Genomic DNA, 42,978 nt, shown 5'->3' on the forward strand with positions numbered 1-42,978 from the left:
TCAGAATTCATTCTGAGGCGGGCTAGGTAAGAATGAAATAGCCTTGCTTTGCGTCTACGTTAAAAACCCACTTCTACAACTCAGATAAAATTGCTATAGCGGTTCTCAGTTGAGTGAGATACAAGAACCCCAACCCCCTCCCCGCTCTTCGAGAGGGAGCTATGATGCACCTCATCTGATTAGGAAACGCTATATGTTATTTTGATACTTTTATTAACTTACTTACTAAAACTCGCGGAGCAAAACTAAGACTTAATGCCCCTATAGTTCGCACATTAAACTTTTGTTTCTTCAGCACCTGCCAAAAATAAGGACGTGCTGCTGCTATCTGTTCACTTCGTAGCAAACCAATTCCCAAAGTTGTATTAGCTTCTAACCATTTCTGTTGAAAGTACGTCCTAAATTGCTGTAGACGAGCGTCTTCCATAAAGACTTGATAACAAAACATTTCGCTTTGAGCTTTGCGGATTTTTGCCTGCACATCTCGACTACCACTGAGCATAGTATCAGTTTGCTCATGGGCGCGATATCGCGTCAGCCTTTCTGGATAATAATAAGCACCATAACCAGATATACAGCAGAGATAAGTTAAATATAAATCCCACATCCCGCCAACTTCTGAGGGAATACTATCCCAATCCATAAAATTATTGCGAATCACACAAGATGCAGCAGTGGGTATACTTTTATCTATTAACCCAATTTTATAGAAAGGTTGATGAATTCCTGGTGTTAGTTTATCTCGCTTGTAACCGCGTGTATTTTCTTCAGTTCCAGCATCATTAATTATGCCATTAGCATCTATAATATATTGATCGCAAAAAGCGATGATTAACTCAGAATTTGCTTCGAGAAGTGGTACAAGCTTTGCTAAAAAATCTTCATTCCAAATATCATCGTCATGGAGACTAGCAACATATTTACCTCGCGCCATCTTGAAACCATGTTGCTGATTAGCTAACATACCCACATTTTGCTGATGTCGCCAAAATTTGATGCGTGAATCACCAAAAGATGCGACAAGTTCTTGAGGATTTTCGGAACTACAATTATCAGAAATAATAATTTCAATATTTTGATAAGTTTGTTTAATAGCACTAGCGATCGCTTGCTTGAGATACTCTGGGCGATTATAGGTGGGAATAATAACGCTAACTAAAGGTTGTTGGTATTCTTGATGCAATAACATATTTTTATTCCTTTATATTTCATAGGTAAAAGATACACCATTTTATGTTTTGATAAAACTATAGTGTTTCCTAATCTAGTAAGATACAGCTTAACTCACCCCAAGAAAGCTGTACCTTATCTCTCCTCTGTGATGCTTTGGAGAGGGGTTGGGGGTGAGGTTTTAATATGATATACTTCCTGCACATGGGAACCGCTATAAGCTTATTTAGCTTGAGGGATACTATATGATTTTTTACTTCCATAAGTAAATTCAGCGATTGTTTTTGCATAAATCGTCCGCAGATTATTTACATGAGTATCCATTGTAAATTCCTTCATCAATAAAGCATGACCTTGTTCGCCCATGTATCGACTTTTTTGATGATCTATATACAACTCATTAATGGCATCAGCCAGCTTTTTGATATTATTAGCTGGAACAAGAATACCCGTTTCTCCATCTCGTAAATGTTCTGGAATCCCTCCGACTTCACTAGCAATTACAGGTCGATAACGAGCATAGGCTTCCAGAGTTACAAGACCGGCAGGTTCAGGCCAAACACTAGGAAAGATGACTGCAAAACACTGTTGATAAAGTTTATTTATTTTATCGCGATCGCACCATCCATGCCAAGTGATCCGGTTACTCAATCTGAGGGTATTTGCTAACTTTTCTAAGCGTGGTCGCTCCCATCCTTCACCTGCAATATCAAGTTGAATTTGCGGGTCTGTATGTATTAAGGTTTTGAGTAACCATTCCAAACCTTTATCAGAAACAATCCGACCAGCAAACAAAATTCGATGATTTTTATGGACTTGTAAACTTAAGGGTGCAGTTGCTGTTTTTGGTACAGAGATACCACAATGTACCGTTATAGTTTGCTCTGGGGGTACACCATTTTGAATCAATTGTTGTCGCACATATTCACTATTAGCAATGAAAGTAATTTTTATCTTTTTTAATACATTTAAAAATTGATGGGTGGTTTGAAGTTCTCTAAAAGTCCTTAAAGGTTTACGGCTACCACATTTATCTACCAACTTACCCCAGGTACATCCTAAATAAGAGAAGTTGCGATCGCAGATTGTCCTTTGCCCTGCTAAATACTTTGTGCCACTAGGACAGTAGAATGAATGATTATGAACGCTGAAGATGGTAGGGCATTCGCCTGTCAGCTGTAATAGCAACTCTGGGCTGTGGATATGTAGCAGTTTAAACTGGCTTTGATCAACATTTTTAAGCGATTTTATCACGCGATCGCTAACATCAGCTGGTCGGTGCTCAAATAGAGAAGCTAAATAAGTTTCAACACCTCCGCCATCACCTACCTCAAAATTGGAGCATTGATAAATCAGGTTTTTTTCCAAAAATTGCCTGTGTAATTCTTTCTCATTCTGCTTGATATCATTAATTGAGTTAGACATTAATCACCAGCTATTTTCACGTAATTATTAATTATACTGCTCATACAAATAGAGGCTTAATCTCATAATTTTATATGCCAGCATTAAACCAAAACTTATGTCTGACATCACTAACATAATGCCTGAGAGCATTTTTTTTACTTGCAAATTTATCTGGATAGATGAACTGATCTTCTACATTAAGAATATATTTTTTTGAGCATAAAGGTCTACCATGATTATGGTGCATTGTCAAATGCACAATTGTTTGTTCAGTAAAATAAGTGGGCTTTTCTTGGAGATTTGCTAAACGTTCAATAGCAAAACTCCAGTCAAATTCATGTTTAAATAATATAAACCCACCATTTACTGGATTTGACTTTTCAGAATCATCATAAATAATTCGCTCGTCTAATGAAATAGAACAATCAGGTAGATAAAGAGAGTATTTGTCATCGGAATTACCTAAATTAATTAAGTCAATACCGCCGGGAAAAAATAAAATATCTGAATCAGTGTAAATCGTAGTGCCATTAATAGGAATTGACATTAATGCCGCCAATTTTTTGCCCATTGGATGCAGTTGAGCATAATCAAGAACACACTCAGGTAAATCCGTTCTCAGAAAGTTTTGTAAAAGTATTACCTGAACGCAAGGATTGATGCGGCGGAGTAAATTACAACTAGAGTCAGTGTAACTGCCATCAGAAACTACAGTGAATCTATCTGGAATGCCGACATGACGGATGAAGGAGCGAATACTTGCCACTTGTTCTGGGAGATCGCGTTCACATGATAAGGCATAGACACTTATCGGAACTTGCCGAGTTTGTTTTATCGGGATGCTGACAATCTGAGAAACGGCTGCTTTATATAGGGAGCGATTAAATTTACCGTGAGTTTTAGCAGTGTGGTAGCCTAGATTTACCATTTATTTTTCCTTGTCAAAACTATAAATAATTGAGCAGGATAATCAATTTGTAATTTGTAAATTACGAATTACGGTATTGCATATTGTGATATTCCCAAAGCTTGCCTTTGAGTTCCAGGAGTTCTTGATACTTACCTTGCTCTACTATCCGTCCCTGTTCTAAAACTACAACTTTATCTGCTTTAGAAATAGTAGAAAGACGGTGAGCGATCGCAATTACTGTTCTACCAACAGATAGCTTTTCTAATGAATCTTGAATTAAGCGTTCAGATACAGAATCTAAGGCGCTAGTTGCTTCATCCAAAATCAAAATTTCTGGGTTCCGTAGTAAAGCCCGCGCAATCGCAATTCGCTGTCTTTGTCCTCCAGATAATCTAACACCCCTATCTCCCAATTCGGTATCAAAACCTTCGGGCATTTCTAAAATAAATTCTAGTGCATTCGCTAGTTTAGCAGCTTCTTGAATTTCTTCATTAGTGGCATCTGGAGTACCGTAAGTAATATTCTGCCAAACATTAGCATTGAAGATAAAAGTATCCTGACTGACGACAGCTATTTTGCGACGTAGGGAGTTAATTTCCAACTCCCGTACATCAACTTCATCAATGTAAAGATATCCATCTGTAGTATTATAAAATCGGGGAATTAAATCAGCAAGAGTTGTTTTACCAGCCCCAGAGGCTCCGACTAATGCTGTCATTTTTCCCTTTTCAATGGTTAGGGTAATATTATGCAGCACTAAATTTTGCTCATCGTAGCCAAAATCTACAGATACTAAATTTATTGACCTTTTTAAAGAATTAAACTTGATTCTCCCATTCTTAAAATAATTTTTATCATCACTTTTTAAGAGGTTTTTAACGTTGGCTGCTGAACCATGTAAAGTACTGAGAAATGCTCTCGTACCATTAATATCTTGAACGAATGGGATAAAACGAAATAGCACAAAGAAAAATGTTAATAAAGAAGCAACTTGTAGCGTTCCATTAGTAACCAAGCTAGTGAATGCCAAAATAATCATTCCAACCAACACTGTAGTAGCGGCGCCTTCAGCAATTGGCTTGACAAGTGTCCAAGTGAAGACAACTTTAGTTGTAGTACTGATTATCTTGTCGCTAGCTTTGTAGTAACGCTGGCGCTCAAATTCTTGAGTACCACAGGAATGAACAGTGCGAATGCCATTAATAAATTCTACGGCTGTTGATGTAAAATTAGCATTAGCAGTTGTCATGCCAAAACTTGATTCTCTGACCCTGGCATTTAGATTGGATAATCCTACACCTAAAAGGGTAAATAATAATGCTGAAATTAGTGTTAGTTGCCATGATATCAAAAACATTGATATTAAGTAGACAAAGGTTGTTAATCCTCTCGTCACTAAAAAGGCTCCGCTACTGAAACCCTGTCTGATCCTTTCAATTTCTGTGGTAATTGTGTTAATTAGTTCACCAGAACGAGTTTTAGAAAAGTAACTTAGCGATAAGGATTGTAACTCTTCAAAAATCTGTTTGCGTAAGCGATCGGCAAGATGTAGTTGAGATAATTCAGTATAGACTTGAGAAAAATAATTGAATATGGCACGTAACCAAGTACTCAACAAAATTAGCAAAGATACGCGATATAAACGATTAATTGCTGATGTCTTAGCTCCCAAAATCCAAATATCAAACCAGTTTATTCCTGTGTGAACAGGTTGAGCATTGGGACTAGTTAGACTTTGCAAAAATGAAAGTAAGAAACCAATACTCACACCTTCAAAAGTTGCCGCCAGAACCGAAAATATGAGAGCTAAAGTTGCAATTTTGCGAAAGTGTTTAAATTCTCGCAATATCAAATAGTTGTCCTGCCAGAAGCTGGTAGCTTTGAGCAGATTGCTGAGGGGTTGAGGAAGTTTGAAAAGCATGGATTTTTCTAACAATAATTTGGCATATAATACCGATTACCTGTGAGGTTGCATAGAACAAGGGGCTTAAGCCCCAAGTCTGGCCAAGCCTGATTTTGTGCAGTTTCACAAAGAATTGGTATAAGAATTCAGGAGTCAGGAGTTAGGAATTAGGAGTCAGAATTCTGAATTTTGAATTGTCAAAGTGTTTGACTATCCAGATGTAATAGATGGGGCTGGGCTTCTACTTCCCATGAAGCCGTAATTTCTGGTAGTTTATTTAGCTGTACTGCATCTTCTAAAGTCCAACAACAAGATCCGGTTAAACTCATGTCACCTCGCAGCACATTCAATAACTGGGGCAGATTGTCAAGATTGTATTTACGCATCCAACGCCCTAGCGGTGTGATGTTGTGCTTTGTAGTTGTGCAAAACCTCATCGCCCGAAAGAGTTTACCCCGTTCTCCGACACGCCACTCACGACAAAAAAATGACCCTGGTGAGTAAACCTGCATTAATACAATCAATCCCAACATGACTGGACTTACTAATAGCAACAACACTAAAGCAGCAATCCAATCAATTAGTCGCTGCAAGGGTTGCTTAGGCAGTTTATTACTAGTGGGTATGCTTAGAAATATTGGTTTTTGAGCTTCTTCACATGCTTCTGCCCAAAATCTGAGCAAAGCCTCACCCAATTTTGGATCTATGCTCACCAAATTTACAGGAGAATGTTCTAAGCATTCTACTAGCGATCGCTTACTATCTAATGAAGGCAGATATGGTTGTTTAACTCGTCCCAACGGCTTCACCAACAGCTTACCCCGTCGCCAATGGAGTGTGCAGTACCCAGAGCGATTATCTTGGTGTGGCTGGGTTACATCATATAAATTCTCTAGAGTTGGAATTGTTGAAGTTGTCATATGTCTTTGGGATTATACAGAAGTGAATTGCTGAGGAGTTATCAAAGGCTATCAATGCCAAAGACCCAAATCCGCATCTTGTTGTAAGTCCAAAAAGTTGGAGTAATTCGTAATTCGTAATTATGTTTTATATCATGTCCGCCTAATCACTTATTAAAAAAACTCTCCGCATCAGCCTAAACAATGAGTCTTTAAGCGAACATGATATTAGATGTAGTCTAAACCCCAGTCTGAAACAAAGCTAACTGTGGAGTTGGGGGTCTTCAACCCTGTTCTTAATTACGAGTAACGCTACTATTAATATTCATGGGTAAATTATGATTTTCCGGGAACTACTGAGAGTAGAGAAATGTAGAGGGAAATTACCGATGAATCTATATCTACGTTTAATTTGGCTGAGGTTAACAAAACCAGTCTGCTATTGTCTTCTAACCTTTTTGGAAGTGCTTTAATCTCTAGATTATAAGACTATGTAGAAATAGCGATCGCTCAAATAAATTCTTTATTTACTCTTTAAAGAGCCAGTGATTTCTCTGACAAACCATAAAGATAGCATAAATATACTGAAATTTTCCTGATAGCAATAAAATTAAATTTTACCTCGTTACCTCGTTCCCAGTCTCCGACTGGGAATGCCTATGGTGGGGGCTGCCGCCTCTCTTACTCGCGGCAGAGCCGCAATTGAGGAGCATTTCCAGCCAGAGGCTAGAAACGAGAAAGCTCCCCGACTTTTCTAAGAAGTCGGAGAGCTTTCATCTTACTTTTCACGTCATGTGGAAAAGTCCACGAAAAACCTAACCCCCTTCCCGATGCGGGAAGGGGGAAAATTCAAAGTCTCTCTCCTTCTAGGAGAGAGAAATAGAAGTGAGGTTTTCTAGATGCCGTGAAAAGTCGGGGATCTTTCATCTAGCGGTACTAGCTATTTTTCCACAGCTTGACGTAGAGCTAATTGCTGTTGTTTGATATAAGGTACGTAATTACTGCTAGAGTTTGATACCCCATTAGCTACAACCCCAATCAGATTTAACTTACTTAACATGGCTGTCGCTTGAGTCAGCTGACTTCGCGTTACAATGCCAATGCTTGCCACCATAACCACGCTACGACAAGATGATGCGGTAAGCATGGCATCCACCAAGCCGAGAACTGGGGGAGCATCTATGAGTACCAAATCATAGTTTTCCTCAAAAGCTGCCATCAATTGCATCATCCGAGGGGAACTCAACAGATTAGCTGGGTCAGCAGGTTTGGGGCCAGCAGTCAGAATATCGATGTAGGCTGAACCTGAGTATTGAAGACTAATTTGGTTGGGTAGAGTTGCATCACTTGCCAATAGAGTTGAAAGCCCCTGTTCATTAGGAAGATTCAGTTGTTCATGCAGACTAGGATCGCGTAAGTTGGCATCAATTAGCAACACCTTTTTGTGTAAACGGGCAGCACTCATTGCCAAACCCAACGCCAAAGCTGATTTACCCTCATCAGGTAAAGCTGAGGTAATCATCAAAGATTTCAAGTTAGCAACAGTATTTAAAAGTTCAATGTTTTTGTAAATCAGATCCAGCGATTCCCAACGTGGTGGAGATTGCAATACCTGAATTGTCCAGGGGGCGAGAACTTCTGGCTTGCCAAAAGGCAACTTGATCATTGATTCTTTGGGTTTGGCTGGCGGTAACTTGGGAGTTGTTCCCAACAACGGCATGGCCATTTGCTTCTCTAATTCAGCAGTGGTGTGAACTGCATCATCAGCCGATTCCCGAATAAAGGCAGCAATGCCTCCTAACATGAACCCAACCACAGCACCTAACAGCAAGTTCTGCTGAAGATTGGGTCCTAATTGTCCGCCTTTTTGAGGTTCTTCTACAACTTCCCAATTAAATCCACCCTTGGAAAGTTCTTGCCGCAATTGCTGTTCTGCTCTTAAAAGCTGCTCTAATCTTTCACGACTAAATTGCAACTGCGGTAGCATCCGATTGTAATAAGCCAACAGAGGTGGGAAGCGTTTAATTTCCAAACGCATCTCGTTTTCTTTCTGAGCCAAAGTTTGATCGCGAGCAGTTAAAGCAACTATAGTTGTCTGGGTTTCCACTAGCTGACCTGCAAGGCTAAGATCAATTTGCCCAAGCTGTCCTCGTTCAAGAAGAGAGTCTCCAGAAGTGGTTCCACCAGTAGACTGTCCGCCTAAAGTTCTTCCTACCTCTTGTTGTAATAATTCCTTCTGACTCTGAAGCTGTTCTTTGAGCTTTTGCACACTCGGAGTTTGATCTGTAAAGCGTAAGCGTTCTTGTGCTAGTGCTAGTTCGGTTTTTTGGATTTCGTTCAGTAAGCCTTGATAGCGAGTAGACTGACTCAGACGAGAAGCAACTAGAGCATTTTGGGGAGAACGGTTAAGTTGTTCTTCTAAAGATTTTTGACGTGCTAAAGCTTCCCCATATTGAGCGCGAGTTGTCTGTCTTTCTTGGGCAATATTGTTCAAAGCTGTCTCAATCGCTTTGGCCTGTGACTCTGGATCAATTAAGTTCTGATTTCTACGAAACCTTTGTAAATTTGTCTCAGATGCATTTACTTCTTCACTGGCTTTACTTAACTGTTCCCTAATAATTTGTAGACCTTTTTGTAAACGTGAATTCTGTTGTTCTTTGTTATATTCCACATAAACTTGTCGAATTGCACCCAGAACTTTTTGTGTTTTTTCTGGATCTCCAGCAGTGTATTCAACTTGAAAGATTTTAGTAGCGACATTATCTTCTTTGCTCCTTAATTGAGTTAAGACCAAAGAAGCTTTAATTTCAGTTGAACTTATATCTGGATAATCAGACTGAAGTTTATCAACTGCTTTTTGGATAAGTCCCGAACTCTGCATCAAGTTAAGCTGGGTGGCAGTATCTATAACCACATTCGAGTCAGTAAACTGGTTGTCTAACCCAGCACCTTCTGTCTTACCTTGATAGTTAGGTTCTACTAGCAGTTGCATGGAGCTTTTATAAGTAGGTTTTGTCTTTAAAGTTACCATGCTTGCAATAGCAATAGAACTAATAAATACTGCCAAGAACCAAGGAAATCTCCTCACAAATACGGCAAACAATTGACCGTAACCTACTTCACTTTCAGAAGCTGGAGTTATCTGAGGATTTAGACTAGTTTGAACCACTTTTATTATCCTTGTCTTCGAGATTTACGCTAAGAGATTCTCCGAAGAATACCTATTTTTTTTAACAAACCCCTAAAGAGGAGAGATAAGATAAATAGGTAATCTTATAATGGGAAGAGATTCAGAAATAAAATCGCAACACCAGAGCCATTATTCCTTGAAATACCATGCCTACAAAGAACGTGGTTTGAATTAGTCTGATATCAGAAAGTTTGTTTTGCCCACTTTTAAAGTGAGGGATGTCTCAAAAAACAATAACTAATGACCAATGACTACTTTATCAAATGAATAATTGAGGCACGCCACAAGCTTGATTAATAATTTGTTCAACTTTGCCAAAGAATGCCTTCTCTGAAAAGTTAGCTACTGCATGATTACGGATGCGATCGTAATCCCAAGAAATGCCCTTGGCTTCTAGTAATGCAACTTGTAAAGATTCGGGTGTTTGCCTTTTAAAAAAGACTCCTGTTTCACCTGATATTTGAGTATCTAATACTCCACCTGCTCCATAGGCGATGACTGGTGTGCCACTAGCATTAGCCTCTACTGGAACTAATCCGTAGTCTTCTAGGGCTGCGACAATAATAGACTTGGCTTTGGAAAACAAGTCTTTGCGAGTTGTATCACTTACGTGTCCCAAGAACTCAATATTTTGTAATGCTTTAGATTTTAAGCGTGCTTGTTCTGGCCCATCACCTGATATTAATAACCGCCACCCTAGCCAATTGAAAGCTTCCACTATTATATCAAGACGCTTATAACTGATCATCCGGGCTGAGGCCAGATAATATTCATCTTTTATATCGGAAAAAAGAAATTTACTAGTATCAATTGGATAGTTCACCATCATTGCCTTTTTGCCATAAATATTTTCAATCCGGCGGGCAACAACACTAGAATTAGCAATGTAAAGGTCAGGTTCCTGTGCATATTTCAGGTCTACCTTTCTCATTACTTCAAATACTTGTTCGATTAAAGGAGCAAAATATCTATAGTCTCCGTACTCTCTTAAATAAGTTGTTGTATCCCATAAAAAACGGGTGACATTATGGCAAAAACAAATGTGGCGGGCATTGGGATTTTTTCGCACTGCTTTGGCGAAGCTGGTGCTACTGCTAATAATTAAATCGTAGTCTTGCAGATCCAAGGCACGAAAGGCAGGAAAATATAGAGGAGCCATCGACCTGAAATATTTTGCTGCATAGGGAATCTTTTGCAAGAAAGTTGTATTAACTATGCGATCGCCTAAATCAATAGTTTTTTGTGGATCGTACAAAGATGTGAAAATATCTGCTTCGGGATAGCGTTTACAAAGCAGTTCAAACACACGCTCTGCCCCACCTCGCTGGGTTAAATAATCATGGACTAGAGCAATTTTCATGAATTTGACCTAAAGTTTCGATCAGGTTTGTTTCAACGCTCCCCAGCAAGTTACTATCAACAACTTTAGTAGTTAAATCGGCGGTTAGAAACCGCGCGCCAGTCGCCTCAACGGGGGGAACCCCCGCACAGCGCTGGCTTATCTACACGAGGCTTTACCCACCTCCGTGGGTTAAGATCCCTCAGTTTTTCCTTATCGTTTGTGTAGCCGCGAATAGAATTCGCCCTGACTCTACGCCCCTACAGCCAATTCATTTCTTGCAAATATTTTTGAAACCGATATTACCCAACTGCTACCAAGATTTTTTCGCGAGCGAAATAAGTGTTTTGCTCAGTTCGTAGTTGGTCGCAAAGTCTGCCTTCAGGTAATTCTACATCCTCGTATGTGAGGACTTGATCCTTAGAAATATCTCGTTTTAGGCGACACCCTTCAGCTAAACCAATTGGTAGGAGATTTTGCTGTTGGACAATATCGGAATTTTCACATTGTCCGTAGGTCATGTAGTAGCCGATGCCATCTAGAGTTTCTCCTGCTTTCAGGTCGATTTTGGCAGTGGTGATAACATCTACTAGCGGGCCTGCGAGTGGAGACATAACGGCATCACCGAATAAGACAGCACGCGCTACGGACAAGGGAACTTCAAAATGACAGAGGTGATAAGGAGTATAGAAGCTGTAAAGAGGGCCTTCGCCTAATTTGTATAAGTTGAGATAGTGGCGTTGCTTGGGGTCGTCGTGAGTGGCAAATACATATACGCCTGGGCCAGGTTTTGCTCCAACTACATAATCGACAATGCCGCCCAGTTCCTTGAGTTGTTCAACATCATATAACTGGGTCATTTCATCGACATAACCGTTGAAGTCATATCCTAACATTCCCCGTTTGGCGACTTTCATGCCTGTGGCATTGGCAACGATCGCTTGCTCAAAGGAAATTTTGGTTCCGTCGGCAAAGCTAGCCACCATGTGAGGCTTTTGACCCCAACGTTTAGCAAATCCTTCCTGGGTGGTGGGATTGCGATAGGGGTCTTGGAGTCCTTTAATGTTACCGCACAATAAGGGAGTTAAACCAATGCTTTTCACAAAGCGGTAAAGGTTCATTTGTACTCCTGGCTGATCGCCATCACAAGCGCTGAGGATGACGCCTGCTTTGTCGGCATACACTTTCAGGATGGGGCCAATGGTGCCGTCGAGTTCGGCATTCATCATGATCACATGTTTGCAATGGGCGATCGCTTCCATAACGATGTGAGCGCCAAATTCCACTGCACCTGTGACTTCGATTAGTGCGTCAATACCCTCAGCCCGACACAGTAACTTAGCGTCTTCTGTGACTGCATATTTCCCGTTAGCGATCGCATCTTCTAATTCGCTGACAGTTGCAACAACTTGAATATCCTCAATTCCGGCTTCGGAATAAGCTTGTTTAGCTGCATCAATCTGACGATTGGAAATAGCAACTAATTCCATTCCTGGCACTGAATTGACAATTTGGTTGGCAATTCCTCGACCCATAAAACCAGCACCAATCATTCCCACTTTGATGGGATTATCTGCTGCTGCACGGGCTTGTAAGGCGCGATCGATAATAATCATGAACTAAACTCCTTTTTGGAACTGTTTATTGTGATACAAATTCTCGATAATTTTGCACTTAATAATTTGTTACAGCGAAATATTAAGTACATTTTCATGGGAAATAGGGATTAGCTTCCACCAAGCGACTAGAAGTCACGGCTATACAGGTAAAACCCTTAATTTTCATCAGTCCGCCCAGGCGGACTTGGTTTGTATAGCCGCGATTTCTAATCACCAGGGCTAAGTGCTAACTAGTTGTTTGCTAGATGCTATCGAACCAGTATGTTTTTTCTGGCTATGATTTTGGATAATTTGCTCCACAGCATTTCTATAGGCTTGGGCAAACTTTTCTTTCGTATGATTTGCTCTTGCATATTCCCATGCCTGACGAGACATAAGTTTTAGGTCTTCAACAGGTAAATTGGAAATACTTCTAACTTTCGCCTTAATTTCTTCAAGGGAAAGATTATCGAAAATTATACCAAAATCATGAACATCCACACCAGATTCGTAGCTTAAAATTGGAATTAACCCGGCTTGTAAACTGGTGATTACTGCACCCGCCTGTCCCTCAGAGACGGAAGGATAAACAAGTCCCAAACAATTATTTGTAACCTTTAAAAAGTCAGGGCTGCTAACATCAATCCAACCATAGGTGTGAATATTAGGTGTTTCATACAGTTCTTTATAGAAAGCTTGCTCAAACTCTTTGTCATTACTTACCGGACCACAAACTGTTAAATGGTATTCCGGCATTTGGGCAAAGGCATCTAAAACTAAGTCTAATCCTTTGAGAACTAAAGCACTACCACCAAACCACAGAAAATTCTTTCTTACCGCTTCAAAGTCTTTCTCGTCAGGAGAGGGATAAACGAGTGACGAAGAAATCGGAATACGATACATTGGTTTATTCGCATATTTGAATGTATCAACTGTGAAATTGTTGCCCAATACAGTAGCGTAATCGGCATATTCAATTCCCAAATTGGGCGTTTCAAATCGCTGTGGACGTAAGGTAATTCCTCGGCGCTGTTGGAGTTCTAAAAGTCTGTTGCATTCAGCTGCATTGCGGAAGACCATATTAGCAATGTCAATATGGAAAATCTTGATGCAATCTTTATTCAGTTTTGGTGCAAGCGCTTCTAGACGATGACGGATATCAATGAAAAATGCGTAGTCTTTTTGAGGAACAAATTTATCATTGTGAAACTGGATAACATCAACGTTATAGCCCATGTCTAAAAAAGTTTGGGCGATTAATATACATTCCCAGTTCCAACTCTGGTCATTGGGGATAGGCTGACCTGGTTTTATGAGAAATGGTTCAATCCGATAAGAAAGAAGTACATTTCCTTTGGAAGGCTGTTTAGGCTTCAGGGAAACAACTTGTAAGGTCTTAGCATAATTGATGCGAGCTTGGACTTTTTTGGAGACAAAAGAGATAGTATTACCGACACGAGATAGAATTGTATTTGGCATTTATTTCTACCCATTTTCATTAGACTAACATCACAAATCTGAATTAGTAATTGATAGTTTTATCTACATCAATTCTAACTTCTTTCTTTCTTTCTTTCTTTCTTTCTTTACTTCGCGATCTTCGCGTCCTTCGCGGTTCGTTAAAAAAGAATTTTACAACCCATTTAACACAGATGGAGTTATCTAGAAGTGCCGCCAACAGTCATCATTCTCAACAAAGGCCAACTTAAATCTTTCTCAGATATTTCAGTTACATCTAGAGGCCAATCAATATTAAAGAATGAGTCATCGTAGCGTAAACCTCTCTCATACCCTGGCGTGTAAAATTCACCCACTTGATATACAACTTCAGTCTCATCTGTGAGTGCTTGATAGCCGTGAGCAAACATTTCTGGAACATACAAAGCGCGGCGGTTTTCTGGGGTTAGTTCTACACCGATGTGTGATAAAAAGCTGGGAGATTCAGGACGCATATCAATAATTACGTCATAGATAGCGCCTTTAGTACAGCGAATTAACTTCGTTTCTCCTGCTGGCAGAATTTGATAGTGCATTCCTCGGATAGTGCCTTTTTTGTAGTTAAAAGACAGGTTACATTGAGCAACTGTTGGCTTTAATCCGTGTGCTTGAAATTCTTGAGCGCAGAAAGACCGAGCAAAAAAACCACGATGATCTGGTTTTTCTTCTAAATCAATAATAAATGCGTCTTTGAGTGCGGTTTCAGTGAAAATCATATATTCCTTTGAGATGAATGTTGAGTACAGAAAATACTTGCTAACGGCTTAGTATTTAGACCAGAAAATAACAGTAATAAATGTAGATTTAATAACCTACAACTTCGTAGGGTGCGTTTACACCATTGCTGCTGCTTTCGCTGCGTTACGCTGTCGCTAACGCACCCTACGAAAGGCTACTAAGTCGAAACTTTAACTGCATCTGATGAAGAACGTAACTCTGCTCTGGGATAAGTATCATCCCAATATTGGGTGCAGAGGTCTGGTCGTTCGGGGGGGTTTGCGGTGTAACAAAAGAATAGCGCTGAACGTTCTTCTGTGCGGACTGTGCCGTGATGCAAAGCATTTTTCGTATCTACAATAATAACTGTACCTGCTGGGCCTGGGCAGGATTTCCAAGCTGATTTGGGGATGACTGGTTTTACTTCTTCATCATCGATACCCATATAGCCTGACTTCCAAAGTTTGTAGTAAAGTCGAAAATAATTCATACTAAATAAGGAAGTTAAAGAGCGAGGAATGTATTCAAAAGGCCCAGTTTTTTCATCTACATCATTCAAGTAAATAAAGATTTTGATAATGCGACGGTCTTCTGCATCACTATGCCATAGCAGCGTCCCAAACTGATGTTTATTTTTTAAATCTTTGCGTAAATGTACACCATGAAAAGCAATGGGAAGACCAATATAATTTTCGATAATATTGAGTAGCCTTTTCTCGATCCCCCAGGCATAAAATTCTGGTAAACCTGTAACTGTGTAAATTTGTGGCAACTTTTGCTCTATATGGTCGTTGTTTAGATTTTCCATATGAGACAATTGATGGTAAGCAGCTTTGAGCAGTTCCGAGCTAGAGTGTAACCCTAAATCTGCCAGTGTTGTGACGCAAACGCCATCTTTTTTGAGAGCATTAAGGATGTTGCGATCGCGTCCTTCCAATACTGGCAGATTTCTGCTATGCTTCCAACGGGCAACGTAGTATTCCAAGTCAGAAGACAGTGTAGATATTTTGCGTTTAATTGCGCTAAACATGGCGTAAATACCTTCTATTTTTAATGTATATTTGTCAGTAATTTAGTAGCTTATGACTTATAGTTCCGCACTTCTTGAGTAGGTATTTCACTTGATTCTGCTAACCCGAACTCTTTAGAAACCATCACATCAAAAGCACACAAGCTGACTAAAGCTAAAAATGGAACTACTGTTTTAATGGCGGACATAGGCCATCTTCTTAAAGCACCCAAGAAAACTTTCAAGTTGACTTCTTTGCCATTCTGCAAAAGCATCCGCCTGCAAAACTGCTTAGAATATCCATTCTCTTCCAATTTCAAAATCACTTCGGGTATGTGTTTGTATTGCATTAACAGTGCAGATTTTGGCTCTTTCTGCCAATAACTCACTCCAACAACACATTCCAAATAAGTTTCTTTAGTAACAATTACACTGCCATTAGCAGCACAATATCCGGCTAAATATGCTAAAGATATCCAGTTATTTTCAGCATCTTGCCAACTTTCTAGAGCGCGTTTTACTAAGTCAGTACGGTAAACTGTAGCAGTCAGAAAAATGACTGCACCGACACTTTTTGAGAAACAATGTTCAAATATGGCTTTACCATCAGCATTACCATCTTCACTATCAACGTCAAACCAGCGATTACCAACAATTGTTGGTGGATGAACTGGTTCTCCAGTAATTTGGTTTCGACCAGAAAAGTTGAGGAACAATAATGATAAATCTTCATGTTGTCTGAGTTTGCTAATCACATAAGCAATAGCTCTCTCTTGAATTGGGTCATCATCACCAATTGTCCAAACATATTTTGTTGTTGTAGAATTTAGGCAATACATAATATTTTTTACTACGCCTAAATTCTGAGAATTTTTATTTGAATTAAATCTAATACTGCTAAGTGTTACTTGCCATTTCTTGATAACCTCCTGAGTATTATCTGTTGAACAATTATCAGAAATTAAAATTTCACAGTCATCTTCAAAACCTTTACTAGCTTGAGCTAGCCATGCTAATTGTTTATCAAGTAACTCAGCACGATTGAATGTAGGAATGGCAATGGTAAGCAATTTATTCATATTGAATTCAAAGAGTCGGCAGTAATAACAGCTTAGTAATTAATCAGCTGCTTTTTAGTCTAATTATTTGTGGTTTGATAGCAATGTTTTCAAAACAGATACGCTTTTTAATTACTTTCATGACTTACACAAAAGGCAGTGAAAGCCTTGATTTACCGTAGAGGCAATTCATGTAGACGCAAAGCGGCTTTCCGCAGGGTATTGCCCCTACATTTCGTACTTGATGCGTAAGTCCTAAATTTTTAAAAGCCGCCTATTATTTGGACAGTTAAATAATTGTAATAAAAGGCGCTTTTATCGCTTCTGTTTAGTAATTACGACGCTATTAAAAGCTTATCCGGAACAGAACATGGATAAATTTTTACTTCAGGAATTGGCACTACAAACTGTCCACCCCATTCGCCAATAAATGCCATTTGTTCCATAATTTCTTCTTTGAGATTCCAAGGTAAAATTAGGAGATAATCTGGTTTAGTTTCGCGGATTTTATTTGGTTCAAAGATGGGAATATGAGTTCCAGGTAAAAATAAACCCTGCTTGTAAGGATTACAATCTACTGTATAATCAATAAAATCTTTACCAATCCCACAGTAATTGAGCAATGTATTACCTTTGGCTGGTGCGCCATAACCAGCAATTGATTTACCTTCTGCTTTAGCCGTCAAGAAAAAATTTAATAGCTTGTGTTTAGTTTGTTTGACTTCTTCGGCAAATGTAATGTAAGTCTCTATCCGATGCAGCCCAGCAGTAATTTCTTTTGCTTTCAAATGGCTAACTCGTTCGCTGATGCTGGGATTATCAGCGTAGTCATGTTTGGCATAAATTCTTAGTGAACCACCATGAGTTGGTAATTCCTCCACATCAAAAAGTTGCAAATTGTGTGTTGCAAAAATTTTTTCAATAGTCAGGAATGAGAAGTAAGAAAAATGCTCATGATAAATCGTATCAAACTGATTTTCTTGAATGAGTTGTAAAATGTGGGGAAACTCCATCGTCAAAATGCCATTGGGTTTGAGGATAAGTTTCATCCCAGCAATGAAATCGTTTAGATCCGGTACATGAGCTAAAACATTATTACCTATCAAAAGGTCAGCTAATTTTCCTTGGATTACGAGTTCTTTGGCAGTTTCAACTCCAAAAAACTTGTTGATACTAGGAATGCCTCTGGATTCAGCAACCTTGGCGATATTTGCGGCTGGTTCTATTCCTAAAACTGGGATTTGCTTTTCTAAAAAATATTGCAGTAGGTAGCCGTCATTGCTGGCAATTTCAATAACTTGATTATGATGATTAAAACCAAACTTTTCTACCATCATATCGGTATAACCCTTAGCATGTTTTAGCCAACTTACCGAGTAGGAAGAGAAATAAGCATAATCGCTAAAAATGTGATCAGGGGTTTCAAACTGTTCTAATTGAACTAAGAGAGTCTCTTCAGAAACATAAGCATGGAGAGGATAAAATTTTTCGGCATTATTTAGCTGTTCTGCTGTCAGATAAGCATTCGCTAAAGGTGACATTCCTAGATCAATAAAGGTTTGATGCAGAGGTTGACCACTGAAACGACATTTTGCGATCGCCATAAATTTCAACTCACTGATTGCAAATAATTTGATAAATGAAATAAGTCCGAATAAATATTATTAATTTCGGAAATATTGATGTTATTAGTGTGTAAATTGTGATTTAATCAGCTGGTAATTTGCACTTTATTGCTAAAGTATAAATTACGAATAATACCTTTGATTAAATTATTTTTTACACACTAATAGACCACTCTAGCTACTTTTTATTCCAGAAGAAATCTTTGTCAATTTGCTCTGTACGAATTAGATACTCTAACTGCTTTAAACGAGTAAATCCTCTAAATAAGAACGTATCTTCAGCCATATGTATTTGACTGAATAAATCAAATAGCTGCTGGGCACCAAGTCGGGCATTCCAATCACACTTAAATCCGGGTAGGATTGTGTTGATTTTCTCGAAGGATACCCGATAGCTGCGGTTATCTGAGCCGTTGTCACCAAAAGACAATTTACAATCTGGGAAAATATCAGCAATAATTTCGGCGATTTCTTTAACGCGGTAGTTGTTTGTTGTATCTCCCACGTTGAAGATTTGGTTATGTACAATGTCCCGTGGTGCTTCCAAAGCGCAGACTATTGCTTTGCAAATATCCAGTGCGTGGACTAATGGCCGCCAAGGTGTACCATCACTGGTCATTTTGATTTGTTTGCTAGTCCATGCCAACCCTGCTAAGTTGTTTAAAACAATATCAAAGCGCATTCTGGGAGAAGCACCAAAGGCTGTGGCATTCCGCATGAAGGTGGGAGAGAAGTCATCGTCAGCGAGTGGTCTGACATCTCTTTCTACGAGAGTTTTGCATTCTGCGTAGGCTGTTTGGGGATTAATCGAGGATTCTTCTGTGACATCACCTGCGGTAGCAACACCATAGACACTGCACGAAGACATATATACGAAGCGACGCACACCCATAGCCTTAGCCAGACTAGCCAGACGAACTGAACCTACATGATTAATTTCGTAGGTAATTTTGGGTGCCAATTGTCCGGCGGGGTCGTTCGAGAGTTCCGCCATGTGAACTATTGCTTCGATACCTTCCAAATCATCAGGGGTGATGTTGCGGATATCTTTGTTGAGGGTTTTAGGTGTCACCCCATTAGCGTTGTATAGCCAACCAACTTTATAGAAACCGGTATCTAAACCAATAACTTCATGTCCCCGTTCAATTAATAGAGAAGGTAATAATGAACCAAGATAGCCTTCTGTGCCAGTTACTAATATTTTCATTGTGGTTAATACCTTTGTATTGATGAGTTAAATTCTTCGTTTAGTAAGGGCGCACAGCTTGCGCCAAAGAGCGTGTTGCATCCAAAAGGGAACCGCTATAGTGGAATGGCACTAAGTTAAGATACAGCCCTTGCCCTGACTGGTTAAGAGCCTCAAGGCTGGGAATCCATCCTGGGAGGCGGAGCCTCCTCTTTCTTGACCAGAGGCAGCAGCCCTCTCGGAATTCGTTACCAGTCTTCAGACTGGGAACGAGGCGACACAAGCCTTTGGGTTTTTCTTAGTGCCATTCGGCTTTGAATCTTGCTCCCCAACGCTAGCAGGGTTGGGGCTAGAGGTTAGGTCTTTATTTGAATCAACTGAGAAGTGCTATATATGAGGCTAACTGTTATTAGGTAGTTACTAAAACCTTTTGCAGGCTTACTCATTGGGTAGCAGCACTCTATAGGGATTCTTAATTGATGCACTACACTTTTTTCTTGTGCGATGGGCAATCTTTGTATTTCTGGGCGAGCAAGATGCTCACCCCACAATATTCATCCCTTAATTCAGCAGCACCGGAAGTAACTATGATATCTATGCAGTTACTACATTATCTAAACGCGAGAGTTGGGGAATTTGTGTGACTAGCGCTTTGCCGATTTCTAGAGAAGATGTGGCAGCAGGAGAAGGAGCATTGCAAACATGAATGGAATTTTGACCGGAAACAATCAAAAAGTCGTCTACAAGCTTGCCATCGTTCATTAAGGCTTGAGCGCGAACTCCTGCATGGGTGGGAACTAAGTCTTCTGCTTGGACTTCGGGAATTAGTTTTTGCAAACTTCTGGTGAAGGCCGCTTTACTAAAGGAACGAATGATTTCTTGGATGCCTTCATCAGCGTGTTTTGCTGCCAATTTCCAGAAACCAGGATAGGTGATGACTTCAAGAAAATCCCGCAGGTCAAAGTCGGTTTTTTTGTAACCTTCGCGTTTGAGCGACAGAACCGCGTTTGGGCCTGCATGGACGCTACCATCAATCATCCGAGTAAAGTGGACACCCAGGAAGGGAAAATCTGGATTGGGAACTGGGTAAATTAGTGTCTTGACCAAATAACGTTTTTCTGGGGTTAGTTCGTAGTATTCTCCCCGGAATGGGACGATTTTTGCTTGTGGTTCAACTTTACCCAATTTTGCGGTGCGATCGCTATGCAATCCCGTACAATTAATTACAAAGCGCGTTTCAAAGTTACCCTTGTTTGTTTCCAGTACCTGATTTTTCCCACTTGGGGAGATTTTCAGAACTTTTGTATTCAGGTGTAAATCTCCACCCTGTTGTTGAATTAACTGGGCGTATTTCAAACAAACTTGCTTGTAATTAACAATACCAGTTGAGAATACCCGAAGTCCACCTACACATTTTACGTGAGGTTCTATTTCCTTGACTTCTTCCGGGCTGATTCTCTGGACTTCTATGCCATTGTCTAAGCCACGTTTGTAGAGATTTTCTAAGCGTGGTAGCTCTTGTTCTTCAGTTGCAACAATTACTTTACCACAAACTTCATGCTCAATTCCATGCTCTTGACAAAACTCTACCATAGAGCGAGAACCATCACGACAAAATTTTGCTTTGAAACTCCCTGGCTTGTAGTAAATACCAGAATGAATCACCCCGCTATTATTGCCGGTTTGGTGAAATGCCCATTGGCTCTCTTTTTCTAGTACTAAAATCCGGGCATTTGGATAGCGTTTTCCTAAAGCCAACCCTGTAGAGAGTCCAACTATTCCCCCACCAATAATTGCAAAATCATACATTAGTATTATCACACTTAAAATTACAGTAAATCTAGGAAGTGGGGAGTGAGGAGTTAAATCGAATTAATAACTAATAACTCCTGTACAGACGCGAATAATCGCGTCTCTCCAAACTCCAGACGCGATTATTCGCGTCTCTACAAACTCCTAACTCCTCTCTTACCAAACTTTCCAAGGAGCTTGATTGGTGTTCCATAGCCCCTCTAGATAGTTTTTATCGCGTAAAGTATCCATCGGTTGCCAAAAACCATCATGTTTGAAAGCAGATAGCTGTTCCATATCGGCTAGCTTTTCTAATGGCTCTTGCTCCCACACCGTAGAGTCATCAGCAATCAAATTGATTACTTCTGGTTCTAACACAAAATAACCGCCATTAATCCAAGCTCCATCACCTTCAGGTTTTTCTCGAAAGCTGGTGATTTTAGTTTGCTCATATCCTAAAGAAATGGCTCCAAAACGTCCGGCTGGTTGAACGGCTGTGAGTGTTCCTAAGGTATTTTGTTGTTTATGAAACCTAACTAGCTCGGTGATATTAATATCACTTACACCATCACCATAGGTGAAGCAAAAAGTTTCATTACCAACATGTTCGCTGATTCGCTTTAAGCGTCCGCCCGTCATTGTATTATCACCCGTATTTACTAAGGTGACACGCCAGGGTTCAGCATAACCAGAATGCACGTTCATCTGGTTAAATCGCATGTCAAAGGTAACATCTGACATATGTAAGAAATAGTTAGCAAAATACTCTTTAATTATGTAACCTTTGTAACCACAACAAATGATGAAATCATTTATGCCGTGAGCAGAGTAAGTTTTCATTATGTGCCAGAGAATTGGCTTACCACCAATCTCAACCATCGGCTTCGGTCTGATACTAGTTTCTTCACTGAGGCGTGTACCAAGCCCTCCAGCCAAAATCACCGCTTTCATGCAATTACCTCGGAGATTTGTAGGGATATTGTTATTTGACTTTATCGAGATGAAGAGGATGCACTTAGATAGAGAAAAATTGATTTCTGATTTCTTTATTCTCAGTCAATAATTTAACTTTAATTTTCGGCAAAATTATGAAGTAAATATAAATTAAAATCTTTTCTATATAAAAGCTCTATGAATATTTATAAATACGGAAAAAAATTACTCAATTAAATAAAAATGTCACCCATAAAATAACTAGGGTTAGCTGGCGCTAACCCTAGTCAGGTTTGATTTTTTAAATCAAAACTAATAATATTTCAGTAACAAAACTTACTTATTTTTAGTTAGTTTTTTCCACATTACTTGAGGTTTGGAATAAAGGATCACATTTGTTTTCTACGACTACACACATGTTGCTGAGTGCTTGCTGATAATTATCCATATCATCTTGCTCAAGGAAGATTTTGGTAGATGCCTGTATATCTTCGATAGCTTTCGCCTGGTTTTTGTTAGATTGACTACCGCCATATTGTGCCAGTTCATAGCGAACCATACCTCGTTTGAGATATGCTTTTGCTAGTTTGGGGCTAATAGTTAATGCTTGGTTAAAGTCAGCGATCGCTAGATTATATTCTTGCTCATAATTGCTACTATATTGAGCAATTTGATAATAGACAGCACCCCTCTGAAAGTAAGCTTCGGCTTTGGATACATTAAGTTTTATTGCCTCAGAAAAATCTGCGATCGCTCTTTTGTAAGCTTGTTGAGATTCACCGCTATATTTAGCCATTTGGGCGCGGACAATCCCCCGTCTAAGATAAGCTTCAATTTCATTACTATCCAGACCGATAGCCCGATTATAGTCAGCGATCGCTAGGTTATACTCTTGATCAGGATCGTTGCTATATTCAGCGAGCATATAGCGGGCATTGCCCCGATTTACCAGAGCTTTGGTTTGATTGGGGTTGATTGTCAGAGCTTGGCTATAATCTGCAACTGCTCCTTCGTAGTCTTTCAGGTTATAACGAGCATTGCCGCGATTTACAACCGCTATGGCATGTGTAGGTTGTTGTTTAATTGCTTCAGTAAAGTTGGCAATTGCTTTTTCATAGTCTCGCTCTTTGTAAGCAGCGTCACCCTGCTGATAATAATCAGTGAAGCTGAGGATGTTATTTGTCTGGCGAGACTTCAATGTTTGTTGGGTGTAAGCATTTTGGGAAATGAACGGCTGAGTAAATTTAATCATTACGTCCGCATATCCTAATAAACCAAAACCCAAAACGCATAAAATAATCGGGTGCAATCTTGACTTATTGAAAGCTTTATAAGGTGAACGGTTTTGGGTAATTACTGGTTGCCAATAATTAGCTAGGTGCGGTGACATGGCTCGCTGTGGAAAACGCGGTGTCTGGGTGTAGTGCTTTTTCGCTTTGATTCGCGGTTGTAGATGTTCTTTAGCTTCTATAGCCCGATGTGATGGGAAGGGGTCGCGTCCGCCTAATCGCACGGTACGTTCACACCACGGGCAGCTACGCATGTGGTTGTTGTAGCGATGCTGGGGATTTGTCGTGCAGGTAATCAGGGAATCTTCGGCTTCAGCTATTGCTGAGAGCCAATTCTGGGCACTGGGACGCAGCAGTGGGTTGTTGTGACCCGCTTCAAAACAACGGACAAATAGTTCCTGTAAGCTGGGATGGAGAATTTCCCAAGGCGGTGCAATGGGTGTAGGTAGGTAGGGTACGTGCCGCTTTTCGCTGTAAGTGAAATGACCTGATGCAATGCGGGCTTCGTAGGGCGGTGGCTCAATAGCACCTTGAAAAATACCCGAAAATGGGTGGGTGCCTTCCATTAAGAGTTGAAATACTAGCACCCCTAACCCAAATAAATCGTGGGAGATTTCGCGATCGTGCTGGGCAAAAGTTTTATTCTGGAGTTCTGGTGGGGTAAACTCTGGTTTACCTACTGGGCAGCGATAAACAACATTATTGTTTCGGTCGGGTACTTGGAAAGAGTCTGTGTCTATCAAAGTCACCAGTGCAGTGTCACTGACGAGAATATTTGACTCGTTGACATCACCAATGCAATATCCACTAGCGTGCAAAGCTGCAAAAGCTGCCGCCAGGTTCCGAGCCGTGCGGAGCAGGTACTGATAGTTGAATAGGGGGCAGTGTTGGCGACGAGTTCTGGGGTTGTAAAAGTCGATAATTGGACGCATCCCCTGAATATGTGGCATCAAAAAGCCAAGGATGCTATTTTTGCCATCTGCCGCCCGTAATAAATCCTCTGGCCAAGCGATAGAGATATGCCCCAAACTCGCCGTCGGGTTTTCTGGCGGGTTGGCAAGCATCGCCTGGAGTTTATCAGCGTGGGCAGTCGTTGGCTTGTGGTAAATCTTCGCCACCAAGTTGCTATCGGATGGCACTGCATAAACACAAGCTTCACCGCCACGCCCCAAACTGACATTGAGGCTGAGAATTTCTTTTCTAGGGGAACAACGTAGTACCTGCATAATGAAATTACCGCTAACGGGAGTTATTGTAAGATGTGAAACCTGTAGATGTATTGCTTATGAGTCGTTGAATGCAGCTATAATCAGTGTCAAATCATCATCAGTGCGTTGTGTAATCCGCTCTGAGCGTAAAAATTTTATCAACTGCTCCTTGGCTTCGGTCTTATCCTTGGTATTGGCTACAAATTCAAACAGGGGAAAAAAGAACGGTTTGTGAGGTTCGCCAACAACCATATTCAAAGCCAGCATTTGTAGTCCGTCGGTTGTAATACCAACATTTACGATGTCTGTGCGCCATAATCTCATCTGCACTGCATTTAAGGCAGTAGGCGAAGTCAAAAAAGTGGTTTCGTTAATGTATTCGCCGCTATCAGGTATAGTCAGTGCCAGGAGGTTGCCCATGCTATCTTTTGCCACTGCCAAACCATCACCTATCTGTGCCACAGCGACAACTTCTGGTGTGGCGACCATCATAATTAAGGTAGTTGCTAAATCTTGAGGCTGTTTGTCACAACTAGCCGCCTCAGCCTCCACAGCTTTTTTAGCCGCTAGTATGGCATGATTTAAGAGCGATCGCACCAAGGCATCATCATCCAACATTTTTGGCGTCAGCCCAATGGTTGAAATGTTTTCTATTGCTGTCTCCACAGCAATCATCGCTCCCACTTTCCCAAGACTTGCAGAACCCGCACCATCTGCTGCCGCGGCCACCAAAATATTATCTGACAATATCTGCCAGTGATGAGCATCCTGACATAACTGCTTGTTTTTTAAGTGACTTGTACCACATACAGACGCAGCCACAATCCGCCATTGAGTAATCTGTTTTGATATGTTCATAGATTTTTTGCCAGCAGCTAGCTGTGTAAACATCAAGCTGCGATTTTTAACGGGTCGCGGAAGTCCCCATCTTCAAGGTATTCCTAAGATGGGGATTGTGAGCGGGTGATGAGGATTGCATCTGGAATTGATTTAATACGATTGTAAAAACCAATTCCAGATGTATGACGAATCACCTTTTCTGGTAGACTAAGTATTATCTTGACCATCAATGCCATAAGCGAAAACCATTAGCTTTCAGGTATATGTTACAAGAAGAAGATTTGGGTCTTGGGAACCAAGACTCCTGCCCTTGGAGGGAATGTAAGACCAATAGAACTACGAAGTTCTGGAGGCTATTCCTGATGAATTGGGAAGTCCCGTCCGTCTTACGGCGGGGCAGTTCACTTAAACAGTCCCCCAACCAATCGGCGGTAGTGCTACCTGTTCGTCCACCTGCGAATGAGAAACAGCTGACATACTAGTTGATAGCCAAACAAACATTTCGATAAAATTTAATCCTTTCAGCTTCAGGGGGGTACGCACAGTTATTTGATTTAAACGCGTCATATTCGCATTTTCTACACCTACTGTAAAAAATGCTACGCGCTTATTGGCTTCGTCCCCCTGTAAGCGCTGGGATGCTTGCTCTACCACATGCTCTAACTCGCCTTGGGGTTCTCCATCGGTAATCATGAATACCCAAGGACGATAGTAAGCAATCCCATTGGCACGATACTGAGATTTCCGCTCTTGAATTATGTCTAAAGCTTTATGAATTCCTGCACCCATCGTAGTCAAACCCTGTGCTGTCAAAATAGGTGGATTAAATTGATCGGCAGTCACAAAATCTTGTATGACATTGATATTACTATCAAAAGTGACGATCGCCACTTCTACCCGTCTGGCAGCTAAGGAATTTTTGACTAATTCATCCTTTAAACTCAGTAAACCCTGATTTAAAGCCTCAATCGGATCTCCTTGCATCGAGCCAGATGTGTCTAGTAACAGCACACAAGGACAACGTGGTTCTGGGTTCTCAGCAAATTCTACTACTTCATCAAGTCTTAATGTATCATGCATAACTTTTTGTGTTATGTTAAAGTTCAAAGCTTTATTTTCCTTCTCTTAGAGTATATAGTTCCAGTTGCCGAGGCCATTACAGAATATAGTATCTAGTTGTAGATGCTCTAATCTTTATTAAACAAATTATTTTCATGAAGTTCTCTATATATTTAAGATGAACTGGAGTACAGCTTAGTTTATCAAAACCCAGCATTAGCTGTTGTAATCTATCTACCAAAAATTTATATCCATTAAACCTACAGTACAATAAATACGTAAACTTTCCTAGATAAGTTTTTAAAGATTTTATGTAGGAGAACCGTTCCTTTAGAGAAAAGTGATTAACCATAATTAAGTTCATTAGCTCTAGAACTATATCAGTGTAACTGCGCGAACTTGGAATCAAATTTGTCTCTTGAAGATAGTGGGCATAAATAAACGTCATTATTAAGGTCTTCAGCTAATAGTTGTCGATAGCGAGTATAGCTGAGAAGCAATTAACATCTACTGATAGTCTAGCCATGATCAGCATTTACCTTTATTCATACCCACCTACTTGTTTTTCATCTGTAAGTAGAACGTGCCAAATGTAACAAAAAAGTTATAAATTTTATAATTTTTAATATACATTTTTTAAGATAAATAATCTGTACGTAGAGAAATATTACAAACAAGAGAATACTTCATAGCTCATATTTTCAATTTACTATTTTCAATTTACAAATGTTCGGTTGTTGATTCCGTAAAAAACTTGAAAAATATGAATAATTCTGGTGCATTCACCACACTACGTCCTGTAAGTTTGTTAAGACAGTTATCCAATTGCTCCGACAGTACTTGTTTGCAAGCATTGAGTAACTCAGTTTATTGGTCGATTTACCTAGAACAGGGCAAAATAACCTACGCTACCCATTCGGTGGAACCTTTTGATCGATTAGAACGCCATTTGCGTCGCCTCAGCCACCAAATTCCACTGCTTACTAGCGAGGTTCGTGTTCAATTACGTCTGATGTTTGAACCTGACTCACACAGTCAGTTAATCGAACATGATAGTAATTCCAGAAGCTGCCCTGCTGAGTATCAGGCTATATCCTGGCTTGTTAGTGAAAAACATCTACATTCTACCCAAGCAGCAGTGCTGGTTCAAGAATTAGTTAAAGAGGTGATTGAATCATTTTTGCTCATCAAAGAAGGTACTTATAAATTAATAGAACTACTGAATAGAACGCCAAAAAATTGTCGGCTAGATTTAGAAAAAATTCTCGAAGCTTGTCAAGTACGATTAGATAATTGGCAAGCTTCTTTTCCCAAAATTTCTTCTCAATATCAACGTCCATATCTGTTGATTAATAGCAAAATTGAGGAGAAATATTTACCAAACCTCCAGCCATATTTAGCTAATTGGATGAAGGGTTTTAGCCTGTGTCATCTGGCTGTAATTTGGAATCAAGATGAAATCGAAGTGGCTCGCAATTTATACCCTTACATTGTTAATGGTGCGATTATCTTGCATGAACCTGATCCACCATTTGATAAATTACCAAAAATATTTGAGGAGCGATGTCTACGACGGGCTACGCCTACGCTTTTCCCAGAATTAATTACAGAGTTAGTTGGCGCCAAAGAGAAACTAACTATCACTGTCAACTCTTACCAAAATATTTCTGAAGAAAATATAGCTCCTGTTCAGCGATTACTACAGATTTCTGCTCCTGTAAAAGCCAACTTTCAGGAACCAACAATATCAAATAATATAAATCCGGCTTCCCAAAGAGTAACGACTGCTACTGTAACGGCAGAAAAAGTCCACAAAATCGTTTCTGTAGATGATAGCCGCACAATTCTCAAAGCAATTAGCTATTTCTTAGAAAATGAAAATTTTTCTGTAGTGACTATTAACGATCCAGTAAAAGCCGCTTTGTCAATTATCAGGCACAAACCGGACTTAATTTTGCTGGATTTAAACATGGCAGGAATTGATGGTTATGAGTTGTGTCGAATTATCCGAAATAATTTAATCTTTCAGAAGACTCCCATTATTTTTGTCACCGGGAATAAAGGAATTGTAGACAAAGTAAAAGCGAAACTGGTAGGGGCATCTGGATATCTTACTAAACCATTTACCCGCACCGACTTACTGAAAATAGTCTTCATGCATTTGACTTAAATTAACCACAAAATCTAACGACTTTGAGCTAATGACCAAATTATTCGGACATGATGTAACCGCAAAATATAGCTGTCAGGCCCAGGTTTTGCGGTCATTCAATAAACGCATAAGTGACATACTTTTACACTGACTGTAAGCAATACAGTGTAGGCTTATCACCCAATCCAGCTATTCCTGTGCGTAGGCGTTGAGCTTTGTTTAAAGTCTACGGAATGCGCTACCGCAGACTATGAATTTCTTACCGATTATCCCAGAAAGAAACCTAGAAATTGGGGCAAACTGCTGGTTTAGCCACCCCAAATTTTCTCTAAAACTGCGTTTGGTGAAACATCCGCCGTTTTTGCCGTGGGGGATTGAATGGCCAAGAATTTATCGTTTCTCGGCAACAACTTCGCTGGATCAGTGGGGCCAAATAGGGCGATGGTATAAGTTTGAACTGCAACACTCAGTTGTAGTGCCGCACTATCAGTAGATAACATTAAATTTGCCCCAGCAATTATGGCAGTTAACTTGCCAATATCATCTGGGGCTGTCACCTTGATACCTGGAGAAGACTCCAGAAGCGATCGCACAAACTGCTCATCGTCAGACCCCTTAATGACCACCACAGGCAGATCCGGCTGCTTTTGTTGGAAGTTTTGAATAATTTGCTGCCACTTTTGGACAGGGTAGATTTTATCCAGTTCTTTAGCCTGGGATAACTGGCCAGAACCGCCATTAATCAAGATATAGCCTGTTTCATGCACCCCTAAACGTTTTTGTTCCTTTTCTGCCCACTCAATATCTGGTTTTGGCACATTTACTGCTAACTCTGGGACAGGGGTTGTCATGCCCAATGGTTGCAGCAAATCGTGATATACTTCTGCCGCATACTGGGATGGTTTAAACGGCACAGCGTGGTTAAGAAAAACCGAGCCTTTGCCTTGGTAGCCAATGCGTACAGTAATTCCCGTCAACCACAGTAAAAGACCCACGAACCAACTTTGCTTCCCAGCAATGGCCACATCGTATTCGCGATCGCGAATTGTGCCCACCAAGTTACCCCAATCTGCCAGACTGTTACGGTCTTGAAAATCAAAGGTCAGTACCTCGTGAACTGACTTGCTCACTCGGTAGGCAGCCTTTGACCGGGGTTCAACAACGACATCTATCTGAGCGTTAGGGTAATGGCGCTTCAGGTCATCTAGAGTCGGAAAGAAGAGAATTTGGTCGCCAATTCCGCCAGGTACAAGGGCTACTACTCGCATAATATTTATTGACGCTTACTCGCTCCCTATTTTAGGGGAAAATATATAGCTTAAAGATTGAGGAATTCTGTGTATTTACTAATTCCAGCTGCGGGAATGGGAAAAAGAATGGGGAGTAACCGCAATAAACTCCTTCTAGAAGTGCGATCGCAACCAATTATTGCTTGGACTCTATTAGCCGCAGAAGCCGCCACTACAATCAGTTGGATCGGGATTATTTCTCAACCTACTGACTGGTCTGATTTCAAAGCAATTCTCGCCAATCTGAAGCTGACTAAACCAGTGGAATTGATTCAAGGTGGCTCCACCCGCCAAGAATCTGTTTACAATGGCTTGCAGGGGCTACCAGTAGCCGCAGAACAAGTCTTGATTCACGACGGGGCTAGGTGTCTGGCCACACCAGATTTATTTAATTCTTGTGCCGAGGCTATTCGTCACTGTCCCGGTTTAATTGCTGGTGTGCCCGTCAAAGACACCATCAAAATTGTCGATAAACAAGGCATAATTCAAAAAACACCCGACAGACGACAACTATGGGCGGCACAAACTCCCCAAGGATTTGATGTCAAGTTGTTGAAACAGTGCCATGCTGAAGGTGTCCGTCAAGGTTGGGAAGTAACTGACGATGCCGCTTTATTTGAAAAGTGCGGCATCGAAGTCCGAATTGTCGAGGGAGAGGAGACAAATTTAAAAGTGACTACTCCCCAAGATTTAGCGATCGCAGAATTTATTCTTACAACTAGAGGCTTTTGAGGGAGTGGGGGAGCAAGAATTTTAGATTTTAGATTTTGGATTTTAGATTGAAATTTAATCCAAAATTTAAAATCAAAAATCCAAAATTGAAATGCCCAATGCCCAATGCCCAATACCCAATACCCAATAACTAAATGATTACAGCCACAGCGACGAGGATAGAAGCGATTCTCTATTTAAAGGGTAAACCCTTGTCGCTCGGCGAAATCGCCGAGTATGCCGCGTGCGATCGCGCCACTGTTAAGGAAGGGATAATTGAACTCATGGACAACTATGCCCACCGAGATAGCGCCCTAGAGGTAGTAGAAACCCCAGATGGTTATAGTTTGCAACTACGGTCTGACTTTCATGATTTGGTGCAAACTATGATACCAGTAGAATTGGGTGTGGGTGCATTGCGGACTTTAGCAGCGATCGCCCTTAATAGTCCCATACTCCAGAGCGACTTAATTAACTTGCGCGGTTCAGGAGTATATCAGCACGTTCCAGAACTCGTCGAACTTGGTTTCATCCGCAAGCGCCGAGACAGCGATTCTCGCTCCTACTCACTCCAAGTAACCCCGAAATTTCATCAGTATTTCCAAATCGAACAGCTCCCGCAAATACTTTCCACCAACCAGAAGGAAGAACAACTAGAACTAGAACTAGAGGGAGTGGGGAGTGGGGAGTAGGGAGTGGGGAAGCAAGAATTTTAGATTTTAGACTTCGGCGTGATCGCTACTTCGACATAGCTCAGTACAAGTCAGTCGAACGCTTTTGGATTTTAGATTGAAATTTAATCCAAAATTTAAAATCCAAAATCCAAAATTGAATTGCCCAATGCCCAATGACTTATACCTGTGGTGAATGCGCTACTCTTGTACTATGGTTTAGAGTAGAGTTAGCAATTAAGCTAAAAAAAACTGCCAATGGTGTTTAATCCTGACTTTTTGAATGACAACTCTGAGGAACACCCTAATCAACTTCTTTCAGACCACTTTGAGCAATACCCCAATCAGTTGCTCAAATATCTACAGCATCAGTCTCCTGATGTTTTAGCTAGGATTGCTCAGTCCGCCAGCCCCGAAATTAAGCAAATCATTTCCCAAAATGTCCAAGGGCTAGTGGGAATGCTCCCCGCAGAAAATTTCAACGTGCAAATCACAACAGATCGGGAAAACTTAGCTGGGCTTCTAGCGTCGGCCATGATGACGGGGTATTTTTTGCGCCAGATGGAACAAAGAATGCAGTTAGAGCATTTGTCTAATGGTCAGTGACATGACTCCTTTCCTGTTGGTGCGGAAGCTCTCTAAGAATCACTTCAAAGATTTCCTAGTTGCTCCCTTACGGGTTTTCGACTTTGACCTAGACTGAGATATCTGATACCTCAGTACAAGAGCAAACCGTCTGCATAGGCGTTTTGGATTCCCGACTGTCCATCGGTACTAACTAGTATCTTAACATATTCGTGGCAAATCCAATGCTGGTAAATATAAAGCATTGCGTGAAGCACGGGGTTTTAAACCCAACTTTTGGATCAATATTCAGTAGTCAAACATTCTGGGATTATTCTGACTACTTCCTTTCAGGATAAGCTCCTAATTGCACTTTGAACGTTTGAATTTTATCGCGGCGGTTGACTTCGATCGCTAATATGTCCCCAACTTTGCTGAACTCTACCAACTTCTGTACTTGGGCTGAGGTTTTGACGGGTTTAGTGTTAACTTTTTGAATCACGTCTCCAGGAAGAAGTCCTACTTGCTTGGCTGGAGAATTGTCTGTAACTCCTCTAATGACAATCCCAGCTTCCTGCTGAATGTTGAGCTGATTTTCTTGATTAATTTGCTGTTTTCTGGTAGGAGAAAGGTCTGCCATTTCAATACCCAAGAAGGGATGATCCACATGCCCTTTAGTAAAAAGCTCATTGGCGACGCGGGCGGCGGTTTCAATAGGGATGGCGAAACCGAGTCCTTGAGCATCAGCGCGGATGGCAGTGTTAATACCAATCACTTCGCCTTGGGCGTTTAACAACGGACCACCAGAATTACCAGGGTTAATTGCGGCATCAGTTTGGATAAAGGTGACTCGCTTATCTGGGACACCAACTTGAGCGCTGGTGCGATCGGTGGCGCTGATGATGCCAATAGTGACAGTATTATCTAAACCCAGAGGATTGCCAATAGCGATCGCCCATTCTCCTGGTATTAAGTTTTGCGAATTGCCCAGCTTCGCAATCGGTAAATGATTTGCTTTTATTTTCACTACCGCCACATCTGTCACAGAATCAACTCCCACCACCTTCCCCTCTAGACTCCGGCCATCCTTGAGGGTGACTTGTACTGTATCTGTATCTGCTACCACATGAGCGTTGGTGAGTAATTCTCCATCTTCGCTCAAAATAAATCCCGATCCTGTACCGCGCTCAATCCGTTCTTGAGGAATTGGTTCCTCATCCTCTCCAAAGAATCGCCGCAAGAGGGGATTTTTTAATGCGTCAGAGATCGGATTGGCGACTTTGCGGGTGGCATTAATTCGCACCACAGCTGGTCCAACTTTTTGCACTGCCGTCGCAATAAAATTCACATTATCGCCCCCAGTAGCCCCAATCGCTCCATTAGGAGAATTCGGAACTACAGATTCTGGAGGCGAAGCTATTGTTACATTTCTTAATTGTTGGAACGAGGGATTTTGTAGCAGGAGATAGCGACTGCCAAACAAACCTGCACCACAGCCGAACACCAATAAAAACACATAAATCGCCAGTTGCTTTAATGATAACTTCATAATCGTTTTGCTCAAGGACAGCAATGCAGTTGCTAATTTCTAAGTGTAGTCAAGCTAACGGCAAGTGGATAGATCAATTTACTAGAAATTGGCCATTAGGCACTTGTACTGACTTGTACTGAGCGATGTCGAAGTAGTTAGCTATCCGCTAACAAAACTCCCTCATCCACACTCTTCCCATCTAAAATCTAAAGTTAATGCGCTCTTGACCTGTATACATGACTTTACCTTTTCGTCAACTGTTTCTGTGTAGCTTAGTTAGCGCCTCAGGCCTAGTAAGCATACTGCCAAACACCAACAGCGCCAACGCTGCTGTCAGTGGTTGCCCAACTCCAGCCTTATCTCGCTTCCAACGCCATAAAGTTGTTCGTGGCGAAACTTTGGAGAGCATAGCGCAGCGCTACAATCTCATACCTACAACTATTATCGGCATGAATCCAGCTTTACAGAATAGTGCGATGCCCACCGTTGGTAGTGTACTTCAAATTCCTCCCTACAATGGGGTTGTAGTCGAAGTGCCTCGCGGTGAAACTTGGCGACAAGTGGCGGCACAATACAAAGTTCGTGCTGATAGCCTTTTTGAGGTTAATGGCTGCCAACAAGACCCCAGAATTGTGTTTGTTCCGGGGGTAAATTGGTCGCCGAATGGTGTTGTAACTAAGTCCCCTTTACCTACTAATGCAGGTACGCCAAACCGTGCATCCCTGTCGGGATATCCGTTAGCACAAGTGGCAACTATCGGATTAGCTTACGGGTGGCAAATTAATCCGGCGACAGGTCAAGTTTTCTTTCATAGTGGTGTTGACTTATTAGCACCAGTTGGTACTAATGTGTTAGCGATCGCGCCTGGAACCGTAGCCTTTGCCAACGAGCAAGGTACTTATGGCAACTTGGTCATAATTAACCACAGTGGCGGACTCCAAAGCCGTTATGCTCAACTTGACAATATCAAAGTTACTGTCGGTCAGCAACTGAAAAAAGGAGACATACTGGGAACTGTAGGTACCAGTGGGCAACCAAGTTCCACTCAACCCCATCTCCATTTTGAAGTGCGTTCTAGCTCATCTCTGGGTTGGGTAGCCGAAGATCCAAAGGGTTATTTGAAGAAATGAGGAAGTCGGGAATAGGGAGTAGGGAATAAAGAAGTAGAGGGAGAATAATTAATGCCCCATGCCCAATGCCCAATGCCCCATGCCCCATGCCCCATGCCCCATGCCCCATGCCCCATGCCCTATGCCCAATGCCCAATGCCCAATGCCCAATGCCCTATGCCCAATTCCCAAATTCGCTAGATTTGACAATGTGCATTCCTGCTTCTGCAAACCTTGTAAATGCTGCATCTGCCTGTTCTGTGTAGTCTACAACACCGGGAACTACAACGGGGGAGGTGCAATCTTCTAGTAGATAGATTTTTTGAGCAAGGGTAGCATCTACCTGTTTAATTTCTGTTAATAAATCGTCGATTGTCCAGGCGACACAGTGACTTTTAGCTTGACCACCGATAATGACAACATCAAATTCTAAAAGTTGTTTAATCAGGCGTGTATTCTTTTGAGCAAGTGGACGTTGCTCAAAATCTTCCAACACTTCTGGACGTAAGATTGAATAGTTTTCTGTTAAGGGATTTTCACCTTTGATTTCAAATTGTGTCTGACTCTGACGCGCAATGCAGTGGAAAAATATCGCTTCTTCTACCGATGGAACTAAAGCATGACCAATACCACCCAACATAGAATGATAAGGCCAAACAATGAGAGGATATTTCCCATCTTGACTTAGTTGCTTAACATAATGGTAAGCGTGTTTTTCTAATAAGTCATAATCGCCATTAGTAATACTGTCAGCAACTGCTGGGTTAACTTTCCAGATACCTTGTTCGATATCTCTAGCAGTGATGCTAGTCGCTGCTGGGGTTGGATGTTCCCCGGCGGCGTTCACCCAAAAGATGGGATGGAAAATTTGCGTTGCTGTGTGGGAGTCTAAAGTGGGTACAATTTTTGTAATTACTCCCAAGTTGCGATAGATAAAATCACATAATCTGACATTATCATCCACCGCCGCAGTTCCAGATTTTCCACCTACAAATAATTCAAATCCAGGAATACAGAAGGTATTTTGGACATCAATTAATAGTAAGCAAATGGTGGTTTTATCTAAAGATGCAGGTTTGATATAGTGTTGTTTTGCCCAGATTTCAGCTTCGGCGGCACGTTCTTGGTAAGGTACACGCCAGACTTCGCCCACTTCTTCAGAGTTAAAATGTGCGGGAATGGGTAGTTGGGTTGCTATTTGAGTATTCATCTAAAATCTGTACTTATTTTCTAATTATTAGGCTTACCTTAGTTAAAAATAATGCTAAATTTAGTAAACGTCATCGTGGGAACCTAAAGTTAGCAACAAAATTTATTCCTCTCCTGATTCAGGATTTATAACAAATTTAAATAAAATCCGATTACGATAATCAATTGAACATGAGTATCTACCCGATAAATCACCTTTTAGCTTGTAACTACGTAAACTCAGTTGAAATGGGTCTTCAGCGATTTGTTGTAATACTTGCTCAATTTGAGAACTGAACTCAGGATTTTTCTTGACTACACGCTTAAAAGCACGAATAAAAGTCGGACTCCAAACCAAATTTTTCACTCGTCCAACTCCGCCATCAAATCTGCAACTGAACCACGCCGGACATTACCTTGAGCATACACCCAAGAGGCCCAAAGATTGCTCAACCAAAACGAACTTATCTTAAGAACAAGCCCCATGTCTCAACTGCTAAGATTTTAGCCCAGAAAACACAGAACATTAATACACCTTGAAAGGGCTAGTCCTAAATAGTAGTAGTCTGTCAAGTTTAAATTGATGGGTAAGCAAGTTCGTAGTAAGGACTTCAGTCATTATTTTCTAAGCATTAAAGTGCTTACTACAAATCCTCAAAACTAGCTTGACAGACTACTAGTCTAGCGATCTGAATTTCTTTTCAATGTACACAAGCCAATTGCTGGTATAACTCCCAGAATCATTGCCGTAAATAATTGTCCACTCCAATACAATATAAAATTACGGTTTGCTTCTGCAATCAATACTTGTATAACAAAAAGCAACCAAACCAAAATACTGATTAATAAGAAAGAAATTGAGGGTAAAAAATTCCACCACCAAATGCCTGCTGTATATCGCCTCAATACCAGCCATTGGCAAATCCCTAGCCAAATTCCAGAAATTATATATGCGATCGCTGACAGAAATCCCAAAATCAAAGTATCTTCAAGAGATGATGAGACTATGGATGAAATGTCGTTAATCCAGGCTGTAGAAACACCATTGGCAATCAGCCAACCTACACTAGTAGCAAATATCCACTGCCAACTCGGTAAATATCGGGAAAGGACAAGGCTCTGGTCAGCAGCAAAAATTACGGCAAATACAACGTTACTGAAACTTCTAACCAAAATACTCCATGTTTGTGGTTGGATAGCAACGCTAGGTGAGAGACTTTGGAGAATAATTTTCTCTAAGGCAATACTGACAACGCCACCCACAACCCATCCAATTAGGGTCATTAAGGTAAACTGAATAAAGAACCTCTGTCGCTGCGATCGCGGAATCAAAAACTTGACTGGGTTAGGCTCGTTATTAGTAGATGCAACATGATCGGGACTGTTAGAGTCAGTTTGCATAGGAAGTTAGGGGAGTGCGGAGTAGGCTTGCCATGAGCGTAGCCTACTCCCCCTCCCCTTTTACTCAAAACTTGCTGATAAAGCGTAATCCCAGAATGATAAGCTAAACAGTGGCATAAAAATTGTGACTTAGGATGAAGTAATAAATGGGTGTTTCTTCAACGACTCCTCATCTCTTACGGGCTGCTCGTGGTGAAGTAGTAGATCGTCCCCCTGTATGGATGATGCGACAAGCGGGACGATATATGAAAGCATATCGAGACTTAAGAGAAAAGTATCCTTCGTTTCGCGATCGCTCGGAAATTCCAGATGTAGCAATTGAAGTTTCCTTGCAACCGTGGAGAGCTTTTGAGCCAGATGGAGTAATTTTATTTTCTGATATTGTCACCCCATTACCTGGTTTGGGCATTGACATGGACATCGCCGAAGGTAAAGGGCCAATCATTCACTCGCCCCTCCGCACTCAAGAACAAATTGATGCTTTGCGTCCTTTAGAACCAGAAGCAGCTCTACCATTTATCAAAACCATTTTGCAAGCGCTGCGCTCGGAAGTAGGCGATAAATCAACGGTGTTGGGCTTTGTGGGTGCGCCGTGGACGTTAGCAGCTTATGCAGTAGAAGGAAAAGGTTCTAAAACCTACTCCATCATCAAAAACATGGCATTTTCAGATCCGATAATACTGCATCAACTGTTAGCTAAATTAGCAGATGCGATCGCTATCTATGCTCGGTATCAAATTGATTCTGGTGCCCAAGTTGTGCAAATGTTCGATTCTTGGGCGGGTCAATTGAGTCCTCAAGATTATGACACCTTTGCTCTCCCCTATCAGCAGAGAGTTTTCCAGCAAGTCAAGCAAACCCATCCCGATACACCTTTGATTCTGCTAGTTAGCGGTAGTGCGGGTGTGTTGGAAAGAATGGCACAATCTGGCGCTGATATTGTCAGTGTAGACTGGGCAGTGGATATGGCAGACGCACGAGCCAGATTGGGTAAACAAGTCAAAGTTCAGGGAAATCTTGATCCAGGCGTACTATTCGGCTCTAAACAGTTTATCCGCGATCGCATTCTCGATACCGTTCGCAAAGCTGGCAATTGGGGTCACATTCTCAATCTCGGTCACGGTGTCTTACCAGAAACTCCCGAAGAAAATGTTGCTTTTTTCTTTGAAACCGCAAAGGAATTGAATCTTGCAGGAGTTAAAGGTTAGGAGTCATTCAATTTTAGATTTTAGATTTTAGATTTTAGATTCTTATTTCAATCCAAAATTCAAAATTCAAAATCTAAAATTTCCAGAGTGATAAATTATCAGTTACGATTCGGAACTTTTAACTTCATTTTTAACTCTTCACTTTTAACTCCTAAATTTTGATAAATTCTCTATGAGCCAGAAACGGATTTTAGTGACTGGTGCAAGTGGTTGTATAGGTCATTATTTAACAGAAGCCTTAATTAAGGAAACAGATCACGAACTGTATCTCCTAGTTAGGAACCCAAGCAAACTGCAAGTTGATACCAAAGCACGTTCAGGCATCAACGTTTTACAAGGTGATATGCAAAATATTCACCAGTTTTCCGATTTGCTATCCACAATTGATACGGCGGTACTCACAGCTACAGCTTGGGGTGGAGATGAGACATTTGATATTAATGTCGTCAAGACTATAGAGTTGCTGGAACTGCTAGATCCAGAACGTTGCCAGCAGGTAATTTATTTTTCGACAGCTAGCGTTTTGGATCGGTACAATCAACCATTAAAAGAAGCTGGTGAAATTGGGACAGATTACATCCGTTCAAAATATGACTGCTTACAGAAAAAAGAAAAATTAGCGATCGCACCCAAAATTACCACAGTATTTCCGACTTTAGTAGTGGGCGGTGATGCCAATAAACCCTATTCTCACCTCACATCTGGCATTCCCGAAGTTACGAAATATATTAATTTGATTCGCTTTTTGGAAGCAGACGGCAGTTTTCACTTTATCCACGGACAAGACATTGCTTCTGTCGTGCGATATTTGATTGATCATCCTCCCAAAAATGATCAACCACGTCGCTTTGTTTTAGGTCAAGCGCAGTTAACTGCTGATCAAGCAATAGAAGAAGTTTGTGCTTATTTGGGCAAAAAGATTTACTTTCGCATTCCCATATCTTTAGCATTGGCTAATTTGATTATTGTTCTGTTCCGCATTCAGATGGCCGCTTGGGATCGGTTTTGCATGAACTATCGGCATTTCACCTATGAAAATTTCATCAATCCTGATAGTTTCGGCTTGCCAAATTATTGTGCAACCATGAGTGATGTTTTAAAAATTAGTGGCGTTGAACGTGCTAATTAAATAGTCAATAACTCTTTGTCTCGTTCCCAGTCAGAGACTGGGAATGCCTATGAGAGGGCTGCCGCCTCAAGACTTGCGCCAGAGCCGCAATGAGGTGCATTTCCAGGTAGAACCTAGAAAGGAGGCTTTAATAAAAAGTCAATAACTCTTTATTTTCGTTAGAGTGGGATAACAATCAAAGTGTGAGGATTGATACTACATGCGAATCTTGTTAGTGTATCCGATATTTCCCAAAACCTTTTGGTCTTATGAAAAAATCTTAGAGTTAGTCGATCGCAAAGTTTTATTACCACCTCTGGGTTTAGTAACAGTAGCCGCGATTCTGCCCCAAGAATGGGAATTCAAGCTAGTCGATCGCAACATCCGCCCAGCAACAGAAGCAGAATGGGCATGGGCAGATGTAGTAATTCTCTCCGCGATGATTGTCCAGAAACAAGATTTACTCGACCAAATCCAGGAAGCAAAAAAACGTGGCAAGCTAGTTGCAGTTGGCGGTCCCTACCCCACCTCTGTACCTCATGAAGTTGAAAATGTTGGCGCAGATTTTCTGATTCTGGATGAAGGGGAAATCACGTTACCCATGTTTATTGAGGCAATAAAAAGGGGAGACACATCTGGCACTTTCCGCGCCACAGAAAAACCTGATGTCACAAGCACACCAATACCCCGCTTTGATTTATTAGAATTGGATGCCTATGACATGATGTCGGTGCAGTTTTCGCGCGGGTGTCCCTTCCAGTGCGAATTTTGCGACATTATTGTTCTCTACGGGCGCAAACCACGCACCAAAGCCCCAGCACAACTGTTAGCAGAGTTAGATTACCTCTACGAATTGGGTTGGCGGCGGGGTGTGTTCATGGTGGATGATAACTTTATTGGCAACAAGCGAAATGTGAAATTGTTGCTGAAAGAGTTAAAAGTCTGGATGGCAGAACATAAGTATCCTTTCCGATTTGACACAGAAGCTTCGATTGACTTAGCAGAAGACTCAGAAATGTTGGAGTTGATGGTTGAGTGTGGTTTTGCGGCGGTGTTTTTGGGAATCGAAACGCCGGATGAGGATAGTTTGCAAATGACCAAAAAGTTTCAAAATACTCGCAGTTCCCTAACTGAGGCAGTGGAAACCATCACCAAAGCGGGATTACGCCCAATGGCTGGGTTTATTATCGGTTTTGATGGCGAAAAAGCAGGCGCAGGCGATCGCATTGTCCGCTTTGCAGAACAAGCAGCTATTCCTTCTACTACCTTTGCCATGTTGCAAGCGTTACCTAACACCGCGCTTTGGCATCGCCTGAAAAAAGAAGGACGACTACGGGAAAACGAAAGTGCTAACATCAACCAGACAACATTGATGAACTTCCTCCCCACCCGTCCCCTGGAAGAACTTGCACGAGAATATATTGAGGCATTTTGTACTTTATATGACCCAGTACAATACTTGGATCGTACCTATCGTTGCTTCTTGATGATGGGTTTGCCGAGTTGGAAAGCGCCAGCAAAAATGCCAGAGTTGATAGTTGTGAAAGCGCTGTTAATTGTAATTTGGCGACAAGGCATCAAACGAGAAACCCGTTGGAAGTTCTGGCATCATTTGTTCAGCATTATCAAGCGGAACCCTGGAGTTGTTGAGCATTATATTGCCGCCTGTGCCCACAACGAGCATTTTCTAGAGTATCGCCAAATTGTGCGCGATCAAATTGAAAGTCAGCTAGCGGAATATCTAGCACAAGGTACGGAAAAGCCATATGTGCTAGTGAAGGAAAAAGTAGAGAAAAAAGCTGAAGCGGTAGTCAGTTAAGGGGGGTAACGGGTAATAAGTAATAGTAAAGAAGTTACTTATTACCCGTTCTCAATTAAAAGTCTATAGTGATTTCCGTACAGGTAAGGTACACACAAAAATAATTAATGACAACGTGAGTTCGACAGAACTAAAAAATAGCAGGAGGCAGTGCAGGTAAGTCTTTTGGATAAATGTCAATAGAGCGTTTAGCATAAATTTTTACCGCTCATAACTTTTCAAACACCCTCTTAATACACTAAAATAACATTGCAGGTAATTCGCTAAAAGGAATCACATATTTCTCTCCAATATTGCGTTTCAATATTTTAATCGCCGCTTCATGATATTCCTGCCCACCACTAGAAGCACAGCCATCTGATACTACGAACGTCTCAAATCCAGCATCAAAGAGTCCTAAAGCTGTAGCCATCACACAAGCGTCTGTATCAACTCCACACACTGCAACTGTAGTAATAGCGTTATTTTGCAAGGCTTGGAGCAGGGCAGGTGACATCACAAAAGAAGTAGGAGCATGAGCATGAAAAAAAAGGAAACGGGACACAATATTTACTTTGAGCAGAGTAGTTGAAATTGGAGAATATGAAGGCTTATCAAACGTTTTGCTGACAACCGGAATTAAGGTTTTAGAAAGCTCTGTTTCCTGTCCAGACACCATTTCGTTCCAGTTGAGTTGACGTGAGAAGTTAGGATTCCGGTTAAAAAAGCGAGTTGCCCAAACCTGATAAAACTTACTAGCATTATCAACCACCTTTGGCACAACCGCTTCACATTCAGGTGTGATCAAAAAGCCATTTTGTAAATCTACCGCTAACAAAATCCCTTTACGTTGGCTTAATGAAGTAGACTGCGCCTGCGCTTTCTTAGCGGAGCCAAGTTGGACGGCTGCCAATGTTCCTGTCAAGGTGATAGCACCGTGAATGATAGTTCTTCTATTAATTCTATTTTCAAATATGGAAGTGACAAGTTGCACAGGCTCTCACGCCGCCGCTACCCATTTGCATATCCCAAAACACGCTTAACTTTCTGTAATATTTTTTGACTAAGGAATCGCGCAGAAATAAATTACCTATTTGCTGAGGAAACTTGGCTAATGCCACCTCTGTCCAATGCAGTGGCTTCTGTTGCTGCCCTTCATAAGTTCAAGGCGGGTGACGAAGCTAAGAGTTAAGCTATTTCTAGCTTAAGTTGACACCAATGATTCATAAATTCCCCTACTTGCGTGTAGTTTTACGTAAGTCCTACTTATTTACGTTCGTAACCTATACAGGTTGAGGTTTTGGCGTTTAACTATCAAAATTGCACATCTAATTTTAGTAAAAAATATAAGTTTCCGATAAAAGTCTCATTATCTATTAAGTTTAAATGCTGAGTTATAATGACAGTACATGAGTTCTTATTTAAGGTTATTATTCAGTAAAAATACTTTAAATAAAGAGCTATTTAAATATACAAATAAAAGCCAAAATAAAGATTGACTTTGCCAAAGCATAGCTGTTAGAACTTAAGAGGATGTTTTAAAAGTTGAAGCGGGTCAAAAATTATGCAAGTCGCCTGACCATAATACGTATCATCGCAATATAAATAAAAGTCTCAGAG

At 40.9% G+C, this 42,978-nt stretch carries 35 protein-coding genes; 9 read left to right on the plus strand and 26 right to left on the minus strand.

All coding sequences use genetic code 11. The features are described 5' to 3' along the window. Positions 1–196: 196 nt before the first annotated feature. From V7K31_RS04895 to V7K31_RS04990, 20 genes are all read right to left on the minus strand, one after another. Positions 197–1,189 (minus strand): glycosyltransferase family 2 protein, encoded by a 993-nt coding sequence (locus V7K31_RS04895; RefSeq protein WP_335092914.1) that lies wholly within the window; start codon positions 1,187–1,189, stop codon positions 197–199. A gap of 203 nt (positions 1,190–1,392) precedes the next feature. Next, positions 1,393–2,595 carry a glycosyltransferase family 4 protein gene (locus tag V7K31_RS04900; RefSeq protein ID WP_335092916.1) on the minus strand — a complete coding sequence of 401 codons (1,203 nt, stop codon included), beginning with the start codon at positions 2,593–2,595 and terminating at the stop codon, positions 1,393–1,395. 70 nt (positions 2,596–2,665) lie between these two features. Continuing rightward, entirely contained in the window at positions 2,666–3,505 is an 840-nt protein-coding gene (locus V7K31_RS04905) for a hypothetical protein (RefSeq protein WP_335092917.1), read from the minus strand. Between the two features lie 61 nt (positions 3,506–3,566). Then, the gene (hepA, locus tag V7K31_RS04910) at positions 3,567–5,408 is read right to left on the minus strand and encodes a heterocyst formation ABC transporter subunit HepA (RefSeq protein WP_335092918.1); all 1,842 of its coding nucleotides are present in this window, start codon (positions 5,406–5,408) and stop codon (positions 3,567–3,569) included. Positions 5,409–5,587: 179 nt separating this feature from the next. Further along, positions 5,588–6,310, minus strand: coding sequence for a heterocyst development glycosyltransferase HepC (gene hepC / locus V7K31_RS04915; RefSeq protein WP_335092920.1), 723 nt, complete (start codon positions 6,308–6,310; stop codon positions 5,588–5,590). 919 nt (positions 6,311–7,229) lie between these two features. Next, the gene (locus V7K31_RS04920; RefSeq protein ID WP_335092921.1) at positions 7,230–9,458 is read right to left on the minus strand and encodes a GumC family protein; all 2,229 of its coding nucleotides are present in this window, start codon (positions 9,456–9,458) and stop codon (positions 7,230–7,232) included. A gap of 280 nt (positions 9,459–9,738) precedes the next feature. After that, entirely contained in the window at positions 9,739–10,839 is a 1,101-nt protein-coding gene (locus V7K31_RS04925) for a glycosyltransferase (protein ID WP_335092922.1), read from the minus strand. Between the two features lie 281 nt (positions 10,840–11,120). Beyond that, a complete protein-coding gene (locus V7K31_RS04930; protein WP_335092923.1) occupies positions 11,121–12,434 on the minus strand; it encodes an NAD(P)H-dependent oxidoreductase in 1,314 nt (437 codons plus the stop codon). Positions 12,435–12,656: 222 nt separating this feature from the next. Then, a complete protein-coding gene (locus V7K31_RS04935; RefSeq protein WP_335092924.1) occupies positions 12,657–13,895 on the minus strand; it encodes a glycosyltransferase in 1,239 nt (412 codons plus the stop codon). 179 nt (positions 13,896–14,074) lie between these two features. After that, a complete protein-coding gene (gene rfbC / locus V7K31_RS04940) occupies positions 14,075–14,629 on the minus strand; it encodes a dTDP-4-dehydrorhamnose 3,5-epimerase (RefSeq protein WP_335092925.1) in 555 nt (184 codons plus the stop codon). Positions 14,630–14,808: 179 nt separating this feature from the next. Continuing rightward, positions 14,809–15,660 carry a phytanoyl-CoA dioxygenase gene (locus V7K31_RS04945; RefSeq protein ID WP_335092926.1) on the minus strand — a complete coding sequence of 284 codons (852 nt, stop codon included), beginning with the start codon at positions 15,658–15,660 and terminating at the stop codon, positions 14,809–14,811. Positions 15,661–15,710: 50 nt separating this feature from the next. Further along, positions 15,711–16,718, minus strand: a complete 1,008-nt coding sequence (locus tag V7K31_RS04950; RefSeq protein WP_335092927.1) for a glycosyltransferase family 2 protein — start codon at positions 16,716–16,718, stop codon at positions 15,711–15,713. A gap of 314 nt (positions 16,719–17,032) precedes the next feature. Continuing rightward, positions 17,033–18,301 (minus strand): class I SAM-dependent methyltransferase, encoded by a 1,269-nt coding sequence (locus V7K31_RS04955; RefSeq protein ID WP_335092928.1) that lies wholly within the window; start codon positions 18,299–18,301, stop codon positions 17,033–17,035. Positions 18,302–18,500: 199 nt separating this feature from the next. Then, positions 18,501–19,529, minus strand: a complete 1,029-nt coding sequence (locus V7K31_RS04960) for an NAD-dependent epimerase/dehydratase family protein (RefSeq protein ID WP_335092929.1) — start codon at positions 19,527–19,529, stop codon at positions 18,501–18,503. 573 nt (positions 19,530–20,102) lie between these two features. Beyond that, positions 20,103–21,317: an L-2-hydroxyglutarate oxidase gene (gene lhgO, locus V7K31_RS04965; protein WP_335092930.1), complete on the minus strand. Its 1,215-nt coding sequence runs from the start codon at positions 21,315–21,317 to the stop codon at positions 20,103–20,105. Positions 21,318–21,476: 159 nt separating this feature from the next. Beyond that, positions 21,477–22,250 (minus strand): glucose-1-phosphate cytidylyltransferase, encoded by a 774-nt coding sequence (gene rfbF / locus V7K31_RS04970; protein WP_334824195.1) that lies wholly within the window; start codon positions 22,248–22,250, stop codon positions 21,477–21,479. A 328-nt stretch (positions 22,251–22,578) separates the two neighbouring features. After that, positions 22,579–24,747, minus strand: a complete 2,169-nt coding sequence (locus tag V7K31_RS04975) for a tetratricopeptide repeat protein (RefSeq protein ID WP_335092931.1) — start codon at positions 24,745–24,747, stop codon at positions 22,579–22,581. A gap of 57 nt (positions 24,748–24,804) precedes the next feature. Continuing rightward, positions 24,805–25,587, minus strand: a complete 783-nt coding sequence (locus V7K31_RS04980) for a PP2C family serine/threonine-protein phosphatase (protein WP_335092932.1) — start codon at positions 25,585–25,587, stop codon at positions 24,805–24,807. Between the two features lie 83 nt (positions 25,588–25,670). Beyond that, on the minus strand, positions 25,671–25,805 hold the full coding sequence (locus V7K31_RS04985; RefSeq protein WP_335092933.1) for a hypothetical protein: 135 nt from the start codon (positions 25,803–25,805) through the stop codon (positions 25,671–25,673). A 169-nt stretch (positions 25,806–25,974) separates the two neighbouring features. Further along, on the minus strand, positions 25,975–26,649 hold the full coding sequence (locus V7K31_RS04990; RefSeq protein ID WP_300415531.1) for a vWA domain-containing protein: 675 nt from the start codon (positions 26,647–26,649) through the stop codon (positions 25,975–25,977). Positions 26,650–27,391: 742 nt separating this feature from the next. On the opposite strand from V7K31_RS04990, the gene V7K31_RS04995 reads away from it, so the two are divergent. Continuing rightward, complete coding sequence (locus tag V7K31_RS04995; protein ID WP_335092934.1) at positions 27,392–28,798, plus strand: response regulator; 1,407 nt, start codon at positions 27,392–27,394, stop codon at positions 28,796–28,798. A 290-nt stretch (positions 28,799–29,088) separates the two neighbouring features. Here V7K31_RS04995 and V7K31_RS05000 read toward each other — a convergent pair whose 3' ends face one another. Continuing rightward, entirely contained in the window at positions 29,089–30,048 is a 960-nt protein-coding gene (locus V7K31_RS05000; protein ID WP_335092935.1) for a glycosyltransferase family 9 protein, read from the minus strand. 69 nt (positions 30,049–30,117) lie between these two features. Here V7K31_RS05000 and ispD point away from each other — a divergent pair, with 69 nt between their 5' ends. From ispD to V7K31_RS05015, 3 genes are all read left to right on the plus strand, one after another. Beyond that, complete coding sequence (ispD, locus tag V7K31_RS05005; protein ID WP_335092936.1) at positions 30,118–30,801, plus strand: 2-C-methyl-D-erythritol 4-phosphate cytidylyltransferase; 684 nt, start codon at positions 30,118–30,120, stop codon at positions 30,799–30,801. 134 nt (positions 30,802–30,935) lie between these two features. After that, positions 30,936–31,472 carry an SMC-Scp complex subunit ScpB gene (gene scpB, locus V7K31_RS05010; RefSeq protein ID WP_335092937.1) on the plus strand — a complete coding sequence of 179 codons (537 nt, stop codon included), beginning with the start codon at positions 30,936–30,938 and terminating at the stop codon, positions 31,470–31,472. Between the two features lie 237 nt (positions 31,473–31,709). Then, complete coding sequence (locus V7K31_RS05015; RefSeq protein ID WP_334942727.1) at positions 31,710–32,057, plus strand: DUF760 domain-containing protein; 348 nt, start codon at positions 31,710–31,712, stop codon at positions 32,055–32,057. Between the two features lie 298 nt (positions 32,058–32,355). Here V7K31_RS05015 and V7K31_RS05020 read toward each other — a convergent pair whose 3' ends face one another. Beyond that, positions 32,356–33,564: an HhoA/HhoB/HtrA family serine endopeptidase gene (locus V7K31_RS05020; RefSeq protein WP_335092938.1), complete on the minus strand. Its 1,209-nt coding sequence runs from the start codon at positions 33,562–33,564 to the stop codon at positions 32,356–32,358. Positions 33,565–33,782: 218 nt separating this feature from the next. Here V7K31_RS05020 and V7K31_RS05025 point away from each other — a divergent pair, with 218 nt between their 5' ends. Next, the gene (locus V7K31_RS05025; protein ID WP_335092939.1) at positions 33,783–34,676 is read left to right on the plus strand and encodes a LysM peptidoglycan-binding domain-containing M23 family metallopeptidase; all 894 of its coding nucleotides are present in this window, start codon (positions 33,783–33,785) and stop codon (positions 34,674–34,676) included. Between the two features lie 51 nt (positions 34,677–34,727). Continuing rightward, on the plus strand, positions 34,728–34,856 hold the full coding sequence (locus V7K31_RS05030; RefSeq protein ID WP_335092940.1) for a hypothetical protein: 129 nt from the start codon (positions 34,728–34,730) through the stop codon (positions 34,854–34,856). On the opposite strand, the gene V7K31_RS05035 is transcribed toward V7K31_RS05030, so the two are convergent. From V7K31_RS05035 to V7K31_RS05045, 3 genes are all read right to left on the minus strand, one after another. Next, on the minus strand, positions 34,831–35,865 hold the full coding sequence (locus tag V7K31_RS05035; RefSeq protein ID WP_335092941.1) for an isochorismatase: 1,035 nt from the start codon (positions 35,863–35,865) through the stop codon (positions 34,831–34,833). The genes V7K31_RS05030 and V7K31_RS05035 overlap by 26 nt on opposite strands. Before the next feature lie 102 nt (positions 35,866–35,967). Continuing rightward, positions 35,968–36,210 (minus strand): type II toxin-antitoxin system RelE/ParE family toxin, encoded by a 243-nt coding sequence (locus tag V7K31_RS05040; RefSeq protein WP_335092942.1) that lies wholly within the window; start codon positions 36,208–36,210, stop codon positions 35,968–35,970. 314 nt (positions 36,211–36,524) lie between these two features. Then, entirely contained in the window at positions 36,525–37,244 is a 720-nt protein-coding gene (locus V7K31_RS05045; RefSeq protein WP_335092944.1) for a hypothetical protein, read from the minus strand. A 146-nt stretch (positions 37,245–37,390) separates the two neighbouring features. Between V7K31_RS05045 and hemE the strand changes: the two genes are divergently transcribed. The 3 genes from hemE (at position 37,391) to V7K31_RS05060 (ending at position 41,379) form a co-directional block, all read left to right on the plus strand. Continuing rightward, positions 37,391–38,452 (plus strand): uroporphyrinogen decarboxylase, encoded by a 1,062-nt coding sequence (gene hemE, locus V7K31_RS05050; protein ID WP_335092945.1) that lies wholly within the window; start codon positions 37,391–37,393, stop codon positions 38,450–38,452. A 172-nt stretch (positions 38,453–38,624) separates the two neighbouring features. Next, a complete protein-coding gene (locus V7K31_RS05055; protein ID WP_335092946.1) occupies positions 38,625–39,581 on the plus strand; it encodes an NAD-dependent epimerase/dehydratase family protein in 957 nt (318 codons plus the stop codon). 199 nt (positions 39,582–39,780) lie between these two features. Further along, positions 39,781–41,379: a B12-binding domain-containing radical SAM protein gene (locus tag V7K31_RS05060; protein ID WP_335092947.1), complete on the plus strand. Its 1,599-nt coding sequence runs from the start codon at positions 39,781–39,783 to the stop codon at positions 41,377–41,379. Positions 41,380–41,617: 238 nt separating this feature from the next. Here the strand turns inward: V7K31_RS05060 and V7K31_RS05065 are convergent, their stop codons facing one another. Further along, positions 41,618–42,352, minus strand: coding sequence for a cysteine hydrolase family protein (locus tag V7K31_RS05065; RefSeq protein ID WP_335092948.1), 735 nt, complete (start codon positions 42,350–42,352; stop codon positions 41,618–41,620). Between the last annotated feature and the right edge of the window lie 626 nt (positions 42,353–42,978).

It is taken from the genome of Nostoc sp. (assembly GCF_036917675.1).
In the GTDB taxonomy this organism is placed as follows: Bacteria; Cyanobacteriota; Cyanobacteriia; order Cyanobacteriales; family Nostocaceae; genus Nostoc.

What these genes read in the sequence shown, in the direction of transcription:
- V7K31_RS04895 (WP_335092914.1), bottom strand. Translation starts at nt 1,189, where the DNA reads ATGTTATTGCATCAAGAATACCAACAACCTTTAGTTAGCGTTATTATT.
- V7K31_RS04900 (WP_335092916.1), bottom strand. Translation starts at nt 2,595, where the DNA reads ATGTCTAACTCAATTAATGATATCAAGCAGAATGAGAAAGAATTACAC.
- V7K31_RS04905 (WP_335092917.1), bottom strand. Translation starts at nt 3,505, where the DNA reads ATGGTAAATCTAGGCTACCACACTGCTAAAACTCACGGTAAATTTAAT.
- hepA (WP_335092918.1), bottom strand. Translation starts at nt 5,408, where the DNA reads ATGCTTTTCAAACTTCCTCAACCCCTCAGCAATCTGCTCAAAGCTACC.
- hepC (WP_335092920.1), bottom strand. Translation starts at nt 6,310, where the DNA reads ATGACAACTTCAACAATTCCAACTCTAGAGAATTTATATGATGTAACC.
- V7K31_RS04925 (WP_335092922.1), bottom strand. Translation starts at nt 10,839, where the DNA reads ATGAAAATTGCTCTAGTCCATGATTATTTAACCCAGCGAGGTGGGGCA.
- V7K31_RS04930 (WP_335092923.1), bottom strand. Translation starts at nt 12,434, where the DNA reads ATGATTATTATCGATCGCGCCTTACAAGCCCGTGCAGCAGCAGATAAT.
- V7K31_RS04935 (WP_335092924.1), bottom strand. Translation starts at nt 13,895, where the DNA reads ATGCCAAATACAATTCTATCTCGTGTCGGTAATACTATCTCTTTTGTC.
- rfbC (WP_335092925.1), bottom strand. Translation starts at nt 14,629, where the DNA reads ATGATTTTCACTGAAACCGCACTCAAAGACGCATTTATTATTGATTTA.
- V7K31_RS04945 (WP_335092926.1), bottom strand. Translation starts at nt 15,660, where the DNA reads ATGTTTAGCGCAATTAAACGCAAAATATCTACACTGTCTTCTGACTTG.
- V7K31_RS04950 (WP_335092927.1), bottom strand. Translation starts at nt 16,718, where the DNA reads ATGAATAAATTGCTTACCATTGCCATTCCTACATTCAATCGTGCTGAG.
- V7K31_RS04955 (WP_335092928.1), bottom strand. Translation starts at nt 18,301, where the DNA reads ATGGCGATCGCAAAATGTCGTTTCAGTGGTCAACCTCTGCATCAAACC.
- V7K31_RS04960 (WP_335092929.1), bottom strand. Translation starts at nt 19,529, where the DNA reads ATGAAAATATTAGTAACTGGCACAGAAGGCTATCTTGGTTCATTATTA.
- lhgO (WP_335092930.1), bottom strand. Translation starts at nt 21,317, where the DNA reads ATGTATGATTTTGCAATTATTGGTGGGGGAATAGTTGGACTCTCTACA.
- rfbF (WP_334824195.1), bottom strand. Translation starts at nt 22,250, where the DNA reads ATGAAAGCGGTGATTTTGGCTGGAGGGCTTGGTACACGCCTCAGTGAA.
- V7K31_RS04975 (WP_335092931.1), bottom strand. Translation starts at nt 24,747, where the DNA reads ATGCAGGTACTACGTTGTTCCCCTAGAAAAGAAATTCTCAGCCTCAAT.
- V7K31_RS04980 (WP_335092932.1), bottom strand. Translation starts at nt 25,587, where the DNA reads ATGAACATATCAAAACAGATTACTCAATGGCGGATTGTGGCTGCGTCT.
- V7K31_RS04985 (WP_335092933.1), bottom strand. Translation starts at nt 25,805, where the DNA reads ATGGCATTGATGGTCAAGATAATACTTAGTCTACCAGAAAAGGTGATT.
- V7K31_RS04990 (WP_300415531.1), bottom strand. Translation starts at nt 26,649, where the DNA reads ATGCATGATACATTAAGACTTGATGAAGTAGTAGAATTTGCTGAGAAC.
- V7K31_RS04995 (WP_335092934.1), top strand. Translation starts at nt 27,392, where the DNA reads ATGAATAATTCTGGTGCATTCACCACACTACGTCCTGTAAGTTTGTTA.
- V7K31_RS05000 (WP_335092935.1), bottom strand. Translation starts at nt 30,048, where the DNA reads ATGCGAGTAGTAGCCCTTGTACCTGGCGGAATTGGCGACCAAATTCTC.
- scpB (WP_335092937.1), top strand. Translation starts at nt 30,936, where the DNA reads ATGATTACAGCCACAGCGACGAGGATAGAAGCGATTCTCTATTTAAAG.
- V7K31_RS05015 (WP_334942727.1), top strand. Translation starts at nt 31,710, where the DNA reads ATGGTGTTTAATCCTGACTTTTTGAATGACAACTCTGAGGAACACCCT.
- V7K31_RS05020 (WP_335092938.1), bottom strand. Translation starts at nt 33,564, where the DNA reads ATGAAGTTATCATTAAAGCAACTGGCGATTTATGTGTTTTTATTGGTG.
- V7K31_RS05025 (WP_335092939.1), top strand. Translation starts at nt 33,783, where the DNA reads ATGACTTTACCTTTTCGTCAACTGTTTCTGTGTAGCTTAGTTAGCGCC.
- V7K31_RS05030 (WP_335092940.1), top strand. Translation starts at nt 34,728, where the DNA reads ATGCCCCATGCCCAATGCCCAATGCCCCATGCCCCATGCCCCATGCCC.
- V7K31_RS05035 (WP_335092941.1), bottom strand. Translation starts at nt 35,865, where the DNA reads ATGAATACTCAAATAGCAACCCAACTACCCATTCCCGCACATTTTAAC.
- V7K31_RS05045 (WP_335092944.1), bottom strand. Translation starts at nt 37,244, where the DNA reads ATGCAAACTGACTCTAACAGTCCCGATCATGTTGCATCTACTAATAAC.
- hemE (WP_335092945.1), top strand. Translation starts at nt 37,391, where the DNA reads ATGGGTGTTTCTTCAACGACTCCTCATCTCTTACGGGCTGCTCGTGGT.
- V7K31_RS05055 (WP_335092946.1), top strand. Translation starts at nt 38,625, where the DNA reads ATGAGCCAGAAACGGATTTTAGTGACTGGTGCAAGTGGTTGTATAGGT.
- V7K31_RS05060 (WP_335092947.1), top strand. Translation starts at nt 39,781, where the DNA reads ATGCGAATCTTGTTAGTGTATCCGATATTTCCCAAAACCTTTTGGTCT.